Genomic DNA, 54,270 nt, shown 5'->3' with positions numbered 1-54,270 from the left:
GTTTTGGGTATGTCTTCGCCAAGGCGGGTGTTCTCGGCGGGATAAATGACGTCGACGCCACCAGCCATGACGGCAATCGTTCCGGTACCGAGCGTTGCGGTGTGGGCGGCGGTGTCGACGCCGCGGGCCAGACCGGAGACAATGACATAGCCGCGTTGAGCCAGATCCCGGGCGAGCGCGCGGGCCATCCGGGTGCCGAGCGAAGAGGCGTTGCGCGCGCCGACGAGGGCAATCATCGGGCGGTGCAGGATGCCGGTCTGCCCCACGGCCCACAGAATGGGGGGGGCATCGCTGATCTGGGCCAACTGGGCGGGATAATCGGGCATGCCGACGCAGAGCATCCGGGCTTTGGCGGCGCGGGCGGCCTTCAGTTCGGCCACGGCGACGCCAACAGGGCAAGGGGAATAGTCGGTAGCGCCCGCAGCACGGGCCACCTCAGGCAGAGCGTCGAGTGCGGCCTGAGCGCTGCCATGTTCGGCCAGCAACCGATAAAAAGTTGCCGGACCGACACGGGACGATCGCAAGAGACGAAGCCACGATATCCGATCATCTTCCGTGGTGGGTGGGAGTGGGGGGTGAGTGGAAGGATGTAATTCCTCGGTCATCGTAACTCCGCCTGCTTGCAGGACTGGTTTAGGCGATCAGTGGTTAATGGGCGGTAAACCAAAACAGGAAATGTCGCTTCGGGGGGATTTTTTCAGGCCGTCAATTTGCGCCGTTAACCAGTGGGTTTTGCGGCGCGGGAGCGGGGGTGATTTCTGTGCACCCCCTGTGCACCGGGTGTGCACCGGCGGGGCGGCACAGCGCCGCGCGGGCAGATGGGACCGAAAAGTTAAGGCGGTGCGCGGTGCGGGCGGCGGGACGGGAGTATTTTTTTCAGAAAGAAGCCGGGGGGGGGGGGACGCGCTTTGCCCAAGAGGTGGCCGCGCCAGAGTGGTGGTGAAGCGGGAGCGACGACCTGCGCCACCGGGGCGCGTGATCAAGTCGCCGAGCAGGGGGCAGCAGTGCGTGGTGCTGCCCCGGCGGCGGGCGTGCCGCCGGGGCCGTTTTTGGGGGCCAGTTTTGGGGCCCGCGTGGAGTTATGTGGCGGAGCCGCCGACGGTCAGCCCGCCGATCATTACGGTGGGTTGGCCGACGCCCACGGGCACCCATTGGCCCGCCTTGCCGCAATTGCCCATGCCGGGATCAAGCGCCATGTCGTTGCCGAGGGCGCGGATCCGGTGCAGGGCTGTGGCGCCGTCACCGATCAGGGTGGCGCCTTTGACCGGGGCGCCGATTTTGCCGTTTTTCACCCGGTACGCCTCGGTGCAGGAGAACACGAACTTGCCGTTGGTGATATCGACCTGACCGCCACCAAAGCCGACGGCATAGATGCCGTCCTTGAGGTCGGCGACGATGTCACCGGGGGCGGTGTCGCCGCCGAGCATATAGGTGTTGGTCATGCGCGGCATCGGCGCGTGGGCATAGGATTCGCGGCGTCCGTTGCCGGTGGGGGCGACGCCCATCAGCCGGGCGTTCTGCCGGTCCTGCATGTAGCCGACGAGGATGCCGTCCTCGATCAGCACGTTGCGCTGACTGGGGGTGCCTTCGTCGTCGAAGCTGATCGAGCCGCGCCGGTCGGGAATGGTGCCATCATCCAGCACGGTAACGCCGGGGGCAGCGATGCGTTGCCCCATCATCCCGGCGAAGGCGCTGGAGCCTTTGCGGTTGAAGTCGCCTTCGAGGCCGTGGCCGATCGCCTCGTGCAGCAGGATGCCGGGCCAGCCCGGCCCAAGCACCACGTCCATGACGCCGGCCGGGGCGGGTTCGGCTGTTAGGTTGACCAGCGCGATGCGCAGGGCCTCTTGAGTTTTGGCCTGCCAGTCGGCAGGGGAGAGCAGCCCGTCGAGGCCGACGCGCCCGCCGCCGCCCGCGGTGCCGGTTTCGCGCAGGCCGTTCTGTTCGACGATCACGCTGACGTTGACGCGGGTCATCGGGCGGCTGTCGCGCAGGTGGGTGCCATCGGGGCGCAGGATCTCGATTTCCTGAATCGAGGCGGCGATGGTGGCCGAGACCTGTACCACGCGGGGATCGAGGTTGCGGGCATAGGCATCAATTTCGCGCAGGGTGTCGATCTTGACCGGGAAGCTGGCGCCCGCGATCGGGTCGGCATCGGTATAGAGGCGGCGGTTGGTGGCCTGCGGCGCGTCGGCCAGCGTGGCGCCGCCGCTGCCGATGGCCAGCCGGGTGGTGGCCATGGCGCGACGCAGGGAGGATTCGGATATTTCGGTGGAATGGGCATAGCCTGTCACCTCGCCGTGCACGGCACGCAGGCCGAAGCCTTCGGAGGCGTCATAGGAGGCGGTGCGCACGCGGCCGTCATCGAAGACCAGTGCTTCGCCGCGGCGGCGTTCGAGGAACAACTCGCCATCATCGGCGCCGGACGTGGTCTCTTGCAGGAGGCCGAGGGTGGTGTCGTGATCCAGGGCCTGCTCGAAAGGCCGAAAAGGAGTATCGCTCATATCTGTTTTTCCTGTCTTTCCAGCGGCCCGAATTTGATCTAGATCAAAAAAAGCGTCTGTTTGCCGCAAGCGGGATTGTTGTTATCTTCATCAGAATATGATTTCTAGCGGCGACAAAACAATGGGATTCCGCCTTTTCGGTTTGGCGTCCTTCGACACATGAACAAGAAACACCTCAACCGATCAGGGTGACATATGCGAATTCTCTCTAGCCTTCTGGCCGCAGCAGCAGCCTTTACCGCAGTGCCAGCCTTTGCGCAGGATGCACTGGAAACCATCGGTAAACCCAAAGACGGCGTGTTCGGCTTTCAGCCGGCCGCGACCGAGCTTGCACGCGATCTTCAGGGGCTGGACGGCCTTCTGCTTTGGATCATCAGCGCGATCACGATTTTTGTGGTCGGTCTGATCCTGATCGTGATTGTGCGCTATAACCGCCGGGCCAACCCGACGCCTTCGACTTTCACCCACAACACGCCGATCGAGATCGCGTGGACGATCGTGCCGATCGTGATTCTGGTCTTTATCGGGGCGTTTTCGCTGCCGGTGCTGTTCAAGCAGCAGGAGATCCCCGTGGGCGAGATCAACATCAAGGTGACCGGCAACCAGTGGTACTGGAGCTATGAGTACACGGACAATGCGTTCGGGTTCGACAGCTTCATGTTGCAGCGCGACGAGCTTGAGGCGCACGGCTATGCTCCGGATGAGTATCTGCTGGCGACGGACACGGCGGTTGTTGTGCCGGTGGACAAGGTTGTTGTCATGCATCTGACCGGGGCGGACGTGATCCATTCATGGACCATCCCGGCCTTCGGGGTGAAGCAGGACGCGGTGCCGGGACGGTTGTCGCAGCTGTGGTTCAAGGCTGAGAAAGAGGGCATCTATTTTGGTCAGTGCTCTGAGCTGTGCGGCAAGGACCACGCCTATATGCCGATCACGGTCAAGGTCGTGAGCCAGGATGTCTATGACAAATGGCTGGACGGTGCGATTGCGGAATACGCGGGCACACCACGTACCCTGACAGTGGCTTCGGCCGATTAAAGCCGGGTGGTGGGCATATGCCCACCCTTCGGAACCTGACCTGAAAGGCGGGCCTTTTGCCCGTCTTTCCAAATGGATACGCAGCAAGATGAGCGACGCAAGCATCAACACACAGGCCAATGACGGCGAGGCTGGATTCGGCGATTACTTCGCTTTGCTGAAACCGCGCGTCATGTCGTTGGTCGTGTTTACCGCGCTGGTTGGCCTGTTGGCCGCGCCGGTAGGCGTGCATCCGATGATCGCCTTTGCCTCGGTTCTGTTCATCGCGGTGGGCGGCGGCGCAAGCGGCGCGCTGAACATGTGGTGGGACGCCGATATCGACCAGGTGATGAAGCGCACCGCGTCGCGCCCCGTGCCATCGGGACGGGTCACGGCCGACGAGGCGCTGGCAATCGGGCTGACGCTGTCGGCCTTTGCCGTGGTCATGCTGTGGCTGGCCTCGAACGCGGTGGCAGCGGGGCTTCTGGCCTTCACGATCTTTTTCTACGCGGTTGTCTATACGATGTGGCTGAAGCGCTGGACGCCGCAGAACATCGTGATCGGCGGCGCGGCCGGGGCATTCCCGCCGATGATCGGCTGGGCCGTGGCGACCGGCGGCATCAGCTTGGAATCGGTGCTGATGTTCGCGCTGGTCTTCATGTGGACGCCACCGCATTTCTGGGCGCTGGCGCTGTTCATGAACTCGGACTACGAAAAGGCCGGCGTGCCGATGCTGACCGTGACCCACGGACGGCGCAGCACGCGGGTGCATATTCTGGTCTATACGATTTTGCTGGCGCCGCTGGCCATCGGCGCCGGGTTCACCGCGATCGGCGGGCCGATCTATCTGACGGTGTCGGCGGTGCTGAACGGGCTGTTCCTGCTTGGCGCGGTGAAGATCTGGCGCCGGGACGAGGATGTGGCCGGTGCGGACAACTATCGCACCGAGAAATCGTTTTTCGGCCTGTCTCTGTTGTATCTGTTCCTGCATTTTGGCGCGATTCTGGCCGAGGCCGCGCTGCGGCCGTTCGGCATGGGGGGCTGGTAAGATGAGCTTTCGCGAACCGCATGAGTTGCACAAGCGTCGTTCCGGCCGCAATATCGGGCTTGGTCTGGTGCTGGCCGCGTTTGTCGCAATCGTGTTCGGCATGACCGTGGTCAAGGTCACGCGCGGCGACATGGAGCCGCCGCGGGCGACGCCGACACCGCAGGAGGCGGGCAGCTGATGGCAATAGATGGCAAGCAAAAGACGGTGATTCAGTTGGTGGCCGTGGTCGTGACCATGGGCGCGCTGGCCTGGGCTTCGGTGCCGTTTTACAACTGGTTCTGCAAGGTCACCGGATTTGGCGGCGCCACTGTTTCGGCCGATGCCGGATCGGATGTGATTCTGGACCGCACGATCAAGATTCGCTTCGACGCTTCGCAAGAGCGCGGCATGCCGTGGGAGTTTGCCCCGGTGCAGCGCGAGATGGAGCTGCGCATCGGCGAGACCGGGCTGGCGTTTTACGAGGCTTACAATCCCACTGATCATCCGGTGGCGGGGCAGGCGGCTTACAATGTCACGCCCTATGCGGCGGGGGGATATTTCACCAAGATCGACTGTTTCTGTTTCACCGAACAGGTGCTGCAACCGGGTGAGCGGGTCCAGATGCCGGTAAGTTTCTATGTGGACCCGGAGATTGTTTCGGACCGGGACGGAAAGTTTGTGAACGAGATCACCCTGTCCTATACGTTTTACGAGATCGAATTGCCCGAAGTGCAGGCCTCGCTTGCGCAAACCAAGGGCACAACCTTAAACTGAAGACCTTCCAACGAGGGAATACGCGATGGCGCACGAAAAAAACCACGATTACCACATTTTGCCCCCATCCTTGTGGCCCCTTCTTGGGGCTCTGGCCGGGTTTGTCATGCTCTTCGGGGCGGTTCTGTATTTCCACGACAGCGGCCCCTGGGTGCTGCTGGCAGGCTTTGTTGGCGTGCTTTACGTCATGTATGGCTGGTGGTCCGAGGTCATTGCCGAGGCGCAAGTGGGCGACCACACCCCGGTGGTGAAGATCGGCCTGCGCTATGGCTTTATCCTGTTCATCATGTCCGAGGTCATGTTCTTTGCGGCGTGGTTCTGGAGCTTCTTCAAGCACGCAATGTACCCAATGGGGCCGCAAAGCCCGCTGGTGGACGGTGCTTGGCCGCCCGCCGGGATCGAGACGTTCGACCCGTGGCATCTGCCGCTGATCAACACGCTGATCCTGCTGTGTTCGGGCGCTGCGGCGACCTGGGCGCACCACGCGCTGGTGCATGAGAACAACCGCAAGGACATGAAGTGGGGCCTGATCATCGCGGTTGCGCTGGGTGCCCTGTTCACGGTGTTTCAGATCTATGAGTACAGCCACGCGGCGTTTGGGTTTGCGGGCAACATCTATGGTGCCAACTTCTTTATGGCGACCGGGTTCCATGGCTTCCACGTTCTGATCGGCACGATCTTTCTGCTGGTCTGTCTGATCCGCTTGCAGCGCGGCCATTTCACCCCCGAGGCCCATGTCGGGTTCGAGGCGGCGGCGTGGTACTGGCACTTCGTGGATGTGGTTTGGTTGTTCCTGTTCGCAGCCGTTTACATCTGGGGCGGTTGAGCGGCAGAGGTTGAACTTTCTGCAGCAACACGACAAAAGCAATGCGCGGGCAGTTCAACTGTCCGCGCATTCTCCGTTCATGGGGGGCCGCTTGTGCGCCGTATCCTGATTCCGCTGATATTCGGTCTTGCCGGGGCCGCTGTGCTGATCTCGCTTGGGGTTTGGCAGATGCAGCGGCTGGAGTGGAAGCAAAACGTTCTGGCCGAGATCGAGACCCGCATTCATGCCAGGCCTGTGGCGCTTCCGGCGGCGCCTGATCCGGTGGTGGATCGGTTCTTGCCGGTCACGGTCAGTGGCGCGATACAGCCCGGCGCGATCCGGGTTCTGGTCAGTCAGCGCAAGATCGGCGCGGGATATCGGTTGATCAACCGGATGGTTCTGACCGACGGGCGGGTGATTCTGGTGGATCGCGGCTTTGTCCAGCTGGAGCAGGAGCCGCCAGCGGGCGATTATCCCGCCGTGACCGTCACCGGCAATCTGCACTGGCCCGAAGAACGCGACGGCTATACCCCCGAGAATGACCTGAAGGCCAATATCTGGTTTGCGCGCGAGGTGCCGGTTCTGGCGCAGGCGTTGGGAACCGAGCCGGTTCTGGTGATCGCGCGCAACATGTCGGTGGACGACGCGCCGGTCAGCCCGCTACCGGTCGGCGCCGAGGGCATCCCGAATGATCATCTGGAATACGCCGTGACATGGTTCGGGCTGGCCGCCGTTTGGCTGGCCATGCTGGGCCTGTTCCTGTGGCGCATCGTGCAATCTGTCCGCAACCCCGCGAAAGGGACCGAAACGTGAAATATATCTCGACCCGTGGCCAAGCCCCTGTTCTGAGTTTTGAAGAGGCCATGCTGACGGGCCTTGCCCGCGATGGCGGTCTGTATGTGCCCGAGACGATTCCGGTTCTGAGCCACGACGAGATCGCGGCACTGGCGGGGCTGTCTTATGAAGAGGTGGCGTTCCGTATCATGCGGCCCTTTATCGGGGAGACATTTACCGACGACGCGTTCCGCGAGATCATCGCCAAGGCCTATGACGGGTTTGGCCATGCGGCGCGGGCGCCGTTGGTGCAGTTGGACAGCGGGCATTTCCTGCTGGAGCTGTTCCACGGGCCGACGCTGGCGTTCAAGGATTTCGCGATGCAGCTGATCGGGCAGCTGTTTCAAGCGGCGCTGAAGCGCAGCGGCGAGCGGGTGACGATTGTGGGGGCGACCTCGGGCGATACCGGCAGCGCGGCGATCGAGGCGTTTCGCGGGCTGGACGCGGTGGACGTGTTCATTCTGTACCCGCATGGCCGCGTGTCCGAGGTGCAGCGGCGCCAGATGACCACGCCCTCTGAGGACAACGTGCATGCGCTGGCAATGGACGGGCATTTTGACGATTGTCAGGCCCGCGTGAAGGACATGTTCAACGATTTCGAGTTTCGCGACGGTGTGCGGTTGGCGGGTGTGAACTCGATCAACTGGGCGCGGGTTCTGGCGCAGGTGGTGTATTATTTCACCTCTGCCGTGTCGCTGGGCGCGCCGGGACGCAAGGTGTCGTTCACCGTGCCGACCGGCAATTTCGGTGATATCTTTGCGGGCTATATTGCCAAGCAGATGGGCCTGCCGATTGACCGGCTGGTGGTGGCGACCAATCAGAACGATATTCTGCACCGCTGCCTGAGCACGGGCGAGTATCGGCCCGACGGCGTGATCCCGTCGATCAGCCCGTCGATGGATATTCAGGTGTCATCGAATTTTGAACGGGCGTTGTTTTATGCATATGGGCAGGACGGGGCCGCCGTGAGCCAGTTGATGGACGAGCTGAAGGCGGGCGGGTTTACGGTCAGCCAAGGCGCGTTGCAGGCGCTGCAAGAGCTGTTCGACAGCGGCAACTGTTCCGAGGCTGAAACCAGCGCCACAATCGCGGCGACGCTGAAGGCCAGCGGCGAGTTGCTGTGCCCGCATTCGGCGGTGGGCGTGAAGGTGGCGAATGATCAGCGGCAGGCCGATGTGCCGATGATCACGCTGGCCACCGCGCATCCGGCGAAGTTTCCTGATGCGGTAGAAGCGGCAACAGGTGAACGTCCGGGCTTGCCTGCACGCATGTCGGACCTGTATGAGCGGTCGGAACGCGTGACCCGGATCGAAAATGATCTGGGCGCCATTGAATCCCTGATCCGAGAGCGTATTGCCAATTGACCGTCCAACTGCACACCCTGCCCAACGGGTTTCGTATCGTCACTGAACACATGCCGGGGCTGCAATCAGCCTCGATCGGGGTGTGGGTCATGGCCGGGGGGCGGCACGAGCGGATCGAGCAGAACGGGATCGCGCATTTCCTTGAGCATATGGCGTTCAAGGGCACCAAGCGGCGCAGCGCGTTGCAGATTGCCGAGGCAATCGAGGATGTGGGCGGGTATATGAACGCCTATACCAGCCGCGAGGTCACGGCCTATTACGCGCGGGTGCTGGCGGCGGATGTGCCGCTGGCGCTGGACGTGATTGCCGACATCGTGCTGAACCCGGTGTTCGACGAACGCGAGATCGAGGTCGAGCGCGGGGTGATCTTGCAAGAGATCGGTCAGGCGATGGACACGCCGGATGATGTGATTTTCGACTGGTTGCAGGAGCAGGCCTATCCGGATCAGCCGTTGGGGCGGACGATTCTGGGCCCGGCCGAGCGGGTCGGGGCCTTTGCCCGCGAGGATCTGTCGCGGTTTGTGGCCGAGCAATATGGGCCGGGGCAGATGGTTCTGTCGGCGGCGGGCGCGGTGGATCACGATGCGCTGGTGCGCGAGGCCGAGAAGCTGTTTGGCCATCTGTCGCCGGTGATCAGCGCAGCGCCTGCGGTGGCCAAGTTTCAGGGCGGTGAATTCCGCATGGTCAAGCCGCTGGAGCAGGCGCATTTCGCGCTGGGGTTCGAGGGGCCGGATTACGGCAGCGAGGAAATTCACGCGGCACAGATTTATTCCAGTGTGCTGGGGGGCGGCATGTCGAGCCGTCTGTTCCAGGAGATCCGCGAGAAGCGCGGCCTGTGCTATACGATTTTTGCGCAGGCGGGTGCCTATGTCGATACCGGGATGATGACGGTGTATGCCGGCACGTCGGGCGATCAGCTGGCCGAGCTGGCGATGATCACCCTGGACGAAATGAAGCGCGCGGCGGAGGATCTGACCGAAGTTGAAGTGGCGCGGGCACGGGTGCAGATGAAGGCCGGGTTGCTGATGGGGTTGGAAAGCCCGTCGAACCGGGCCGAGCGGTTGGCGCGGATGATGCAGATCTGGGGCCGGGTGCCCGGTCTGGATGAGGTGGTCGAGCGGATTGACGCGGTGACCACCGCCGATGTGCGCACGATTGCCGAGCAGATGGCGGTGCAGGCTCCGGCGGCGATGGCGCTGTATGGTCCGGTCGAGGGCGCGCCCTCGCTTGAGGCATTGCAGGACAGGCGCGCTGCCTGATGTTGTTGGCGAAGCGGAAGGTGCGGATCGAGACCGAGCGCCTGACGCTGCGCCCGCCAGTGCATTCCGATTTCCGCGACTGGACCGGGTTGCGGATGCAAAGCCATGCGTTTCTGAAACCATGGGAGCCGACGTGGTCGGCTGATCATCTGTCGCGCAAGGCGTTTTCCAACCGGGTATATTGGGCGCAGCGGGCGGTGAACAATGGCTCGGCCGTACCGCTGTTCCTGATCCGGCGGGCCGATCAGCACCTGCTGGGCGCGATCACGCTGGACAATATTCGCCGCGGTCCGGCACAGGCGGGCACGCTTGGCTATTGGATCGGCGAGGCATTCGCCCGGCAGGGCTATATGCGGGAGGCGATCGAGGCCGTCGTGCATCATGCGTTCCATCAGCAGGATTTGAGCCGGATCGAGGCGGCCTGTCTGCCTGAAAACCTGGCCTCGCGCGGGGTGCTTGAGAAATGCGGTTTCAAGTATGAGGGTGTGGCGCAGAGCTATCTTCAGATTGATGGGCGTTGGCGGACGCATGTGCTGTATTCGGCGCTGCGGATGGATCGGCGCGGGCGCACCGACGCGGGCTGAAGGTGCTGGACGGCGCGCGCGGGCGTGCTAAGAATTTGCCCATGACGTTGACCGCAGCCACCCCCGCTTTTGCCGAAAGCCTGCGCCCGCATTTACCGGCGCGCGCCTTTCGTGATCCCGAGCCCCGTTACCTGGAGGAACCGCGCGGCCGTTGGGCCGGGCAGGCCGGGGTGATCGTGGCGCCCGAAACCACCGCACAGGTGGCGGCGGTGATCCGGGCGGCCGCCGAGGCCCGCGTGCCAGTCGTGCCTTACGGCGGCGGCACCGGGCTGGTGGGCGGGCAGGTTATGCCGGACGGCCCTGCGCCGGTGTTGCTGTCACTGGAACGGATGGCGGCGATCCGGGCGGTGTATCCGCGCGAAAACCTGCTGATCGCCGAAGCGGGCGCGATCCTGTCAGACGTGCATGACGCCGCGACGGCGGAGCAGCGGGTGTTCCCGCTCAGCATCGCCTCCAAAGGTTCGGCGCGGATCGGCGGCACGTTGGCGACCAATGCGGGCGGGGTGAATGTGCTGCGCTATGGCAATGCGCGTGATCTGTGTCTGGGGATCGAGGCGGTGCTGCCGGACGGCCGGATCTGGAACGGGCTGTCGCGGCTGCGCAAGGACAATACCGGCTATGACCTGCGTGACCTGCTGATCGGGTCCGAGGGCACGCTGGGGGTGATCACGGCGGCGACGCTCAAGCTGTTCGCGCAGCCCGCCGCCGAGGGCACGGCGCTGATGGTGGTGGACAGCCCGGCAGCAGCGCTGGATCTGCTGGCGCTGGCGCGGGATCATCTGGGCGAAGGGATCAGCGCGTTTGAACTGATGCACCGCACCGGGTTGCAGTTTCTCGCCGAAACGCTGCCGGATATCCGCCAGCCGTTTGCCACGCCGCCCGAATGGTTCGTGTTGATCGACTTGGGGCTGGCACGCGGGCTGGACCCGGCCGAGGCGCTGGAACGCCTGTTCGGCGCCGGGCTTGAGGCGGGGCTGGTCAGTGACGGGCTGATTGCGCAGTCACAGGCGCAGCGCACGGCCTTCTGGGAGGTGCGCGAGCAGATCCCCGAGGCGAACCGGCGCATCGGCTCGGTCAGCTCGCATGACATCTCGGTGCCCCTGGGCGCGATCCCCGACTTCATCGCTCGCGCCACGGCGCGGATTACCGGGCTTGGCGAGTTCCGGGTCAATTGCTTTGGCCATCTGGGCGACGGCAACCTGCATTTCAACGTGTTCCCGGCGCCGGGGCGCAGCAAGGCCACCTATGCCGGTCAGCGCGGCGCAGTTCAGCAGGCGGTGCATGACCTCGTGCACGAGCTGCAAGGCTCGATCAGCGCCGAACATGGTATCGGGCGGCTGAAAGTCAGCGATCTGGAACGCTATGGCGATCCGGTCAAGCTGGAACTGATGCGCAGCCTCAAGTCCCTGTTCGACCCGGCGGGCATCATGAACCCCGGCGCGGTTCTGCGGCAGATCCAAGCTTCTTTCTGATCAAAATACTCCGGGGGGAGGCGTGCAAAATCTTTGATTTTGCAGGACGGGGGGCTGGCCCCCCTGCGCCCTTTCCTCGGGGCGTGCCTTACAGGCCTTCGAATTCGCAAAGCACATGCACATCCATGCCCATCGCCTCCAGCCGTTTGCGACCGCCCAGATCGGGCAGGTCGACCACAAAGGCGCAGCCGATGATCTGGCCGCCCAGGCGCTCGATCAGTTTGATCCCGGCCTCGGCGGTGCCGCCGGTGGCCAGCAGGTCATCGACCAGCAGGATGGTTTCGCCGGGCTGAATGGCATCATCATGCAGCTCGACAATCGCCTCGCCGTATTCGAGCGTATAGGCTTGGCTGATCGTGGCGCCGGGCAGTTTGCCCTTTTTGCGGATCGGCACAAAGCCGGTGCCCAGTTGATGCGCGACAGCGCCGCCCAGGATAAAGCCGCGCGCCTCAAGCCCGACGACCTTGTCGATACGCAGTCCGGCATAGGGATGGAGCATCTGGTCCACGGCCATGCGGAATCCGCGCGGATCGGCAAAAAGCGTGGTCACGTCGCGGAACAGGATCCCCTCGTGCGGGAAATCAACGATGGTGCGGATGTAATCCCGGATGGCTTTGTGCTGTGCCATGCGTGGCCCCTTTTGCTGCTGTCGTCAGCGCAAAGGTTTGGCCGAGCCGCGCCGCAGGTGCAAGGGCCGAGGTGAAATACGCCCGGCGAGGGGCGGTATTTCAGTCTGTCGCGTTATCGGTCGTTCGAGAAAAACCGGTAAAGTTTGCTGGACAGCCAGCCCAGATGTGGCTTGCGCCAGTCCATGCGATCCTGAATCAGGATTGATTTTGCTATCAAAAGGGTCATTTTATCTTTCCTTTTTGTGCGTTATGCCGCAGGAAGGATCTGCGATTTGTGTAGTTAATGTATATACAACTGCGGTACAAAAAGTCAAGCGGCCGATTGGGGGGCACCTTGAGCAAGAAAGACGGAAAGAAAGTGGCGAAGAAAGACAGCCAACTGGTGCTGCGTCTGGACAAGAGCGAACGCGACGCCTTTGTCGAGCGCTGCAAGGCGCTGGACACCAGCGCCGCACGCGAGATCCGCGGCTTCATCCGTGTTTTTCTGAAGGATCACGCCGAGGACTGAGGCGGGCGTCTTGTTCGGTCAGGTGCTGCGGCGCAGCGTGGCCGTCATCACGCCCATGCAGATCAGCGCGGCCCCGCCGATCCGGCCAAGGTTGCGCGCCGCGTTCGGGCGGGCAAAGCGGGTGCGCATCTTGTCGGCCAGTAGCGCAAAGGCCAGCGCGTTGAGTGTGGCCAGCGCGACGAAGGATGCGATCAGGATGGCAAACTGTGGCGCCAGCGGTGCTTCGGGGCGCAGGAATTGCGGCACGAAGGCGATGAAGAAGGTGATGGATTTCGGATTGAGCGCGGTCACGGTCGCGGCATGCCGAAAGACGGACATGGCGCGCACGGGGGTGGGCTCGCCCTGTGGCATGCCAGGACCATCCCCCGGTTCAGGCCCAACGTCGGCGCGCGTGCGCAAAAGCGACACCCCCATCCAGACAAGATAGGCCGCCCCGATCCACTTCAGGATGGTAAAAAGCGTGGCCGAGGCCAGCACCAGCGCGCCGAGGCCCAGCAAAGAGGCGGTCATGGCAAGGAAATCGCCAAAAGCCACCCCTGCGGCACAGGCCACGGCGACCGGCCGCCCCTGACTGATCGCATAGCTGAGCACGAGCAGCACGGTCGGTCCGGGGATCATCACCAGCGCAGTTGAGGCGGCAACAAAGGTCAACCAGAGGTCAAGGGGCATCGGGGGCCTTCAGGATCAGGATCGCGCCCCGACGGGGCGCCTTTGGGTGTGGACTAGAGCACCCGACCGGCCACGGCGTCAAGTTTGGCCAGCAGTGCCGGATCACGGGCGTCGGGGGCGGTGAGGATGGCGTAGTCCAGCGCCCGGTCGCAGCCATGCGGGCAGGGCACGCGGTCGGCCCCCAGCAGCGCGGGCAGGCGGGCCACCAGCGCGCGGCCCTTGTCGGCGTTGCCGTGCAATGTGGCGATGATGGCGTTGATGTCCACCGCGCCGTGGTCAGGGTGCCAGCTGTCGTAGTCGGTGATCATGGCGATGGAGGCATAGCAAAGCTCGGCCTCGCGGGCCAATTTCGCTTCGGGCATGTTGGTCATGCCGATCACGTCGCAGCCCCAGCTGTCGCGGTACATTTTCGATTCCGCCATGGACGAGAATTGCGGGCCTTCCATCGCCAGATAGGTGCCGCCGTTGTGGACGGTGATGCCTGCGGCGCTGGCGGCGGTAAAACACGCCTCGGACAGGCGCGGGCAGGTGGGGTGTGCGACGCTGACATGCGCGACGCAGCCGGTGCCGAAAAAGGATTTCTCGCGCGCGAATGTCCGGTCAACGAACTGATCGACGATGACAAAATCGCCCGGCGCCATGTCTTCGCGGAACGACCCGCAGGCGCTGACCGAGATCACGTCGGTGACGCCAAGCCGTTTCAGCGCGTCGATATTGGCGCGGTAGGGCACGGTTGAGGGCGCATGCACATGGCCACGGCCGTGGCGGGGCAGGAACGCCATTTTGACGCCTTCGAGGGTGCCGGTCAGGATCTGGTCAGAGGGCGCGCCCCAAGGGCTGCTGACGCTGGTCCATTCCGCGCCTTCCAGCCCGTCGATATCATAAATCCCCGAGCCGCCGATGACGCCGATGACTGTGTTCATGTCCTGATCCCTTTGTTGCATCAATAAACCCAAGGTTGCGCAGTTGGGCGACCTGTGCAAGCCGATCGCGGCTTAATCGTCCGGGCGACTGAGCGTCATCAGCTGAGTGATTACGGCGTAGTCACGATAGCCCAGTCGCGCCAGCGGCTGAAAGCGGGTGACGTCGAAAATGCCGTCGCGCAGGCAGTCGTCGCGCATGTGGACGCCTGTCACCTCGCCAAAGACGGCGAAGTTGGTTTCGCCCTCAAGCGGGAGGATCTGGGTCAGGCGGCATTCCAGTGACGCCGGGGCGGCGGCGACGCGGGCGCAGGCGATTGTCGCGCATTCGGCTTTTTCCAGCCCGGCGTGGGCGAATTCATCGACACCGGAGGGCAGGGTGGCCGACGAGGCGTTCATGGCGTCGCGCAGGGCGTAGGACACGATATTGACGCAGAACACGCCGGTTTCGCGGATGTTGCTCAGGCTGTCTTTGGTGCCGTTGCGGTCGGGCTTGGTGCCGGTCGAGGCGAACATGACCTGCGGCGGCACATAGGCGACGGCGTTGAAGAAGGAATAGGGGGCCAGGTTGTCGACCCCATCCGCGCCGCGCGACGAGATCCAGCCGATCGGGCGCGGGGTGACGATGGCGTTGAAGGGGTTATGCGGCAGCCCGTGGCCGTCTTTGGGTTCATAGAACATCTGTTCCTGCCTCTTTCTTCGGTTTCTGCCGGGGTGTGCACCGGAATGTTTGTGTCAGACCTAGCGCCGTGTTAGGGGCGTTTCCACCGAAAGTCACGAGGCGCGCCGCATTGTTTGATCTGTCCGAGGAAAGCCCGGCCGATTGGTGGGAGGTCGAGGCCCTCTATGACCTGTGTTTCGCGCCGGGGCGCACGGCTTTGTCGTCCTATCGGCTGCGCGACGGGGTAGAGCCGGTGCGCGGGCTGTCGATGGTCGCGCGGGACCGCGAGGGCATTCTGGCCGGGGCAATCCGGTATTGGCCGGTGCAGGTGGGCGATGCGCCCGCGTTGTTGCTGGGGCCGGTGGCCGTACATCCGACACATCAGGGCGAGGGGCTGGGGGCGCTGTTGATACAGGGCAGTCTGGAGCGCGCCGTGGCGTTGGGGTGGGAGCGGGTAATGCTGGTGGGCGATGCGCCCTATTACCGCCGGTTCGGGTTCGAGCCGCTTCAGGGCGTGGTGATGCCGCCCCCGACCAACCCGGACCGGGTGTTGGGGCAGGCCCTGCGCGCGGGGGCTTGGGATGGCGTGACCGGCAACGTCACGCGTGTGCCGGGTTGAAACCGGGGGCTCGCCTGCCAATCTTATCATGAGCAGCCACAGGAGCCCGGCATGACGAAGCATGACACCCAGCAGACGACATCGGCGCTGACCACAATCGACGTAGAGGCGGAGCTGGACGCGCTGGCGAAGCGATACCGGCGGGCGAATGGTTTGGGCATACAGGTGCTGAACCTGGTTGGCGGGCAGGCGGATGCGCTGCTGGATCGTTTGCCCGGCCCGGTACGGTCGCGGCTGGACGAGGGCACCGAGGCAGCGCTTAATCTGGCGATGCGCGCGGCGCATCAGTCGCGCGGGATGGTGGGGGATCAGCCGGGATGGCTGAATACCGTGGTTGCCACCGCGATGGGCGCGGCGGGTGGTTTTGGCGGTCTGCCCACGGCGCTGGCAGAGCTGCCGGTGACAACGACGGTGCTGTTGCGTGCGATTCAGGGCGTGGCTGTGCAACACGGCTTCGACCCCGAGGCCGAGAATGTGCAGTTCGATTGCGTGCGGGTCTTTGCCTCGGCCGGGCCGCTGTCGCAGGACGATGGCGCCGATCTGGCGTTTCTGACCACGCGGGTGGCCTTGCAGGGCGCAACGGTTCAGGCGCTGATCACGCGGGTGGCGCCGAGACTGGCGGTGGTGCTGGGGCAGAAGCTGGCGGCGCAGACCGTGCCGGTGCTGGGTGCCGTGGCGGGGGCGGCGACGAACTATGCCTATACCAGCTACTATCAGGAGATCGCACATGTGCAGTTCGGCCTGCGCAAGCTGGCGATCGACGCCGATGTGCCACAAGAGGTTCTGGTGAAGGGGCTGCGCGAGCGGGTGAGCCTGATCCCGATGCAGAAGGGCTGAGGGGGGGGGGGCGTCAGTTCTCAGGCTCTGTGCTGGCAATCACGCGGATTTCGACAATCGCACCTTCGCGTCGGAGGCCTGCAACCTCAACCGCCGTCCATGCCGGGAATGGGTCTTGGACGTAGTCCTGCCGGATCGCATTGAAGAGGTCGAAGTGATCGCGCAGACCGACGTGATAGGTCGTCATTTCCACGATTGCCTGAAATGTCAGTCCGGCCTCGTGTAGGACGGCGCCAATTTTCTCGAAAGCACTACGGATCTGATCCGCTTGGTTTTGCGGCATTGCGCCGTGCGGGTCGCTTCCGGTGACGCCTGTCAGGAAAATGTGGTTGCCGGAAATCACACCCGGCGACACTTTGATCTGGTCTGCGGCGGCCCGTGACCCCGGTGGAAAGATCGCGCGTTTGCTCATGGCTTTGTCCTTCGATGCAAGCGATTGCAGCCTCGCTGACGACGCCGCGCTGAGGCGTCATGCAACGTTTTCAGCCACGCCTTTAGCCCTGCGTGCGCAGGTACTCCATCACCGCGGGGCGCACGGATTGTTCGCCGCGGTCGCGGGCATCATAGATCACGGCGCGCAGGGCGCCGAGATCGAGCTGGCGCAGCATGTGTTTGACCGGCCCGATCGAGGCGGGGCGCATTGACAGGGCGCGCAGGCCGATGGCGGCCAGGCAGGCGGCCTCGACCGGGCGGCCTGCGTCTTCGCCGCAGAAGCTGAGTGGGGTATTGGTCGCCTCGCAGCGCGCAACGATGCTTTCCAGAAAGGTCAGGAAGCTGACATTCAGGGTATCATAGCGTTTGCGGACGCGTTCGTTTTCACGGTCAGCGGCAAAGAAGAACTGTTTCAGGTCGTTGCCGCCGATGGAAAGGAACTGCACCTCTTCGTAGAATTTGGTGGGCGCGAAGGCGAGGCTGGGGGTTTCCAGCATGGCGCCGACCTCCAGCGTTTCGGGCAGCGGGTGGCCCAGAATACGCTCGCGGTCCAGCGCCTTGTCCATCTCGGCCTTGGCGGCGGTATATTCTTCGTATTGGGCGACGAAGGGGAACATGATGGTCAGCGGGCGGCCATGAGCGGCGCGGATCAGCGCCTGAAGCTGCATCCGCATCACGCCGGGCTTGTCCAGACCGACACGGATCGCGCGCCAGCCAAGCGCCGGGTTCGGCTCGTCGTTCGGCTTCATATAGGGCAGGACCTTGTCCGAGCCGATATCAAGGGTGCGAAACACCACGCGCTTGCCCTGCGCCGCATCCAGCACACGGGCATAGAGTGCCGACAGTTCAGAGCGTTTGGGCATTTGGTTGCGGACCAGGAATTGCAGTTCGGTGCGGAACAGGCCGACGCCCTCGGCACCGGAGTTTTCCAGGCTGGGCAGGTCGGCCATGAGGCCTGCATTCATATGCAGCCCGATGGTGGTGCCGCAGAGCGTTTCAGCGGCGATATCGCGGATCGAGGTATAGCGTTCCTGCGCCTGCGCCTGCATCGCGATCTTGTCGCGGAAGGCCGAGACGACGGTGTCGTCGGGGCGCAGGTGGACCACGCCCTGATCGCCGTCAACCATGATCTGATCACCGTTCAGCGCCTCGGTGGTGATGCGTCCGGCCCGGATCACCAGCGGGATCGCCAGCGCGCGGGCCACAATCGCGGCGTGGCTGCCAACCGAGCCTTCTTCGAGCACGATCCCCTTGAGGTTGCGGCCGTAATCCAGCAGCTCGGCGGGGCCGATATTGCGCGCGATCAGGATCGGGTCGGCGGGCATTTCCGCGCCGGTATCCTGCCCCTGTCCGGTCAGGATCCGCAGCAACCGGTTGCTGAGGTCATCGAGGTCATGCAGCCGTTCGCGCAGGTAGGAATCGATGGCTTCGCTCAGCCGGGCGCGGGCGGTGGATTGCTCTTTCTCAACTGCGGCCTCGGCGGAGAGGCCGCGCGAAATGTCTTCCTCCATCCGGCGCAGCCAGCCCTTGGAGTTGGCGAACATCCGGTAGGCTTCGAGCACCTGCACCTGTTCGACGTCGCCGCTGCGCACGCCGTCCAGCATCTGATCGACGCTGACGCGCAGGGTATCGACGGCCTCGCGCAGGCGGACCAGTTCGCGCTGCGGGTCTTCGGCAAAGGGGTTGGTGACGACCACGCGCGGTTCGTGCAGCCAGACGTGGCCTTCGGCGGCGCCTTCCTGTGCGGTGGTGCCACGGATCAGCACCGGCTGTTTGTGGCGCGCGCCAAGGGCGGCACCTTCGCCGACGAAAATGCCCAGTTCGGTCATTTCGGCCAGCACCATCGCGACCACTTCGAGGGCATAGACCTCGTCCGAGGAATATTCGCGGGCCTCTTTCGACTGCACGACCAGAACGCCCAGATTTTCACCAAGGCGCTGGATCGGGATGCCGAGGAAGGAGGAATAAATTTCTTCCCCGGTTTCCGCCATATAGCGGAAGCCCTTGGCAGAGGGGGCATCGGCGGTGTTGACGATCTTGCCCGAGCGCGCGACGCGACCGACCAGGCCTTCGCCCAGCTTCATCCGGGTCTGGTGTACGGCGGCGGCCTTGAGGCCTTCGGTGGCGCAGAGTTCAAGCGTTTCGATATCGCGGAACAGATAGATCGAGCACACTTCAGTGCCCATGGAATCAGCGATCAGATGGGTGATATTGTCCAGCCGCGCCTGCCCGGCGCGGTCTTCGGCCATCGCGTCGCGCAAACGGCGCAGCAGTTTGCGGCTTTCTGTATCGGTCGCATCAGCCATCAGCGAAAAATCCGTCCCCGCACCAAGACCCGCAAGCAACGCGGACCCGGTGGGGCCGCTGCCTGTCAGGCCGCTTTTTCCAATTCAAACGCATCATGCAGTGCCTGAACGGCAAGTTCCATGTATTTCCGATCAATCAGAACCGAAATTTTAATCTCGGAGGTTGCAATGACCTTTATGTTGATCCCCTCATCCGAGAGTGTCTTGAACATTTTTGCGGCCACACCGGATTGCGAGCGCATGCCGATGCCGACGGCGGAAATCTTGCACACGTCCTTGTCGGCGATCAGTTCGCCGTAGTTGATCTCGCCGCGATCACGCGCTGCTTTCAGGGCGTTTTCCGCGCGCAGCACCTGATCGGTGGGGCACGAGAAGGTCATGTCGGTGCGGCCTTCTTCGGCGATATTCTGAATGATCATATCGACGTTGACGCCTGCCTCGGACAGGGGGCCGAAGATCGCGGCGGCGATGCCGGGGCGATCCGCGATCGAAACGAGGGTCATCTTCGCCTCGTCGCGTGAATAGGCGATGCCGGATACGGGACGGTTTTCCATGATTTCCTCCTCATCGCAGACCAGGGTGCCTGCGGAATCTGACGGTTCCTCGAACGAGCTGAGCACGCGCAGTTTGACCTTGTAGCGCATTGCCAGCTCGACCGAGCGGGTTTGCAGGACTTTGGCCCCGAGCGAGGCCAGTTCAAGCATTTCCTCGAAGGCGATCTTGTCGAGCTTGCGCGCCTTGGAGCTGATCCGGGGATCGGTGGTATAGACGCCATCGACATCGGTGTAGATATCGCAACGCTCGGCCTCGAATGCGGCGGCGAAGGCGACGGCGGTGGTGTCAGAGCCGCCCCGGCCCAGCGTGGTAATGCGGCCTTCGGGCGAAACGCCCTGAAAGCCCGCGACAACGGCGACGCGCATGCCTTCGCCGAATTTGCGCATGATATTGGCGGGCGGGATTTCTTCGATCCGGGCCGAGGAATGGGCCGAGGTGGTTTTCACCGGCACCTGCCAGCCCTGCCAGCTGCGGGCGGGGACATCCATTTCCTGAAGCGTCAGGGCCATCAAGCCGGCGGTGACATTTTCGCCCGAAGACACGACCGCATCATATTCGCGCGCGTCATAGAGCGGCGAGGTTTCGTTGACCCAGCCCACGAGTTCATTGGTCTTGCCCGACATGGCCGAGACGATGACGATGACGTCATAGCCCTTGGCAACCTCAAGCCCGACGCGTTTGGCGGCGCGTTTGATCCGGTCCAGGGTGGCGACGGACGTGCCGCCGAATTTCATCACGAGAACGGGCATGGTCAGTCCTTGGCCTTTGTTCTTTGTTGGGCGGGGGTTTATGCGTTTGCCGGGTCAAGGGCAAGATGGCAAAGCGGCTGTGCCTGCGCCACGACGCGCGTTGATGCGGCGGGGCGCAGTGAGTATTTGCATCAGAAAGAAGCGGGGGCAGTCGAGATCAGTAGGGGTGTTGATGGCCGTCCCATGTCTCGAAGCAGCCGGTGGTGGCGGGGCCGAGGGCGGCAAAGCGGGCGATCAGGCCGGTTGCGGCGGCATCCACGGTGATTTCGGCCGTGGGCCCGCCCATGTCGGTCTGCACCCAGCCAGGGTGATAGATGCCCACACAGATGCCTTTGGGTTTCAGGTCGGTGGCGAGGTTGCGGCCAAGGTTCAGCGCGGCGGCCTTGGAGGCGCGGTAGATATAGCTGCCCCCCGGCGCGCGGGTATGCGAGGCCATTTGCGAGGAGATAATGGCGATTTTGCTGCCAGGTGCGAGATTGGGCAGCAGGGTTTGCACGGTCAGGAAAACGCCGGTGACGTTGGTGGCAAATTCCTGCGCCCACATGTCAGCCGGATAGCCATTGGCCAGCGACTGCCCCTTGTCCAGATAGACGCCTGCGTTGCAGATCAGCAGATCGACGGATTGCCCGGTGAGGGCTTGGGACAGCTGGGAAAATTGCGCGGGTTGGGTGACGTCGAGGGCCACATGCGTGCCAGAGGTGTCCGCGCGCGCGGTGCCGGTGACGCTGTGGCCTGCGGCGCGATATTGGGTCAGCAGGGCGTGGCCGATGCCGCGGTTTGCGCCGGTGATTGCGATGTGCATGGGCGGTGTCCTAGTTGGATTTGCGCCCCGGAAGAAAGGGCAGGGGGGTGACGGGCACGCCATCCTCGATCAGTTTGCGGGCCTCTTCGGGCTTGGCCTCGCCGTAGATTGCGCGCTCGGGGGTGTCGCCGTCGTGCATCGCGCGGGCTTCGGTTGCGAAATTCATGCCGACGTATTCGGAATTCGCTTCGATCTTGCGCTTCATTTCGGTCAGGGCCTGTTCGGCGGGCGTGGGGGTGGCGCGCAGCGAGGGCGGCGGCGCGGCGGCATCGCGCGCCGCATTGACGCGCGGGGCCATGATCGCCTTTTCCACCCGGTCGGTGCCGCAGGTGGCGCAGGTAACCAGCCCGGCGGAGATAAGTTTGTCAAAGGCCGCGCCGGATTGAAACCAGCTGTCGAACTGGTGGTCATTGCTGCACTTGAGGGAGAACTGAATCATCGTCCGTCCTGCATTTGGATCGTTTGAATAGATAAGGTTTCGGGGGGAAGATCAAGCTAGGAGCGCAGGCGGCGGGCATCGAAGGTCTTGAGAATACGGGCCAGTTCGGGTTCGTCCACACGCGCGGCGGCCTTTTTCGCGGGAAACCATTTGCGCCGCCGCTCGTCCGATTCGGGGAAATCGCGCGACAGGGCGCGGACCCGCACCGGATAGACCATCGCCACGCAGTGCAGCGGCCGCTTGGGGCCAGAGGTTTTGACATAGGAGTAAACACCAAGGCAATAGTCGCTGGCATCGCCGCGCACGCCGGCCTCTTCCCAGGCTTCGTGCAGGGCGCTTTGGGCCGGGGTTTTGCCCTTGATCGGCCAGCCCTTGGGGATGATCCAGCGTTTCGATCTGCGGCTGGTGATCATCAGGACCTCGGTTTGGCCACGCGAGACGCGGTAGCAGAGCGCTGAAAACTGTGTGCGCACTTCGGTCTTGCGCGGTGCCTGCACCGACAGGGGAAGCTGTGAGGGGCGAAACAGTTTCATATCGGGAAGCCAGAGCAGGACAATGGGACAGCGTTTGCAAACGCTAGTACAGCCGGGCGAGGGTGACCAGTGGTTCCGGGCGGCTGTGGGCCAGATTTTACCTGTGGGTCAGATCGGGGGAATACCCGTCATTCACCCGCTTGCGATAGTCAGAGGGCGACAAGCCGACCCGCCGCCGAAACATCCGCGAGAAATAGGCCGGATCGTCGAAGCCCAGATCAAAGCCGACCGAGCGGATATCGGCGCGGGTATAGGCCAGGTGGCGGCAGGCTTCGCGGAAGAGGATGGTTTCAACAAAGCCCGAGGCAGGGGCGCCGGTCATTTCGCGGCAGACGCGGCTGAGGTGGGTGGGGGTCATCGCAAGCGCTGCCGCGTAATCGGCCACGCGCCAGCGGTCGCGGAAGTGGCGTTGCGCCAGCTGTTCAAATTGTGCCATGATTTGTGCGGAGCGGTGGCCTGCGTCCGGGCTTTGGGTCGGGGTCAGGCAGCGCGCGACCTGACACAGGGCCAGCGTGGACAGGCTTTTGAGCATCAGGGTGCGCGCCAACCCCGAGCGGCCATGTTCGAACTGGATCTGGTCAAACAGCGCGCACAGCTGATCCGAGGCCGGGGCGGTGCCCCAATGGGCCAAGCGGTCGGACAGGTCGGGTTGTTTGTCGAACACCTCGGGGGCTTCGGCGATGGGGATGGTCAGGACATAGCCGTCGGTTCCCTTTGAAAACCGGAAACTATGCACGGTCCAGCGCGGCATGTTGACCACGACGGGGGCATTCAGGTGATGCACTGCGCCATCGACGCCGAGCCGGGTTTCGCCGCGGCGGATCACGAACAGCTGATGCACATGCGGGTGACGGTGGGCCGAGATTGCCCAGTCATGCAGCGCAGCCCGGTCCAGAATGCGTTCGCAATGCAGGATGTCGGGCAGCAGGTGGTCTTCGCCGTAAAGCGCATAGGCGGGAATTGTGGGCAGGGGGCGGCTTTGTGTCGGCATGTTCGATTTCTACTATAATTTGAGGGGCGGTTCCATTCCCTCAACGATCCTGTGGCGTATGTTCCTGCCGGAAACTGGAGGAAAACGCATGCGCACACAGGTTTGTATCATTGGAGGTGGCCCATCGGGGCTGTTGTTGTCGCAGCTGTTGCACCGCAAGGGCATCGATTCGGTCGTGTTGGAGCGCAAGACCCGGGACTATGTGCTGGGGCGCATTCGGGCGGGGGTGCTGGAGCGCGGGTTTGTCGAACTGATGCGCGAGGCGGGTGTGTCGCAGCGGATGGACGCCGAGGGATATGTGCATGACGGCACGCTGATCGCCTATGATGATCGGACGTTCCGGGTTGATTTTGCGAAGCTGGCGCAGGCGTCGGTGCTGGTGTACGGCCAGACCGAGGTGACGCGCGATCTGTATGATGCGCGCGAGGCCGCAGGCGGCAAGATTGTGTTCAACGTCGAGGGCGTGAGTATTCACGGCGCCGACAGCGATGCGCCCTATGTTGAGTATACGGTGGCGGGCACTGGTGAGCGGATCGAGGCCGATTATGTTGTCGGCTGCGACGGGTTTCATGGCGTGTCACGGCAAAGCATTCCGGCCAGCGTGCGGCGGGAATATGAGAAGGTGTATCCCTTTGGCTGGTTGGGTATTTTGTCTGAAACGCCGCCGGTGGATCACGAACTGATCTATGCCAACTCCAGCCGTGGGTTCGCGCTGTGTTCGATGCGGAATGCCAATCTGAGCCGGTATTACATTCAGTGCCCGCTGTCGGACAGCCCGGAGTCCTGGTCCGATGCGGCATTCTGGGATGAGCTGAAGCGGCGCATCCCGGAGGAGACGGCGGCGAAGCTGATCACCGGGCCGTCAATCGAGAAAAGCATCGCGCCGCTGCGGTCGTTCGTGTCCGAGCCGATGCGCTGGGGGCGGTTGTTCCTGTGCGGAGACGCGGCGCATATCGTGCCGCCGACCGGGGCCAAGGGGCTGAATACGGCGGCGTCGGATATTCATTATCTGTATCACGCGATGGTGCAGTTTTATCGCGATGGCGAGGTCGAGGGGCTGGATCGGTATTCGGAAAAGGCGCTGGCGCGGGTCTGGAAGGCCGAGCGGTTCAGCTGGTGGATGTCGAACCTGCTGCATCAATACCCCGAGGCGGGCGCGTTCGATCAGAAGATGCAGCGCGCCGAGCTGGAGTTTCTGGAGACCAGCGAGGCGGCGCAGCGGGTGATGGCCGAGAATTACGTCGGTCTGCCGTACTGAGCGCGGGGCAGGATCAGGCCTCCAGAAGGCTGCCCATCCGGCGCATCGCAAGGGCATAGCCTTCGATGCCGAAGCCCGCGATCACCCCGTCGGCGCGCAGCGAGACGTAAGAGTGGTGCCGGAAGCTTTCGCGTTTGTGCACGTTGGAAATATGCACCTCAAGCACCGGGCCTTCGAAGGTGTTGAGCGCGTCGAGAATAGCGACCGAGGTGTGGGTATAGGCGGCCGGGTTGATGATGATACCCGCCGCCGCCTCGCGCGCCTCGTGGATCCAGTCAACGATCTGGCCTTCGTGGTTGGATTGCAGCAGGCGCAGATCCAACCCGACCTCGGCCCCGACGCGGGCGCAGGCGGCTTCGACATCTGCCAAGGTGTCGTGGCCATAAATCTCAGGCTGACGCTTGCCCAGCAAGTTCAGGTTGGGGCCGTTCAGGATGAAGATCGTTTGGGTCATGGGCGCGGTTCCGGCTGTATGTGCCCTGCTGTTTCGCATTGAATTGCGGTTTGCGCAAGAAATCCGGGCCGATCTGTCAGGTGTGTTGCACTTTCAGGTGGTCTTCGCCTTCGCTGATCCAGGTCAGGGCGCCCTCGGCCACCATGTAATTCAGGTGCGCCAGCACTTCGCTGAAGGCAAAGCTCAGTTCGTGCGGATCCAGCGGGCGCGGGAACAGCACGGGCACCAGATCGTTGGCAGACATCGGCCCGTTGGCACAGGCCTGTGCGATCTCGGCGCAGCGTTCTTCGTGGTGCGCGATCAGTTCGGCGCAGCGCTGATGCAGGCCGTAGAACGGCAACCGGTGCCCGGCCAGCACCAGCACATCGTCCGGCAGCTCGGCCGCCAGGCTGCGCAACGAGGTCAGGAACCCGCCCAGCGGATTGCCATGCGGTTCGGTGGCCATGACCGAGACATTGGGGCTGATCTTCTCGATCACCTGATCCGCGGCGAGGAACAATTTTTCTTCGGGCAGGTACAGCATGACCTGTTCGCTGCTGTGGCCATCGCCGGTCAGGACCTGAAAGTTGCGCCCGCCGATCGGCAGGACCATGCCATGCGACAGCCGGGTATAGGTCAGCGGCGGCATCGACAACATCCGCAGATACCGGTGGCCCTGGGTGCTGACCAGCGCGGCGATTTCGGGTTTCATGCCGTGGCGGGCGTAAAAGCGGCTATAGGGCGTCGCCTCCATCACGGCGGGGGAATGGGCGAACATCATGCACGACAGGAAGCTGGTGGTAGAGGTCATCATCTCGATATCAAGCAGTTCGCAAAGCCAGCCGGCATTGCCGATGTGATCGGGGTGATGGTGGGTCACGATCAGCCCGGTGATGCGTTTTCCCGCCATCGGCCCGTCCAGAAGCGCGTGCCAGGCGGCACGGGTTTCGCGGTCGGAAATGCCGGTATCAACGATCACCCAGCCGTCGTTGTCTTCGATGAAATAGATGTTGATGTGGTTCAGCCGGAAGGGCAGTGCCAACTGCGCCCAAAGCACGCCGGGCGCCACCTGAATGACCTGACCGGGGGCGGGAGTCTCGGGGAAAGGGTGGATCAGGGGCACGGGCGATTCCTAGCTTATTATACACTACCTCACTGGAATGGGCGTAAATCCCCGGAATGGCAAGCAGTTGCGTGCAGATTTGCCCCCGCGCGCAAGTGTCCGGGCGGGGGTTTTTGCGGGATGGAGAGCGTTGCATGGCCTGTTGTGCGGGCGGGCGCGCCGGGGGAGCAGGGCCTGTCTGGTGGAAAAATAGACTGGGTGCGGTGGGTGGATCATGGCAGGCAAATGGCACGCGGGATCAGGGGTGGTTCACGCGCCGCGCCCGACATTGTCCTGCGCGACCGAGACGGATTTTATGATCGCATAGCAGGGCTTGCCCTCTGACAGCTCCAACGCTTGGGCCGACCGCTGGGTGATGCGGGCCAGGATCTGCGCGTCGCCGGTTTGCAGCTGTACCAGCACGCCCGGCCCGTCGCCCGCATGGATCATGCTGACGGTGCCGGGCAGGATGTTCAGCGCCGACAATCCGTCGGGGCGGGTCCGGGACAAGATCACATCCTGTGCAAGGATCCGCACCCGCAGGGTGCGCCCCGGTTGCGCGGTCACCTCTGGCAGAAACAGGCGCCCGCCGGCGGCGGACAGCTCGCTCAGCCCATCGGGATGATGGGTCACGACCTGCGCCAGCAGCACGGCCCCGGCCTCGCGCAGGCCAATTGTGGGGGCGATGCCGGGGTCGGACAGGATGTTCTGGACCGGCCCGGCGCGCAGCACTTTGCCGTCGCTGAGCACCACAACCGTTGTCGCCAGCCGGGCGACCTCGGCCATTGCGTGGCTGACATAGAGGATCGGGATCTGCGTTTCGTCGCGCAGCCGTTCCAGATAGGGCAGGATTTCGGCTTTGCGGGCTTCGTCCAGCGCGGCCAGCGGTTCGTCCATCAGCAGCAGCTCGGGCGCGGACAGCAGGGCGCGGCCAATGGCGACGCGTTGTTTTTCACCGCCCGACAGCGCGCCGGGGCGGCGGGCCAGCAGCGGGCCGAGGCCCAGAAGCGTGATCAGGCGGGTTTCCTCGGCGCTGTCGCCGCGAAGCCCGGCGAACCAGCGGCCATAGCGCAGGTTTTGCTGCACGCTGAGGTGGGGGAACAGCCGCGCCTCTTGGAACACATAGCCGAGGCGGCGTTTGTGCGGCGGCAGCCAGAGCCGCGTGGCGCTGTCGCAGAGCATCTGATCATTCAGGCTGATACGGGCCTGATCGGGTTTGATCAGCCCGGCCACGGCGTTCACCACGGTGGTTTTGCCCGACCCGGACGCGCCAAACAGGGCGGTCACCCCGGCGGGGGCGTCAAAGGCCGCGTTCAGCGTGAAGCTGTCGAAGCGGTGGGTGATCTGGACGCGCAGGCTCATGCGCCGGACACGCGTTTAGCGGCGCGTCGGGCCAGCAGTTCAGACAGCAGCAGCGCGCCCATGGCAAGCGTGACGGACAGCGCCACCAGCTTGAGTGCGGAGGTCTCGGCGCCGGGCACCTGAAGCAGGGCATAGATCGCCGAGGGCAGGGTCTGGGTCTGGCCGGGGATGTTCGACACGAAGGTGATGGTGGCGCCGAATTCGCCCATTGCCTTGGCAAAGCCCAGCACCGCGCCCGCGATGATGCCGGGCAGGATCAACGGCAGGGTGATGGTCGCAAAGACCCAAGCGCGTGAGGCGCCAAGCGTGGCCGCGGCCTGTTCCAGTTTTGGGTCCACGGCTTCGATCGCCAGCCGGATGGCGCGGACCATGAGGGGGAAGCCCATGATCCCGGCGGCCAGCGCGGCCCCGGTCCAGCGGAAGGCGAGGACCAGCCCGAAGGTGTCATAGAGCCAGCCACCCAAGGGCGCGCGGCGCCCAAAGGTCAGAAGCAGCAGGTATCCGGTGACAACTGGCGGCAGGATCAGCGGCAGGTGCACCAGCCCGTTCAGCAGCTGTTTGCCGGGAAAATGCCCGCGCGCCAGCGCCAGCGCGACGCCGATGGCCAGCGGCAAGGCCAGCGCCGTGGCCCAGAGCGAGACCCTGAGCGACAGCGCCACCGCCTGCCATTCAGCCGGGGAAAGAAAGCTCATTCGGCGGCCTGAGGTTTGGTAAAGCCATGGCGCAGGAAGATCGCCATGGCCGTGGGGCTTTGCAGGAAGGTCAGCAAAGCGGGCGCTTCGGGCGCGGTGCTGTCGGCCAGAACGGCGGCGGGGTAGGTGATGGGCGGGTGGCTGTCGGCGGGAAATTCGGCCAGCACCGTCACGCTGGGATCTGCTGCGGCGTCGGTGGCATAGACGATGCCCATGGGCGCCTCGCCGCGCGCCACAAGGGCAAGGGCCGCGCGCACATTGTCGGTTTGTGCCACCTGCGGTGCGATGCTGTTCCACAGGCCCAGATGGGTGAGGGCAGCTTTGCCGTAGATGCCTGCGGGCACGGCGTCGATCAGGGCCATGGCCAGTTTTCCGGGGCCCAGAAGGGAAGGCAGATCCAGTTGGGATGTCAGGGTGACGGGGGCGTGGTCGGCTCCGTGGCCGATCAGCACCAAGGCGTTGCCCAGCAGGTCTGCGCGGCTGCCCGGCTGCAACAGCCCGGCACTTTCGAGCCGGTCCATCCAGTCGGTGTTGGCCGAGATGAACAGGTCGGCGGGCGCGCCGGCTTCGATCTGGCGGGCCAGAGCCGAGCTGCCGACGAAGGAAAGCGTGGCGGTATTGCCGGTGTCTTGTGCCCACAGCGCTGTCACTTCGTCGAGCGCGGTTTTCAGGCTGGCGGCGGCAAAGACGGTGACCTGTCCGGCGGTGGCTGCCCCGGTGGAAAGTGGCCCAGCGATCAGGGCCGTGGACAGGATCAGCGACAGAAGGCGGGGCAGGCGCATGGCGGGTCCTTGCAAGCGGTATGTTTCGGAAAACATATCGCAATGTTGCGGCGGTGAATGCAACCGTTATTTTCCGTCGGACATATCGGAAAGCATCGCCTCAAGCGCCGCGATTTGGTCTGCTCCGGCCTGTGCCGTGCGGGCTTCGAGCGTGCGATAGTGGTTCAGCACGGTTTGCCCGGCTTCGGTCAGGCTGGCGCCGCCGCCTTTGGAACCGCCACGGGTGCTGATCACAAGCGGGGTGCGAAAGGCGGCGTTCATTTGTTCAACCAGCAACCACGCCCGCTTATAGCTCATCCCCATGGCGCGACCCGCCGCCGAGATCGAGCCGGTCTGACCGATCAGGTCCAGCAGATCCGCCTTGCCGGGGCCCAGCATCAGGGTGTCGCCAAAGACCAGACGCAGGCGCAGGATAGGGGGCGCAGAGGAAGGTGGTGGGGTGTCGCTCATGCGGTGAAACTCTGGCGTCGCGCGGGGTTTTGCAAGCGGGAAACGAAAACAGCCGCCGGTGTCCCGGCGGCTGTTGTTGTCTGCCAGTGAGAAGGATCAGCCGCCGTGTTTCGCGATCAGCCCCTTGGCCTGTTCGATCAACGCGGCGCCGTCGATGCCTTTGCTGTCCATATCTGCGACCCAGCGGGCGATGACGGGCTGGGCTTTTTCTTTCCAGCGGGCGACTTCGGCCTCGTCCAGCACCACGATGTCGTTGCCAGCCTTGACCGCGATGTCGCGGCCGGGCTTGTCCTTGTCGTACATGACCTGTGCTGCGAACTCGGCCAGTTTCTGCCCCGATTCCGCGTCGATTGCGCCGCGGATATCATCGGGCAGGCTTTCGTATTTGGCACGGTTCATCACCAGAACGATGGTCGCGGTATAGAGCGCTTCCTTGCCGCCGAACTCGGTATGATGGGTGACCAGTTCGGTCAGGCGGATCGAGGGGGTGACTTCCCACGGGATCACGGTGCCGTCGATTACGCCCTTCGACAGGGCCTCGGGGATGGCGGGCAGGGGCATGCCGACCGGGGTCGCGCCCAGCTCGCCCAGCATGTCACTGATCACACGGGTCGGGCCGCGCAGCTTCTTGCCTTGCAGATCTTCCAGCTTGGTCACGCCGTCCTTGGTGTGAACCACGCCGGGGCCATGCACCCAAGCCCCGAGCACCTTCAGATCCTTGTATTCGCCTTCCTGTAGGTCGGTTTCCACCAGTTCCTGAAACGCTTTGGATGTGGCGATGGGGTCGGTCATCATGAACGGCAGTTCAAACACTTCGGTCTTGGGAAAGCGTCCGGGGGTGTAGCCCACCACGGTCATGATCATGTCGGCCACGCCGTCGATTGCCTGATCCATCAGGTCTGGCGGGCGTCCGCCAAGCGCCATCGCATCGTAATGCTGGATTTTCAGCTTGCCACCGGCGGCTTCCTCGACCCGGGCGGCCCAGGGTTTGAGGATATGCTTGGGTACGGTCGCCACGGGGGGCAGGAATTGGTGCAGCGTCAGCGTCACCTCTTGTGCCGATGCCGCAACCGGCGACAGGCCAATGGCCAGCGCCGCCGCAGCTGCGGTCTTCATCAATGTGCGTTTGTTCATGTATCCTCCCTGAAGTGTCACCGGTTGCCCGGCTGTCCGAGTGTCGTCTGCGGCGCGCGCCCCTCCTCGGTCACGCGCCACGGGTCAATTCAGCGTCACCGGCAGGTGGCGCGGGCCGCGAAACCCGAAGCCATAGAAATCTACGGCCGAGGGATCGGGCAGGGTCATGTTCGGGAACCGGTCGAACAGCATTGGCAACATAATATTCGCCAGCATTCGCCGCGCCACATGGGTACCCTGACAGAAATGTGGGCCGTTGCCAAAGGCCTGATGCGGTTGCTTGGGCCGGAAGATATCAAAAAGGTGGCCATTTTCGTACACGTCCTCGTCGTGATTGGCCGAGGCCTGCACCGTCATCACGATGTCGCCCTTGGGAATGTCATAGCCGCGGATCTGCGTATCCTCGGTGACCAGCCGTGACGAGGCCTGAATCGGCGCAACCCAGCGCACGCCTTCCTCAAACGCCTGCGTCCACAATGCGTCGGCTTTGCAGGCGTCGAATTGGTCCGGGTTGATCAGAAGGCCATAGATGATGGTCAGTAGCGCGTCGCGCGGCTCGTTGATGCCGCCGCCAATGGCGATTTTGATGTTGGAGAAGATCTGACTTTGCGGAATTGGGTCTTCGGCGTTGACCATGACCGAAAAGGCCGATTGGTCGGGCGCGGCCCTGAGGCGCGGAATGGCGGCGGCAAACATCGCGTCCATCTCGTCATTGGCTTTGTCGCATTGAGCAAACAGCTCAGGTGACCAGCCGAAATTCCCGGCCCCGTCGATCAGGATCTGGCTCCAGCGCTGCATATCGGCGTCGCTGGCCTCGGGGATGCCCAGAAGATGCGTCAGGCAGCGGGCAGCGAACGGCCCGGCCAGTGTCGGAAACAGATCGACCGTTTCACCGCGCGGCAGGGCGGCCACGAACTCCTCGGCGATCTTGGTGTAAATCGGCTCCCAGCATTGCTTGATGTTGCGCGCGGTGAAGGATGGTGCCATCGCGCCGCGCTCGGCGGCATGTTCGGCGCCATCCTTGCGCATCAGCGTGTGGGCGCGAAAGGCGCGTTCCATCGGCGTGTTCGGATCGTCCGAGCTGAACAGCTCGGGGGTGTCCTTGACGTATTTGGTGTCCTCGGCCTTGGTCAGCATCGTGCGACCAATAGAGGACACGCGCATAACCGGCGCTTCCGCCCGCAGCCGTTTATACACAGTATATGGATCATCGGTCAGCTGCTGGATGGTGATTGACCCGTCCACAGGTGCCTGTCGGCTCAGCGTTACAGTCACGGTTCCCTCCCCAGAGCGTGATGTGATGTCGGCAGGTTATGTGCTGAATATCCATCTGACAATCCGATTGATTTGATATAGTGGATCGAAAATGTCGATAACGCGAGGCCACCATGAAACCGATTGACCCGCTATCCGTTGATTTCGCAGCACTGCGGGTGTTGCGGATGGTGCACGCGCATCAATCGTTTTCGCGGGCGGCCGATGCGCTGGGGGTGACGCAATCCACAATCAGCTATGCGATCGACCGACTGCGCCGCGCCTTCAGCGATCCGCTGTTCGTCCGGCAAGGCGGCGGGATCGTCACAACCGACCGCTGCGAGGAAATTGTCGAGGCCGCCGCCCGCATGGTTGACGAATTCGCCGCCCTGACCGAGCCGCGGGTGTTTGACCCGGCCAGCGCGCAGGCCACGATCATCCTGTCGTGCAATTTTTATGAACGGGTCACGCTCGTGCCGCCACTGGTGCGGCTGCTGCGCGATGTGGCTCCGATGCTGAAACTGAACATTATCTCGTCGACCGTGCAAGGCAAGATCCAGCTGAACCGTGGCGAGGCTGACCTGCTGATCGGCCCGATTCAACTGGAAGACGGCGGGTTCTTCGGTCGCCGCCTGCTGCGCGACCACTACGTGTGTGTGATGGCGCGGGACAATCCGCTGGCAGGTCAGCCGCTCGAGGCCGAGCGCTTTGTCGCGGCCCCCCATGCGGTGGTGACGTACGGCGGAAACTGGCGCTCGCGCTATCTGGTCGAAATTGAGGCGCAGGGGCATGTGCTTAACACCCTGCTAGAGGTGCCAAGCCCGGCCAATCTGCCGGATATCCTGATCGGGACGGACCTGATATCAACCGTACCCTTGCGTACGGCGCAGACCTTCGGCCCAGAAATTATCCATTGCGATTGCCCGTTCCCCGCCCCTTTCAATATCGATCTCTACTGGACCTCGCGCACCCATCATTCGGCCATGCACAAGTGGTTGCGCGGCGTGATTGGACAGATTGCCGAAACCCTGCACCATGAAACGCCGCTCAAAACATAAAGAACAGATGCCTCCGGCGGGAGTATTGAGGTCAGAAAGAAACATGGCCCGGTGCGCTTTTGGTTTCTTTCTGATCAAATACTCTGGGGTTTGGGGCCAAGCCCCAATCTGCCCGAAGGGCTAAAACAGCGCGCCAAAGGCGCTCAATTTATCAGGTATACCTGCGCATACAGGCCACGGGGGGCGAAGGAAATCCTTAGCAGGCGGTTTTGGTTGTGTGCTGATCCGTCGGGCTGCAGAAAAGCCGATACAGCAGACCGATCACCTCATAGGTGTTTTCATCCGCGAGGGAGTAGTAGATCGTCTTGCCGTCGCGCCGGGTGGTCACCAGGCCTTCTTCGCGCAGGCGTGCCAGCATTTGGCTGACGGCAGCCTGACGGATTTCAAGCAGGGTTTCCAGTTCGCCCACTGATTTCTCGCCCGAGCCAAGATGGCACAAGATCATCAGCCGCCCTTCATGGGCCAGTGTTTTAAGATAGGCGGCGGCGCTTTGCGCGCTGCGCGCCATTTCTGATGGCGGAGCTGGAGGTGATTGCATATTCACGTCTGTCTTGTCCTGCGTTGTTTCACCCAATGTTATCATGCCTGTTATAAAAGTGCGAGGTCAGGCCGTGCTGACAGGCGCTCCCCCTTCAAAATGGTTCTCATTTTGATAATCACAAGGCGTTTCCTGCATCTCCAGGTGCAAACCTGTGCCGGTATAGGGGTGCGCGCGGGCCAGAGCCTCGTCCACCTCGATGCCCAGGCCGGGGGTGTCGGGCGGGGTGACATAGCCATCTTCGACCCGGATCGTGCCTTTGATCAGCGCATCATGGAATGGGGTTTCGATGGTTTCGGCCATCAGCAGGTTCGGGATCGAGGTAGCGAAATGGATATTCGCCGCCCACTCTATCGGCCCGGCGTAGAGGTGCGGCGCCATCTGTGCGTTATACACCTCGGCCATGGCGGCGACCTTCTTCATCTCCCAGATCCCGCCGGCGCGTCCCAAGGCCGGTTGCAGGATGCTGGCCGCGCCTGCGCGCAGCACCGGGGCAAATTCGGCCTTGGTGCACAGCCGTTCACCGGTGGCGACCGGGATGCGCACGGCCCCTGCCACGCGGGCCATTTCGGCGACATTGTCGGGTGGGATCGGTTCTTCGAACCACAGCGGGCTGTAGGGCTCCAGCGCCTGACCCAGCCGGATCGCGCCTGCGGTGGTGAACTGGCCGTGGGTGCCAAACAGCAGATCGGCGCGGTCGCCCACGGCGTCGCGGATCGCCTTGCAGAACGCAACAGAGCGGGAGATGTCGCGCATCGCGGGCATATGCCCGCCGCGCAGGGTATACGGCCCTGCCGGGTCGAATTTGACAGCCGTGTAGCCACGGTTGACCGCATCCAGCGCCGCTTCGGCGGCCAGTTCGGGCGAGGTCCAGAACGCGGTCATATCGTGCTGTGGCAGCGGGTACAGATAGGTATAGGCGCGGATGCGGTCATTCATTTTGCCGCCCAGCAAAGCCCAGACGGGTCGCCCGCGTGCTTTGCCCAAGATGTCCCAGCAGGCGATCTCGAGCCCGGAAAACGCACCGATCACGGTCGGGTCGGGCCGCTGAGTGAAGCCTGAGGAATAGGCGCGGCGGAACATCAGTTCGATATTCTCGGGGTTTTCGCCGTGCATGTGACGCTCGAACACGTCAGCGATCACCGCGCGCATCGCCTCGGGGCCGACGGCGGCAGCATAGCATTCGCCCCAGCCGGTAATCCCGTCATCAGTGGTCAGTTTGACCAGAATCCAATACCGCCCGCCCCATCCCGGAGAGGGCGGGGCGGTGATGATAATATCAAGGTCTTGCAGTTTCATGGCCCTGCTTTCTGAGTTGGGACCTCGGCGGGATGGGGCGATGCCCCCACGCCGAAAATCAAAGATATCCGACGCCCCCAGAGTGTTTCGGGCAAGACGAGGCCGGGGTTATCGGTTGAACACAATCACATTGCGCCGCGCGGCCCCGGACTTGGTGTCGGCAATCGCCTCGTTGATCTGGTCCAGTGTCCAGCGGCCCGAAATCAGCTCGTCCAGCTTCAGTCGCCCCTGCTGATACAGGTCCACCATCCATGGGATATCGCGCTTGACCACCACATCGCCCATTTTTGATCCGATGATGCCCTGACCGGCGTCGGCCACCAGGATCGGCGAGTAGCTGGAGGTTTGATCAAGATGCGGCATGCCAACCACGATCACCCGACCGTTGGCCGCCAGATAGCGGGGCGCCATATCATAAACCGGCGCCACGCCAACGGTGACCAGCACCACATCGGCGCCCCGGCCCAACAGTTTTTGCACGGCGCGCCAAGGCTTGCCCTCGCTTGCCAGAACGCCGTCGGTTGCGCCGAATTCCTTGGCGGTGGCCAGTTTTTCCTCGGTCATGTCGACCGCGACGATGCGGCGGGCCCCGGCGATGCGCGCGCCCTGAATGGCGTTCAGCCCGACCCCTCCGGCACCGATCACCACGACATCCTGCCCCGGGCGGACCCCCGCGGCATTCACAGCCGCACCGACGCCGGTGATGACGCCGCAGGACAGAAGCGAGGCGGCGTCCTTGCCCATGTCTTCGGGGATCTTCACGATCTGGCTTTGGTCGACCACGACCTTTTCGGCAAACGCGCCGGTGGCCATCGCCTGATAGAGCGTGCCGCCTTCGGTGGTGGTCAGCGGGCCTGTGGCACCGTCATAGGGCGTTTCGCACACGGTGGGTTTGCCCGATCCGCAGCTGACGCAATGCCCACAGGCACGGATCAGCGTGACCGCGACGCTGTCGCCAACCTTGACCCCGTGCACGCCATCACCCAGCGCGCTGACGCGCCCGGCGGCCTCGTGACCATAGACAGCGGGCAAAATGCCGCCAAACCCGCCTTCCCAAAAGGAAATATCGGAATGGCAGATGGCGACGGCGTCGAGCGTCACTTCGATCTCGCCTGCCTCTGGCGCGCGAAGGCTGACCTCTTCAATGACAAGCGGTTCCCCGAATGCGTGGCAGACTGCGGCTTTGATTTTTGACATGGGACCCCCCGTTGGATGTGTTCGAAGCCTGCCCGCCAAAACGGGGTTTCGCAAGTCGGAAAATCGGCCCGCCACGTGGAAATCCGTAACGTGGCGTTAGGCGTCAGGCTGTGGCCGGATGCGGAACACCATGATTGCCACAACCATCAAGGCAGCAGACAAAAGGAACGGTGCGCCGGGCAGATAGGCGGGGCCGCCCGCCATCGTGAACAGCGCGAAAATCTGCGTCATCATCAGCGGCCCGACCATCATGGCCATTGAGCTGACGCTGCTGAGCACGCCTTGCAGCTCGCCCTGCGCGTCATCGGCCACCGAATGCGACAGGATGCCCTGAAGCGCAGGCAGGCCCACCGCGCCCAGTGCCGAGATCGGGATCATGACAAGCACTGCGGTGCCGCTGGTCAGGAAGGCCAGAAGAAGTAGGGCGCCAAGCTCGATAACCAGCCCGGCCAGAACCGTGCGCCGCTCGCCCAGCCAGCGCAGTGTTGGCGCGACCAGTGCGCCCTGTACCACGGCCATGGACGCCCCATAGAGAGCCAGAGAAATTCCAATCAGGCCGGGGGACCAGCCAAACCGCTCGGTCGTGAAAAACGCCCAGATCGCCGGATAGACCACATTGGCCAACTGATAGAGAAACAGCACCCACACCAAGGGGCGCACTGCGGTCAGCCCGGACAAGGCGCGGAAGGCGGAAAACGGGTTGGCGCCGCGCCAGCGGAAGGGGCGGCGGTTGGCCTTGGTCACGGTTTCGCGCAGGATGACATAGCCAAATCCGGCATTTGCCAGCGCCAGAGCGGCGGCAGCCAGAAAGGGCGCGCGGGTGCCGTATTCGGCCAGCAGCCCGCCCAGCATCGGCCCCAGCACGAACCCCGCGCCAAAAGCAGCCCCGATGAGTCCGAAATTCGCGGCCTTTTCGTGCGGTTTTGACAGGTCGGCCATATAGGCCAGCGCGGTGGAGTGGGTCGCGGCGGTGATCCCGCCGACGATCCGCCCGGCCAGCAGCAGCCAGATTGACCCGACCAGCGCCATCACCAGATAATCCGCCGCCATCACCAGCAGCGAGATCAGCAGCACCGGGCGGCGTCCGAAGGCATCGGACAATCGCCCCAGCAGGGGGCTGAACAGGAATTGCATCATCGCGAAAGAGGTGGCCAGAATTCCGCCCCATACCGCGGCGTTGCCCAGCGTGCCGCCGCCTATCTCTTGGATAAGGTTGGGCATTACGGGCATGATCAGGCCAATACCCATGGCGTCGATCATCACCGTGATCAGGATGAAAAGAACAGGAAGACGCGGCACCATGGGACCTTCAGCGATACTGCCCGCAGGCGTTGTGCTTACAAGATAGGCAGGCGTCAAAGGCAGGGGAAGGGGGCTGTCTGCCCCCCACGTGGAAAATCCGTTGGATTTTCGACGCTCCCCCCGAGGATATTTCGAAAATGCAAACGAGATCAGCGGGGTATGTGGTGGGCGCGGTCAGAGCGATTGAGTGGCCAGCGCAAAGGCGCGGGCTTGGGCGGGGGCGTCGCCCATCTGTTGGGCGGGGTCGAACACATCTGCCAGAGCGATGTCCGGGTAGGCTGCCGCTGCGAGCGTAGAGAGCGGGGTTTTGGTGCTAAGGGCTTGTTTACACAGGGTTTTGATGGCGGCTTGGGCGTCGGGGCGGGGCATGTGTTGGGCGAGGCGGAAGGACAGGGCCTCGGCGTGGATCAGGTCCAGCCCGTTTGTCAGGGCTTCGGCCATCGCCGGGGCGTTGGGGGCGAGGCTGGCGGCGAGGGATTTTCCGTGTTCGAGCGCTGCGGTGGTGGCGAGGCAAAGCTGCGGCAGGGTCAGCCATTCGGTGAACCACGCGGCGCCATCGCGGTCTTGGCGGTGCAGGCCGGTGCCTTGGATTATACCATTTAGGCCAATGACTTGCCGGGCCAGTGCCACCATCGCCGACGGGGCGACGGGGTTTTGTTTTTGCGGCATGGTGGAGGAGCCACCGGAGGCGCCAAGTGTGACTTCTTCGATGCCGGTTTGGGTCAGCAGGATCAGATCCTCGCCGATTTTGCCAAGTGCTGTGGCGAGCCGTGTGAGCCAGCTGGAGAGGGCCAGAATGGGGCCGCGGTCGGCGTGCCAGGAGCGGATTGGGTCTTTGAGATCAAGGGCTTGGGCCAGTTCAGCCCGCAGGGCGGCGGCCTTGGGCCCGAAGGCCGCGCCGGTGCCCGCGGCCCCGGACAGCGAGACCCAGAGCACGCGGTCGCGCAAATCCTTCATTTCGTTGAGCAATTCCAGCAGCGGCGCGCCCCAGTGGGCGACGGTGGCGCCAAAGCTGACGGGGGTGGCGTGCTGACCGTAGGTGCGGCCGGGCATCGGCAGATCGGCGTGGGCGTCCGCCAGTTTGCCCAGCGAAATCAACGTCTGTATTACGTCGGTTTCGTGTCGGTATAACATCTGTCTGAGGCGCAGCATCTGGCCGGTGTCAGAGATGTCTTGCGAGGTGGCGCCCCAATGAACGTATTGCGCATGTTCCGGTGCCTCCATCGCTTTGCGGAAGGCGGCAACGAGACCGGGCACGGGGACGCCGTTGGTGCCGGTCGCCGCGGCCAGGGCGCCGGGGTCGATCTGAACCTCCATCGCGGCGCGGTGAATATAGGCGGCGGAGTCTTCGGGGATGATGCCAAGCTTGCCTTGCGCCTTTGCCAGCGCGCCTTCGACCAGCAGCATGGCGCGGACCTCGGCGCTGTCGGTGAACAGGCGGCCGACCTCGGCCGTCGGAAACAGGCGGCTGTACAGCTGTGATGCGAAGACGGATGCGGCCATGGGATTACCCTTTTGAAATCGTGTCGAGCAGCCGTGCCAGCCCTTCGGGGTCGGCAAAGAACGGCGAGTGGGCGCAGGTCATAGTGAAGACATCCGCCGCTGGCCAGTCTTCGGTCATGGTAATTTGGTATTCCGGTGGAATGACCCGGTCATTGGCGCAGCGGACATAGCTGCGCGGCACGCTGGCATACCGGTCGGTTGTGGCAGCGGCCTGAGCGGTGGGGGCGGTGGCCTGAATGCTGAGCCGGGGCAGGGCATAGTCGAACGTGCCATCTGGGCAATCGTGATAGAACAGATCCTTCGCCATGTCGGGATCAACGGTCCAACCCATGCGGTCTTCGGTCATGCGGATCGCGGGCAAGAGCGGCTGATAGGGGCCTTCCATTCGCATCTGGGCAAGGCTGAGGCCGGGGGCGGGGACATAGGCGCAGAGATAAATCAGGCGCTGCACCTTTTCCGGCGCGCGTTCCGCCGCCAGCGTGATCGGATAGCCCCCCATCGAGTGGCCAACCACGATGGCGGGCGCGTCAAGCGCGCCCAGCACCGCATCGGCATAGAGGTCGAGCGTGACCTCGGTATAGGGGGTGGTGTCGTTGCCGTGGCTGGGCAGGTCGATCGCCTGAACCGTGTGGCCCAGGCGTTCGAGCGCCGGGATCACGTCGCGCCAGCACCAAGCCCCGTGCGCCGCGCCGTGAACCAGAAGGAAATTTGCCATTAGATATCCAGAAATACCGTTTCATTGTCGCCTTGCAGGCGGATGTCGAACCGATACTGACCCGGTCCGGTCTTTTTGGCAATCAGGGTGTCCACGCGCGGGCGCTGTTCGATGCGGGCCAGCAGGGGGTCTTGGCTGTTGTCCTCGTCCTGAAAATAAATCCGGGTTTGCAGGCCGATATTGATGCCGCGCGCCACGATCCAGAGCGAGATGTGCGGTGCCTGAGGGGCGCCGTTGCGGGCGGGGACCGCGCCGGGTTTGACGGTGCGCAGGGTGAATTCGCCGCTGTCCTTGTCGGCGGCGAAGCGGGCAAAGCCGGTGACGGCAGGGTCAGCGTTTGGGTGGCCGGGGAATTTACCGGCGGCGTCGGGTTGCCAGCTTTCCAGCATGGCGTCGCGCAGGGTCCAGCCGGTGCCGTCGATCACCGATCCGGTGATGGTGATCTGTTCGCCTTTGGCACCGTCCTGAATGGGGCTCAGGCCAAGGTCTTGTGGGTAAATGCCGGTGACGCCCGCGAAGGTCGGGATACAGCCGATATGAACGTAGGGCCCGGCGGTTTGCGACGGGGTTTCGGTCAGAGTGTTGAGGAGTTGGGTCATGGCTTACATCCCGTCCAGTTTGTTTTCGAACATGGTCTGGCGACGGCCGCGCAGGACGATATCGAATTTATAGGCGAGGAAATCGAGCGGGCGCGATTTCGACATGTCCAGCGGCGCCACGAGGCGGTCAAGCTGGCTGCGGTCTTTAATGGTGGCGGCGATCGGGCAACGGTTGATCAGCGGGTCGCCCTCGAAATACATCTGGGTGATCAGGCGCTGGCCGAAGCTGTGGCCGAAGACCGAGATATGAACATGCATCGGGCGCCAGTCGTTGGCGCGGTTCGGCCAGGGGTAGGCGCCGGGGCGGATGGTGAGGAACTCGTAGTATCCATTCTCGTCGGTGATTGTCCGACCGCAACCGCCGAAGTTGGGATCGAGCGGGGCCAAGTAGTTGTCTTTGATATGGCGATAGCGGCCCCCGGCGTTGGCCTGCCAGATCTCGACCAGCGTATGTGGTACGGGGCGGGCGTTTTCATCCAGCACGCGGCCATGCATCAGGATGCGTTCGCCGATGGCGGGGGCGGCGCCTTGGGTGAAGTTCAGGATCAGGTTGTTATCCAGCGCGCCCAGCAGGGAGTGGCCGAAGCGGGGGCCGGTTTCCTCGGACGGGGTGGATTCCATCGACAGCAGCGGCAGGCCGGGCGAGCGCGGCACCGAGGTTTTATAATCGGGGTCGTAGGGGACCGGGTGGATGGCGCGGTTGCGCGGGATCAGCGGGCCGAGATCGGTCATTCGGGGGTGTCCTCCATTTCGGCATAGGTGGCTTTGGCGATTTTCAGCGCGTGGTTGGCGCGGGGGACGCCCGCGTAGATGGCGACGTGTTGGAGCGCCTCTTGCACGTCCTGTTTGCTGGCGCCGGTGTTGGCGGTGGCGCGGATGTGCATGGCGATTTCTTCGAAATTGCCGGTGGCGGCCAGCAGCGCCAGCGTGATCATCGAGCGTTCGCGCGGCGTGATGCCGTCACTGGCCCAGACCGTACCCCAGGCGCCTTCGGTGATCAGGGTCTGGAACGGATCGTCAAAACCGGTCTTGGCGGCCTCGGCGCGGTCAACGTGGGCGTCGCCCAGAACGCTGCGGCGGACCTGCATGCCGATGTTGTACTTCTCGGATTTGTCAGACATGGCCGACCTCTTTCAGGAATGCGGACAATACGCGGGCGTATTCTTCGGGTTGTTCGACGCAGGGCAGGTGGCCTGCCTTGCGGATCAGGTGGAACTGGCTGCCGGGGATCAGATCGACGGTTTCCTTGACCAGATCGGGCGGGGTGGATCCATCTTCCGAGCCGGCAATGCCCAGCGTTGGCAGGCGCAGGCCCGAGGTCGGGGTGAACAGATCGGTGCCCGAGATCGCGCCCGAACAGCCCGCATAGCCATCGACCGTCTGACGGATCAGCATGTTGCGCCACGCGGCGAATTCGGCGGTCTGGCGGAAGGGTTTGGAAAACCAGCGCTCCATGATGCCATCGGCCAGCGGCTCGATCCCGGCGGCGTGCACGGCGGCGATGCGGTCGTTCCACATTTCCGGCTGGCCGACCTTGGCGGCGGTATTCGACAGCACCAGCCCGCGCACCAGATCCAGCCGTTTGACCGCCAGACCCTGCGCGATCATGCCGCCGATGCTGAGGCCAACAAAGACGCAGTCCTTGACCTGAAGGTGATCCAGCAGGCGTTCGGCGTCGCGCACAAGCGTACCCATCGAGTAGGGCGCAGGCGTCGCATCGCTGAGCCCATGGCCGCGCTTGTCATAGCGGATCAGGCGCAGGCCTGCGGGCAGCAGCGGCACGATCTTGTCCCACAGCCGCAGGTCGGTGCCCAGTGAGTTTGAAAACACCACCGGCGCGCCAGACGGATCGCCATCCTCGCGGTAGTGCAGGTTGATATCCCCCAGATCGGCAATCTTCATCGTCGCACGCGCCCCGTTTGTTGGCGGCCCGCGCAACAGCGTGCGGTGGCCGGTATGTCATCAGAAGGGCAGCGTTTGCGCTTTGTCGGCATATGTCAAATCCCGGCACGGGCTGTGCCGGTTGGATATGCGCGATCCCTCCCTTTTTCCGCAGGTAGGGAAGCAAAAATAGTTTACCGTGTCAACTAAAATTGGAGCGGCAAGTGGGCGGGGCTTTCAGAGGCAGACGCCCAGTGCGCCGCCGGCACCACGTGTATGTCTTCGCCCAAGATCGGTGGGCAAAGCCAATCACTGTCGGGATTTTTAGTCCTCGTCAGGGTCCGTCAGGCGCATGTGGGCCATGATCTGACCGTGATCCGAGGCGAGTTTGTTGTACGGGGCCTCGGGGTGCGATCCATCGGTGATGTGGTCGTTGAAGGTGCTGAAATACTCCATATCGCCGATCCGCTTTTTGTAATCGGGATGGAAGTGACGGCTGAGAAAGATCTGGTCGATGGATTCGTAGACGCCACCAAACGCTGCCGTATAGACCATGTCGCGCTGGGATTTGCGCACGAACAGCTTTTCGGCGGAATGCAGGCGCACGCGTTCAACGGATTCGGTGATCTGGCGGGCTTCCTCTTTGGTATAGCGGTCGTTTTCGGCTGTCGCGTCATGGCGCAGCATCCAGGCATAATTGTGGAACGGCAGCTCGCCCGAGATAATTTCGGAGCTGACGGAATGTTCGCCATCGTTGAAGTCACCCAAGGCGATGACCGGGCGGCCCTTGTTCAGCTCGGCCAGGATGGCGCGGCGCAGCACCCAGGCTTCGGCCATGCGGCGCAGGGCGGCACGCAGCGCGCCCATCGCGCGGCCCTGCGGGTCATAGCGGGTCAGGTCGGCCTCGGGGGCATAGGGCGCGCCGGGGGCGGGGATGAATTCGCCGAGTTTGGATTTCAGGTGGCAGGTGAAAACGGTGATCACCTGATCGCCCACCGGGATGCGCACCTTGAGGATCGGGCGCGACAGGCGGCTGACGGTATAGTGCCCGGCGTCGTCGCCGCCCAGTTCCTTGAGCGGGATGTGCAGCGGCGTGTCGAGGACCTGTATCACCTCGGGGTCGCCCACAAAGCCCCGCCGGGACAGGATCGCGACGCCGGGGCGTCGCCTTCCCGCTGGGCCATCATTGGCGTTGGGGGCAAAGGCAAGCGCCGCGTCGGTATAGGGAGAGTAGTGCAGTTTGCGGAACACCGCCTTGCGGTGATAGCGCTTGCTGCGGTCGGGGATCGTGGCGGCGTTTGCGGCAATGCCGCGCAGGTCGGCCTCGGCGATGACATCGCGCAGGGCGGCTTCCTCGAAGATTTCCTGAAAGCCGACGATATCGGCATCCATGGTTAGGATCTGGTCGGCCATCCAGTCCTGTTTCCAAGCGTATTCCTCGGGGGTGTATGTTTGGAATTCGTAATATTCCCGGTTGGGCCCGATCAGGTTCTTGACGTTGAAGCTGGCGATGGTGAAGCGGGTCATATGGCGTGGGTCTGTAGCGCGGTAATGAACATGGCGGGGTCGACATTCCCGCCCGAAGCCACGGCAATGACCGCGTCGCCAGTGATCTGCTCGGGATAGAACAGCGCGGCGGCAAGGGCCACGGCGCCACCCGGTTCGATCACGATTTTCAGCCGCAGGAACGCCAGCGCCATGGCGCGCAGGCAGTCGTCTTCGGTCACGATCAGGCCGGGGCCGCAGAGGCGCTGCATGATCGGAAAGGTCAGGTCGCCGGGTTGCGGCGTGATGATCGCGTCGCAGATGCTGCCCGAGAGCTGGGCGTTGCGTTCGATCTTGCCGCTTTCGAGCGAGCGTTTGACGTCGTCGAAGCCTGCGGGTTCGCAGGGGCGGGTGCGCAGGCCGGGGGCCTTGGCCTCAAGCGCGAGCGCGATGCCCGAGGTCAGGCCGCCCCCGCCGCAGCAGACCAGCACATCGGCTTCGGTCACGCCAAGGGCCGCGGCTTGGGTCGCGATTTCCAGCCCGGTGGTGCCCTGACCCGCAATCACCTGCGGTTCGTCGAACGGTTTGATCAGGGTCAGGCCACGTTCGGCCGACAGCTGCGCGCCAAGCGCATCACGGTCCTGTCCGGCGCGGTCATAAAGCACGACCTCGGCCCCCAGCGCGCGGGTGTTGTCGATCTTCAGCTTGGGGGCGTCCGAGGGCATGATGATCACCGCAGGCACGCCGTGCAGTTTGGCGGCATAGGCCACGCCTTGGGCGTGGTTGCCACTGGAAAAGGCGATGACGCCACGGGCGCGCAGGTCGGGCGCAAGGGCGGACACCGCCGACCAGCCGCCGCGAAACTTGAAGCTGCCGGTGTGTTGCAGGCATTCGGGTTTGATCAGCACGCGCCGCCCGGCGATGTCGTCAAGGAAGGGTGAGGACAGCAGCGGGGTCTGCCGCGCGTGGCCCGACAGGCGCTGGGCGGCGGCTTCGATCATGTCGATATTCATTGCATCTGTCCGATCCATTGACGCAGGGCGGCCAGTGCCTCGGGTTCGTCCAGAAACGGGATATGGGCGCGGTCGGGCACATGGGCAACGATCAGCGCCGGATTGTGCTGGGCCATTTTGGCGACGGTGGCTGTGCTGAGCAGGTCCGAGTTCATCCCGTGCAGCACCGCGCAGGGCAGCGGCGCGATGGCATCGAAGAAGGGCCACAGGTCGGGGGCGCCGGTCGCGCCGGCCTCGATCACCGCGTTGCGCAGTTTTGGATCATAGTTCAGGCGGATGCCCTCGGGGGTCTGGGTGTGGGTATGCGTGACCTCGATCCGCCAGCGTTCCAGCGGGACGCCGGGGAATTGCTGTTCAGTCGCCTTCTTGCGGGCGGCGGCCATGGTGTCGAAATCGGGGAAATCCGGGTGGATACCAAGATAGCCCATGATCACGTCCAGCCCCGAGACATCCAGCTCCGGGCCAATATCGTTCAGCGCCACGCCCAGCAGCCGGTCCTTGACCGAGGCGGCAAGCCCCATCGCGATCAGCCCGCCGCGCGAGGTGCCCAGAACGGCGGCCTGTTGCAGCCCCAAGTGATCCAGCAGCTCCAGCGCATCCTGCGCCTCGCGTGGGACATTGTAGGTAAGGTAATCTTCGGCCCAGTCGGATTTGCCACGCCCACGGTAATCCAGCCGGATCAGCCGCACGCCCTCGAGCAGCGGGGCGACGAAATCGAAATCGCGGGCGTTGCGGGTCAGCCCGGACAGGCACAGGATGGGCAGGCCGGTGCCTTCGTCTTCGTAATACAGGGACAGGCCGTCGGATGTGGTAAAATGGGGCATCAGGGTCTCACCAGTTTTGGAATTTCGGTCAGGTCGGACAGCATATGCTGGGGCCGTGCGGGCAGTCGGTCAACCGGGTCACCGGCGCGGTTCACCCAAGCGGTGGTAAAGCCATAGCCCGCAGCGGCACCTGCATCCCAGCCGTTGGAGGACACAAACAGCACCTGATCGCGGGTGCAGCCGAAGCGTTTGGTCACCAGCTCATAGACCTGCGGCGCAGGCTTGAAGATGCCAACGCTTTCGACCGACAGCACATCATCCAGCAGATCGCCGATCCCGGCGGATTGCACGGCGCCGTCCAGCATCTCGGGGCTGCCGTTAGACAGGATCGCGGTGTTCATTCCGGCGGATTTCAGCGCGGTCAACATGGCGGGCACCTCGGCATAGGCCGACAGTTCCCAGTACAGCGCCAGCAAGCGGTCACGCAGGGCCGCGTCGCCGTCCAGCCCGTTGGCCTCAAGCGCCCAATCCAGCCCATCCTGCGTGACCTGCCAAAACCCGGTGTGATCGCCGGTGATGGCGCGCAGCCAGCTGTATTGCAGCTGTTTCAGGCGCCAGTGTTCGGCCAGCTTGGGCCAGCTTGCGGCCAGCTTGGTCTGTCCGGGTTCCGAGGCTGCCTGCCGTGCGGCCGCGGCGACATCGAACAAAGTGCCATAGGCGTCGAAGATACAGGTGGTGATGGTCATGGTTGCGTTTCTCCCTAGTTGTCAGACTTGCACGGGCGCGCGTTACGGGAAAGACCGGAAAATTACTTACCCCGTTGTTTGCAATTGGGCGGAGCGGCGGCTAAGTTGGGGATATCGAGCCGAGCACCCGTCCGCGCGACGGCCTCGCCATTCATCCCCCCCCCCTTGCAAAGACAGGATTACTTATGACGCAGGTCAAATCGGGCGATACCGTCCGCATTCATTATACTGGCACCCTGGCAGATGGTTCCACCTTTGACAGCTCCGAGGGTCGCGACCCGCTGGAGTTTACCGTCGGCTCTGGCCAGATCATCCCCGGCCTTGACGTGGCGCTGCCCGGCATGGGCGTTGGCGACAAGAAGGTCGTCGAAGTGCCCGCCGATCAGGCCTATGGCGAGACCGACCCGGCCGCTGTTCAGGCTGTGCCGCGCGGCGAGATTCCGGCCGAAATCCCGCTGGATCTGGGCACGCAGCTGCAGGTTCAGACACCGCAGGGGCAGGTGATGGCCGTTACCGTGATCGAGGTCACCGAGACCGAAGTGACGCTGGATGCCAATCACCCGCTGGCGGGCAAGGATCTGACATTCGCGATCGAACTGGTCTCGGTTGGCTAAGTCGGGTGACCGATTGACATGTGCGCGCGCAGGGCTTTGCGCGCGCACAATACGTGTTATGCTGGGCACCTGCATGGACCGGAGGTCAGACTGCGATGCCCAATAGCGCCGAAAATCTGCTTAAACGTATCCGTGAGCTTCAGGATCAATTCGAGGCCGAGCTGGCCAAGAGGCGCGAGGCGCTGCGTTATACGCTGAAGAATGGTCGCGTGGTATTCGACGACGAGACTCGGCGCGAGCACCGGGCGCAGCGGGTGCGCCTGATGGCGTTTCTGCGTCAGACCCGGCCGTTGGTCGCGCTGACCTCGCCGCTGATTTATTCGCTGATCATTCCGTTTGTGCTGCTGGATCTGTTCGTGACAGTCTATCAGGCGGTTTGTTTTCCGATATACGAGATCCCCAAGGTGCGGCGGCGCGATCATATTCGCATTGACCGGCATCATCTGGCGTATCTGAACGGGTTGCAGAAGCTGAACTGTATTTACTGCGGCTATGGCAACGGGCTGATCTCCTATGTCCGCGAGATTGCCGGCCGGACCGAGGCCTATTGGTGCCCGATCAAACATGCCGCGCGGGTGGACGGCGCGCATGACCACTATGCGGGGTTTATCGATTACGGTGATGGTGAGGGGTTCGAGCCCGGGGTCGAGAGGTTGCGCAAGGCGCTGAAAGATCAAGTGAAATGACACAGACGACGTGGCAGGGGCGCTGTCATTGCGGCTTTGTCAGGTTCGCGGTCGTGGCCGATATTGATCATGTGCGGCTGTGCAATTGTTCGGTCTGTCATCAACGCGGTGCGCTGACGTTTCGGGTGCGGGATGCGGCGCTGAGCCTGCAAACTCCGCTGGACCAGTTGAACCTGTATGAATGGGGCAGTGGCACTGCCAAGGATTACTTTTGCCCGCGCTGCGGTATTCTGCCGTTCCGCCGCCCTTCGGCCCCCACGGCGCAGGAGCGCGCGATGGGGGTGGAGCCGTTTGACGGTTGGGCGGTCAACACCCGCTGTCTGACCGGGTTTGACCCCGACAGCGTGCCGGTGCGGCGCATTGCCGGGCGCGATATCGCGCTGGACTGAGGCGCGCCGGGCGTGCTGGGGTGGATCAAAACCCCAGCAGGATCGCACCTTGGCGGTGGCCCGCTTCGACCGCCTCATGCGCGGCAATGCAGTCTTCGGGGGCATAGACCTGCTGAATTTCGGGGCGTAATCCACCCTCGTCCAGCGCCTTGTGGATATGCACGATGGCCTGCACGCGTTTGGCCAGCGGCAGCAGATAGATCAGCACCGTCTCGAGCGTGATCGCCTTGAACATCAGGGTATAGAATGGCAGCTCGAACTCACGCCGCAGGGCCGACCCATAGGCGGCGATGGTGCTGTTTTCGGCCATGACCTCGGTCAGCAGGGTGATATTTGCGCCCAGTTCGACCTCGACCGCGCGGTCGATCGGATTGCCGCCGTTCGCCGCCAGGACCTGCGCTGCCAGATCGGGTGCGTCATAGCACAGCGCCACATCTGCCCCCGCCGCCAGCACCCGGTCGCGGGCCGCGTCGGAACAGGTGGCGATCACGCGCGCGCCGCCCCATTTGGCCAGCTGCACCGCCTGCATCCCCACGGTGCCCGATCCGCCCGCGATCAGCAGGGTCTGGCCCGTCACCTCGCCGCTGCCAAAGACACAATGCGCCGCTGTCAGCGCCGGGATGCCAAGCGTGGCGCCAACCTCGAGGCTGACGTCATCGGGCAGCGGCACCGCCTGTGCCTGATCCAGTGCCACATAGGTGGCAGCCGTGCCGAAGGGGCGGCGCCACTGAGCGTTCCAGATCCAGACCCGTTCGCCGATGCGCGCGGGGTTTACGCCGTCGCCCACCGCCTCGATCACGCCAGAGCCATCGCTGTGCGGGATGATCAGTGGCCAGGGCGGAGTGGTCATGCCCGGACGGGCGCCGCCGCGCGCCTTGACATCCGACGGGTTCACCCCGGAAAACGCAACGCGGATAAGGACTTCGCCCGGTGCAGGGCTGGGCACCATGTGCTGCTCCAGTCGCAGAACCTCGCGGGCGGGGCCGAGGGTTGTATAGGTGACAGCTTGCATGACGCTTCTCCGGTTGCCTTGACGTCAGCCTAGAGGCAAGGCGGGGGCAGGGCCATGGCAAAAGCGATGGCATATGAAAAACCGCATGTGAAGGCGGGGCCGCGCGGGTATGCGATGCGCTGCCTGAAGTCCGCGCCCGGCGCAGGGGTGGCATGGATTTGCTCATCTACCGGCAGAAACCGGCTTAACTGCGATTTGGCCGCTTTTATGACGCGGCACCATTCATATATGAATTGAGGAATGTGTTTGGTGTCCCATTGAACACGTCCTGAAACGATGAGGTAATACAATGAGAAATGCAGGGTTTTCCAAAGCCAAAGCAATGAACCAGCATCGCCACCAGTTCGGCAACTCTGACGATAGCGTGCCTGACGTCACCGAAGTTGAGCAGAGAGACACTGTCGCGCAGACGGACAGTACGGACAGTGTGGACAGTGTGGGCACGCAGACCATAACCGTCAGCTATAGCGACGACGTGATCGCGACGTTGCTGTATATGATCGAAGAGGAGAAGCTGGCCGGGGATATCTATGAGGCCTACTTCGATCTCTACGGTCTCAAGATCTTTGACAACATTGCAGAGTCCGAGGACCAGCACTTCGACGCGCTCATCAATCAGGCCGAGACCATCGGGATCGACGTGGACGAGTTCTTGTTCGAAGAGAGCGGCACCTTCGTCAATGAAGAGCTTCAGGCGATGTATGACGAGCTGCTTGAGGTCGGAAGCCAGTCGGTCATCGACGCGCTAGAGGTCGGTGTTCTGATCGAGGAAAAAGATCTGGTCGATATTGTCGAGGCGGTCGAAGAGGCCGAGGGCACCACGCTGGCCAGCGTCTACGACAACCTGTTGACCGGCTCGACCTATCACCTCGATGCATTCGAGAGCGCGCTGCTGGCCTAAGCGCCGCACTCTGTTCGATGGGCGGCCTTGCGTCGGCCATCGAGCCACATTTTTTGCCAAATTCTGGACGGGATGCCGGGTGGTGAAAGCTGCGAGTGGATGAAGGCGAGGTCAGCTATGCGGACAAAGTGAACTTTCGCTGCAATTGCACCAACGTCGGCTTTGGGGGAGCCGTTCAACAAACGGTAGCTTTCGGTGCGATTTTGCCAGCGAACGAATGACTGCTTTGAGCCTTTAGCCGCAATATGCCTAACGGTCGATCATGCGTCGTTTCGTGTCGCGGTTATTGAGCCGAATAGTGTGTTGATCTACCATAATGCAGTAAACTCGTAGCAAAAATCAAACTTCCGGAAAGGAACACGCCGCATGATTGCCTACGTCACCGTCGGCGCTGATGACATCGCTCGCGCGAAACGGTTTTACTCTGCGTTCCTGCCAGCCCTTGATTACGGGCTGGAGGAGGGTCCTGAGGGCCTAAGCTACGCGCTGCCCGAACAACCGGGTCAGTCTGCCGCTCTGCCGGATTTCTACGTTAAACCAACCTTCGATGGACGTCCGGCCTCGGCTGGGAACGGTGCTATGATCGCATTTGAGGCTCGCAGTCAAAAGCAGGTTCGTGATCTTCACTCCGCCGCGCTTGTCGCAGGCGGTTTTGACGAGGGCCAGCCCGGCTTCCGTGATTCGTATGGACCTCATTTTTATGTTGGCTACCTTCGCGACCCCCAAGGCAACAAGATCGCACTGTTCTCCAACGATCCGGACGAACCCGGACGAGAGGGATAACGCGGGTTGCACGGACGACGACAGCGCATTGTTCGCATTGCAGAAGATCGGCAAAATGGGCTCTATGCCGCCTTTCGTTCCCCTGTGCACAGGTGGCCGCTGTAGGCCGTGATGTGCGCGAAAGGCGGGCGGTCTCAGCCGCGGCGCAGGCGGATCACCACATCGACGGCGGTGATCACGGCGCCCTCGGGGGCGTCGGGCAGGCGGGTGATTTCAAGCTGGTCGCTGGGAGCGTCGGTCAGGGTGCCGCTGTCCTCCCAGAAGAAATGCGGGTGATCGTGGGTGTTGGTGTCGAAATAGCTTTTGGAGCCTTCGACCAGCACCTCCTGCATCAGGCCCGCGTCGCAAAACGCGCGCAGCGTATTATAGACGGTGGCCAGCGACACGCTTTCGCCCTCGTTCACGACGGCGGCGAACAGGCTTTCGGCGGTGACGTGGCGGTGTTGCCCGTCGCCCACCAGCACAGCCGCCAGCGTCACACGTTGCCGGGTCGGGCGGACGCCCGCGCCAGACAGCCATTCCGTGCCCCGCTGTGCTGCTTCAATTGTCACCGTCATTGCCGCGTTCCCCAATTCACCGGTCAATATAGCGGGCTTGAGGGGAGGATTTCAAATGAAAACAGATCACGATGCGGGGACACGCCGCACCGGAACAGGACCAGCACCGGATCGTCACAGGCTTGCAGGATCACTTGGCAGGGTGATAGAGGGGGAAGACTGGAACACGACATGACCAAGGGGACACGCCTGAATGGCCCAATATCCGAGCAGTTTCGACAAGGATGATCTTCTGAAATGCGCCCGTGGCGAGCTTTTCGGCCCCGGCAATGCGCAGCTGCCGGAACCGCCGATGCTGATGATGGACCGGATTACGGACGTCAGCGCCGATGGCGGGGCGCACGGCAAAGGCCATATCGTGGCCGAGTTCGATATCAACCCGGATCTGTGGTTCTTTGGCTGTCACTTTCCGGGCAATCCGATCATGCCGGGGTGTCTGGGCCTTGATGGGCTGTGGCAGCTGACCGGGTTCAACCTGGGCTGGCGCGGCTGGCTGGGGCGCGGCTATGCGCTGGGCGTGGGCGAGGTCAAGCTGACCGGCATGGTGCGCCCTGACCGCAAAATGCTGACCTATAAGGTCGATTTCACCAAGGCGATTCAGACCCGGCGGCTGACCATGGGGGTTGCCGATGGGATTGTAGAGGCCGATGGCGAGGTTATCTATGTGGTTAAGGACATGAAGGTCGCCCTGTCGGAAAGCTGAGCCGGGCAGGGGTCTTTTGCGCCCCTTGCACCGCCATGCACCGCGGGCCAAAAAGATTTGAGCATTCGGGTTGGTTGGGCCATCGCCGCGCCCCGACCCCAGTAAAAGGAGAGCGCCATGCGCCGCGTCGTCGTCACAGGACTGGGCATTGTTTCGTCCATCGGGAATAACGCCACAGAGGTTCTGGCCTCTTTGATGGCGGGGAAATCGGGCATCACCGCCAATGAGGCGATGAAAGAGCACGGGTTCCGCAGCCAGGTCGCCGGAGCGGTCAATCTGGATATTACCGAGCATGTCGAAAAGCGCACGCTGCGGTTCATGGGGCCGGGGGCTGCCTATGCCCATATTGCGATGGGGCAGGCGATTGCCGATTCCGGCCTGACCGAGGCCGAGGTGTCGAACCCGCGCACCGGGCTTGTGGCCGGATCGGGCGGGCCGTCGACCTCTTCGATGCTGATCGCGCATCAGACGGTGCTGAACAATGGCAGCCCCAAGCGGATCGGGCCTTTCGCAGTGCCCAAATGCATGTCCTCGACAATCTCGGCGAACCTTTCGACGGCCTACAAGATCAAGGGCATCAACTATTCCATCACCTCGGCCTGCTCGACCAGCCTGCATTGCATCGGCAACGCGGCCGAACAGATCATGATGGGCAAGCAGGACGTGATGTTCGCGGGCGGCGGCGAGGAACTCGACTGGACCCTGTCGTGCCTGTTCGACGCGATGGGCGCGATGTCATCGAAATATAACGACACACCGGAAAAAGCCTCGCGGGCGTTTGATGCGACCCGCGATGGGTTTGTCATCGCCGGCGGCGGCGGCATTCTGGTGCTGGAAGAGCTGGAGCACGCTCTGGCCCGCGGCGCGAAGATCTATGCCGAGGTGACGGGCTATGCTGCCACCTCGGACGGTCATGACATGGTCGCGCCCTCGGGCGAGGGCGGCGAGCGGGCGATGCGGCTGGCGCTGCAATCGCTCGATCCGGCCCGCAAGGTCGGCTATATCAACGCGCACGGCACCTCGACCCCGGTCGGCGATGTCGGCGAAGTCGAAGCCGTTCGCCGGGTCTTTGGCCGCGGCAGCACACCGCTGATTTCCTCGACCAAATCGATGACTGGCCACAGTCAGGGCGCCACCGGCGCACAGGAGGCGATCTATTGCCTGTTGATGCTGGAAAACGATTTCATTGCGCCCTCGATCAACGTCGAAACACTCGACCCGGCGATTGACGCAGGCGAGATCGCCACCGCGCGCGTGGACAGCGCGGGGCTGGATACGGTGATGACCAACAGCTTCGGCTTTGGTGGCACCAATGGCTCGATGTTGCTGTCGAAATTTCACGGGTAGGATGACATGACCGGACAATTGCAGGGCAAACGCGGCCTGATCATGGGCGTCGCCAACGACCGCTCTATCGCCTGGGGCATTGCCCGCGCGATGCACGCGGCGGGGGCTGAACTGGCCTTTACCTATCAGGGCGACGCATTTGGCAAGCGGCTGGAGCCGCTGGCCGCCAGCGTCGGATCGGATTTCATGGTCGATGTCGATGTAACCGACGACGCCTCGCTGGATGCCGCCTTTGCGCAACTGGGCGCGCGCTGGCCGACGATTGATTTCGTGGTGCATGCGATTGCGTTTTCCGACAAGACTGAGCTGACAGGCCGTTTTTTGAACACCAGCCGTGAGAACTTCAAAAACTCGATGGATATCTCGTGCTATTCGCTGATCGAGGTCGCCCGCCGCGCGCATCCCTTGATGGTGGAAAACGGCGGCACGATCCTGACGCTGACCTATCAGGGATCGAACCGGGTCACGCCGTTCTATAATGTGATGGGCGTGGCCAAGGCGGCGCTTGAATCGGCTACGCGCTATCTGGCGAATGACCTTGGCCCCGAGGGCATCCGCGTCAACGCAATCTCGCCCGGCCCGATGAAAACGCTGGCCGGGGCGGCGATCGGTGGCGCGCGCAAGACCTATAAACACACGGACCAGAACGCGCCCCTGCGTGGCAACGCCACACTGGAAGCCGTGGGCGGGACCGCCGTCTACCTTGCGTCTGACGCGGGGGCCTGCACCACCGGAGAGATCATTCGCGTCGACGGCGGATATCACGTTCTGGGTATGCCACAACCTGAAAACCTTTGATCCAGCGGTGGCGGGCGTTGCCCGCCGCTCTATAGGTTTTGCGCCGCGCTGACGCGCGTCGCGGTGCCTCCGGCGGGAGTATTTCTATCAGAAAGAAACGCTGGGGACACACCGCATGCGCTGCTGATTTGTGTGTTTCTTTCTGACTAAATACTCTCGCCGAAGGCGAAAAAAATGCCCGAAGGGCTCGGACGGTGCGCGCAAAGCGCGCTCAATTTTCCTGAAATACGTTGCGGTCAAATTTTTGCCCGATGAGGGTGCCAGTGTGTTGGCATGGCTGACGTTTATCGCAGATTCGCCGCGCGCAGGCGCAGGCAGCGCTGGATGCGCAGGATCAGGATGCTGGGGCGTCCGGTCTTGTGGGCAGTCTTTGTGCTGCTCCTGTTTGTCCCGCCACTTCACCGGCCCAGCGATGAGGCCCAACTTCGGGCCGAGCCGCGCACGATCAAGATAAACCGTCCGGCGCCGTACGGGGCGCCATCCAGGTTCAGGTCGATTCTGCGGGGGCGGGTCAGCCATGTTCGGGACGGGGTGACCTGAGCCCCTAAAACTCCTCCAAATTTGTGTAGAGTCCGCCCAACAAAAGGACGGACAAATGAAGGCACGATTTACGGATGAACAGATCA

At 63.3% G+C, this 54,270-nt stretch carries 60 protein-coding genes (1 of these 60 only partly in view); 23 read left to right on the top strand and 37 right to left on the bottom strand.

The genetic code is table 11. The annotated features are described in order from the left end of the window. On the bottom strand, positions 1-605 hold the 5' portion of the coding sequence (gene dprA, locus BSF79_RS02690) for a DNA-processing protein DprA (protein WP_090268036.1). 547 nt of this gene lie to the left of the window's left edge; 605 of the gene's 1,152 nt are visible here — the first part of the coding sequence; the start codon lies at positions 603-605; its stop codon lies beyond the left edge, outside the window. 474 nt (positions 606-1,079) lie between these two features. Next, complete coding sequence (tldD, locus tag BSF79_RS02685) at positions 1,080-2,501, bottom strand: metalloprotease TldD (protein ID WP_090268034.1); 1,422 nt, start codon at positions 2,499-2,501, stop codon at positions 1,080-1,082. A 195-nt stretch (positions 2,502-2,696) separates the two neighbouring features. On the opposite strand from tldD, the gene coxB reads away from it, so the two are divergent. From coxB to BSF79_RS02640, 10 genes are all read left to right on the top strand, one after another. Next, positions 2,697-3,539, top strand: coding sequence for a cytochrome c oxidase subunit II (gene coxB / locus BSF79_RS02680; protein WP_090268032.1), 843 nt, complete (start codon positions 2,697-2,699; stop codon positions 3,537-3,539). Positions 3,540-3,627: 88 nt separating this feature from the next. Beyond that, positions 3,628-4,566, top strand: a complete 939-nt coding sequence (gene cyoE / locus BSF79_RS02675; protein ID WP_090268030.1) for a heme o synthase — start codon at positions 3,628-3,630, stop codon at positions 4,564-4,566. Between the two features lies 1 nt (position 4,567). Beyond that, a complete protein-coding gene (locus tag BSF79_RS19700; RefSeq protein WP_175545241.1) occupies positions 4,568-4,744 on the top strand; it encodes a hypothetical protein in 177 nt (58 codons plus the stop codon). Continuing rightward, positions 4,744-5,319, top strand: a complete 576-nt coding sequence (locus BSF79_RS02670) for a cytochrome c oxidase assembly protein (RefSeq protein WP_090268028.1) — start codon at positions 4,744-4,746, stop codon at positions 5,317-5,319. Before BSF79_RS19700 ends, BSF79_RS02670 begins: the two co-directional genes overlap by 1 nt. A 25-nt stretch (positions 5,320-5,344) precedes the next feature. After that, complete coding sequence (locus tag BSF79_RS02665) at positions 5,345-6,145, top strand: cytochrome c oxidase subunit 3 (protein ID WP_090268025.1); 801 nt, start codon at positions 5,345-5,347, stop codon at positions 6,143-6,145. 93 nt (positions 6,146-6,238) lie between these two features. Continuing rightward, positions 6,239-6,937, top strand: a complete 699-nt coding sequence (locus BSF79_RS02660; protein ID WP_090268022.1) for an SURF1 family protein — start codon at positions 6,239-6,241, stop codon at positions 6,935-6,937. After that, positions 6,934-8,322 (top strand): threonine synthase, encoded by a 1,389-nt coding sequence (gene thrC, locus BSF79_RS02655; RefSeq protein ID WP_090268020.1) that lies wholly within the window; start codon positions 6,934-6,936, stop codon positions 8,320-8,322. The genes BSF79_RS02660 and thrC overlap by 4 nt, the downstream gene beginning before the upstream one ends. Further along, positions 8,319-9,581 (top strand): M16 family metallopeptidase, encoded by a 1,263-nt coding sequence (locus BSF79_RS02650; protein WP_090268017.1) that lies wholly within the window; start codon positions 8,319-8,321, stop codon positions 9,579-9,581. Before thrC ends, BSF79_RS02650 begins: the two co-directional genes overlap by 4 nt. Beyond that, the gene (locus tag BSF79_RS02645) at positions 9,581-10,165 is read left to right on the top strand and encodes a GNAT family N-acetyltransferase (protein ID WP_090268014.1); all 585 of its coding nucleotides are present in this window, start codon (positions 9,581-9,583) and stop codon (positions 10,163-10,165) included. Before BSF79_RS02650 ends, BSF79_RS02645 begins: the two co-directional genes overlap by 1 nt. 41 nt (positions 10,166-10,206) lie before the next feature. Next, positions 10,207-11,637 carry an FAD-binding oxidoreductase gene (locus tag BSF79_RS02640; RefSeq protein WP_090268012.1) on the top strand — a complete coding sequence of 477 codons (1,431 nt, stop codon included), beginning with the start codon at positions 10,207-10,209 and terminating at the stop codon, positions 11,635-11,637. 88 nt (positions 11,638-11,725) lie between these two features. Here the strand turns inward: BSF79_RS02640 and BSF79_RS02635 are convergent, their stop codons facing one another. Next, positions 11,726-12,265: an adenine phosphoribosyltransferase gene (locus tag BSF79_RS02635; protein ID WP_090268010.1), complete on the bottom strand. Its 540-nt coding sequence runs from the start codon at positions 12,263-12,265 to the stop codon at positions 11,726-11,728. Positions 12,266-12,600: 335 nt separating this feature from the next. On the opposite strand from BSF79_RS02635, the gene BSF79_RS19695 reads away from it, so the two are divergent. Next, positions 12,601-12,774, top strand: coding sequence for a hypothetical protein (locus tag BSF79_RS19695; RefSeq protein WP_175545240.1), 174 nt, complete (start codon positions 12,601-12,603; stop codon positions 12,772-12,774). A gap of 18 nt (positions 12,775-12,792) precedes the next feature. Here the strand turns inward: BSF79_RS19695 and BSF79_RS02625 are convergent, their stop codons facing one another. From BSF79_RS02625 to BSF79_RS02615, 3 genes are all read right to left on the bottom strand, one after another. Next, positions 12,793-13,443: a LysE family translocator gene (locus BSF79_RS02625; protein ID WP_090268005.1), complete on the bottom strand. Its 651-nt coding sequence runs from the start codon at positions 13,441-13,443 to the stop codon at positions 12,793-12,795. Between the two features lie 53 nt (positions 13,444-13,496). Next, entirely contained in the window at positions 13,497-14,366 is an 870-nt protein-coding gene (locus BSF79_RS02620) for an S-methyl-5'-thioadenosine phosphorylase (protein ID WP_090268003.1), read from the bottom strand. Between the two features lie 72 nt (positions 14,367-14,438). Beyond that, the gene (locus tag BSF79_RS02615) at positions 14,439-15,044 is read right to left on the bottom strand and encodes a flavin reductase family protein (RefSeq protein ID WP_090268000.1); all 606 of its coding nucleotides are present in this window, start codon (positions 15,042-15,044) and stop codon (positions 14,439-14,441) included. A 110-nt stretch (positions 15,045-15,154) separates the two neighbouring features. Between BSF79_RS02615 and BSF79_RS02610 the strand changes: the two genes are divergently transcribed. After that, on the top strand, positions 15,155-15,643 hold the full coding sequence (locus tag BSF79_RS02610) for a GNAT family N-acetyltransferase (protein ID WP_090267997.1): 489 nt from the start codon (positions 15,155-15,157) through the stop codon (positions 15,641-15,643). Positions 15,644-15,694: 51 nt separating this feature from the next. After that, complete coding sequence (locus BSF79_RS02605; RefSeq protein ID WP_090267995.1) at positions 15,695-16,480, top strand: EcsC family protein; 786 nt, start codon at positions 15,695-15,697, stop codon at positions 16,478-16,480. 13 nt (positions 16,481-16,493) lie between these two features. Here the strand turns inward: BSF79_RS02605 and BSF79_RS02600 are convergent, their stop codons facing one another. The 7 genes from BSF79_RS02600 to BSF79_RS02570 form a co-directional block, all read right to left on the bottom strand. Next, positions 16,494-16,892 (bottom strand): RidA family protein, encoded by a 399-nt coding sequence (locus tag BSF79_RS02600; RefSeq protein WP_090267993.1) that lies wholly within the window; start codon positions 16,890-16,892, stop codon positions 16,494-16,496. A gap of 82 nt (positions 16,893-16,974) precedes the next feature. Then, positions 16,975-19,218: a phosphoenolpyruvate--protein phosphotransferase gene (ptsP, locus tag BSF79_RS02595; RefSeq protein WP_090267990.1), complete on the bottom strand. Its 2,244-nt coding sequence runs from the start codon at positions 19,216-19,218 to the stop codon at positions 16,975-16,977. A 65-nt stretch (positions 19,219-19,283) separates the two neighbouring features. Further along, positions 19,284-20,522, bottom strand: coding sequence for an aspartate kinase (locus BSF79_RS02590; protein WP_090267988.1), 1,239 nt, complete (start codon positions 20,520-20,522; stop codon positions 19,284-19,286). A gap of 157 nt (positions 20,523-20,679) precedes the next feature. Continuing rightward, on the bottom strand, positions 20,680-21,324 hold the full coding sequence (locus BSF79_RS02585; RefSeq protein ID WP_090267986.1) for an SDR family NAD(P)-dependent oxidoreductase: 645 nt from the start codon (positions 21,322-21,324) through the stop codon (positions 20,680-20,682). A gap of 10 nt (positions 21,325-21,334) precedes the next feature. Continuing rightward, positions 21,335-21,763, bottom strand: coding sequence for a DUF1178 family protein (locus BSF79_RS02580; protein ID WP_090267984.1), 429 nt, complete (start codon positions 21,761-21,763; stop codon positions 21,335-21,337). A 56-nt stretch (positions 21,764-21,819) separates the two neighbouring features. After that, the gene (locus BSF79_RS02575; RefSeq protein WP_090267981.1) at positions 21,820-22,296 is read right to left on the bottom strand and encodes an NUDIX hydrolase; all 477 of its coding nucleotides are present in this window, start codon (positions 22,294-22,296) and stop codon (positions 21,820-21,822) included. Between the two features lie 97 nt (positions 22,297-22,393). Continuing rightward, positions 22,394-23,287 carry a helix-turn-helix domain-containing protein gene (locus BSF79_RS02570; RefSeq protein ID WP_090267979.1) on the bottom strand — a complete coding sequence of 298 codons (894 nt, stop codon included), beginning with the start codon at positions 23,285-23,287 and terminating at the stop codon, positions 22,394-22,396. 88 nt (positions 23,288-23,375) lie between these two features. Here BSF79_RS02570 and pobA point away from each other — a divergent pair, with 88 nt between their 5' ends. Further along, positions 23,376-24,545 (top strand): 4-hydroxybenzoate 3-monooxygenase, encoded by a 1,170-nt coding sequence (gene pobA, locus BSF79_RS02565; RefSeq protein WP_090268686.1) that lies wholly within the window; start codon positions 23,376-23,378, stop codon positions 24,543-24,545. Between the two features lie 13 nt (positions 24,546-24,558). Here the strand turns inward: pobA and aroQ are convergent, their stop codons facing one another. From aroQ to BSF79_RS02525, 8 genes are all read right to left on the bottom strand, one after another. Then, positions 24,559-24,999 carry a type II 3-dehydroquinate dehydratase gene (aroQ, locus tag BSF79_RS02560; protein ID WP_090267976.1) on the bottom strand — a complete coding sequence of 147 codons (441 nt, stop codon included), beginning with the start codon at positions 24,997-24,999 and terminating at the stop codon, positions 24,559-24,561. A 76-nt stretch (positions 25,000-25,075) separates the two neighbouring features. Beyond that, complete coding sequence (locus BSF79_RS02555; protein ID WP_090267974.1) at positions 25,076-26,101, bottom strand: MBL fold metallo-hydrolase; 1,026 nt, start codon at positions 26,099-26,101, stop codon at positions 25,076-25,078. A 249-nt stretch (positions 26,102-26,350) separates the two neighbouring features. Continuing rightward, entirely contained in the window at positions 26,351-27,442 is a 1,092-nt protein-coding gene (modC, locus tag BSF79_RS02550) for a molybdenum ABC transporter ATP-binding protein (protein WP_090267972.1), read from the bottom strand. Continuing rightward, a complete protein-coding gene (gene modB, locus BSF79_RS02545; protein ID WP_090267970.1) occupies positions 27,439-28,134 on the bottom strand; it encodes a molybdate ABC transporter permease subunit in 696 nt (231 codons plus the stop codon). Before modB ends, modC begins: the two co-directional genes overlap by 4 nt. After that, positions 28,131-28,916, bottom strand: coding sequence for a molybdate ABC transporter substrate-binding protein (gene modA / locus BSF79_RS02540; RefSeq protein ID WP_090267969.1), 786 nt, complete (start codon positions 28,914-28,916; stop codon positions 28,131-28,133). The genes modB and modA overlap by 4 nt, the downstream gene beginning before the upstream one ends. Before the next feature lie 66 nt (positions 28,917-28,982). Continuing rightward, a complete protein-coding gene (locus BSF79_RS02535) occupies positions 28,983-29,366 on the bottom strand; it encodes a winged helix-turn-helix domain-containing protein (RefSeq protein WP_090267967.1) in 384 nt (127 codons plus the stop codon). Between the two features lie 96 nt (positions 29,367-29,462). Continuing rightward, positions 29,463-30,500 (bottom strand): TRAP transporter substrate-binding protein, encoded by a 1,038-nt coding sequence (locus BSF79_RS02530; protein ID WP_090267963.1) that lies wholly within the window; start codon positions 30,498-30,500, stop codon positions 29,463-29,465. Between the two features lie 84 nt (positions 30,501-30,584). Further along, a complete protein-coding gene (locus tag BSF79_RS02525; RefSeq protein ID WP_245776296.1) occupies positions 30,585-31,775 on the bottom strand; it encodes a cytochrome P450 in 1,191 nt (396 codons plus the stop codon). A gap of 113 nt (positions 31,776-31,888) precedes the next feature. Here BSF79_RS02525 and BSF79_RS02520 point away from each other — a divergent pair, with 113 nt between their 5' ends. After that, complete coding sequence (locus tag BSF79_RS02520; RefSeq protein ID WP_090267959.1) at positions 31,889-32,812, top strand: LysR family transcriptional regulator; 924 nt, start codon at positions 31,889-31,891, stop codon at positions 32,810-32,812. A 196-nt stretch (positions 32,813-33,008) separates the two neighbouring features. Here BSF79_RS02520 and BSF79_RS02515 read toward each other — a convergent pair whose 3' ends face one another. From BSF79_RS02515 to BSF79_RS02450, 14 genes are all read right to left on the bottom strand, one after another. Next, positions 33,009-33,320, bottom strand: a complete 312-nt coding sequence (locus tag BSF79_RS02515) for an ArsR/SmtB family transcription factor (protein WP_090267957.1) — start codon at positions 33,318-33,320, stop codon at positions 33,009-33,011. Positions 33,321-33,416: 96 nt separating this feature from the next. After that, positions 33,417-34,649: a mandelate racemase/muconate lactonizing enzyme family protein gene (locus tag BSF79_RS02510; protein WP_090267954.1), complete on the bottom strand. Its 1,233-nt coding sequence runs from the start codon at positions 34,647-34,649 to the stop codon at positions 33,417-33,419. A gap of 108 nt (positions 34,650-34,757) precedes the next feature. Further along, on the bottom strand, positions 34,758-35,846 hold the full coding sequence (locus BSF79_RS02505) for a Zn-dependent alcohol dehydrogenase (RefSeq protein WP_090267951.1): 1,089 nt from the start codon (positions 35,844-35,846) through the stop codon (positions 34,758-34,760). Positions 35,847-35,942: 96 nt separating this feature from the next. Next, a complete protein-coding gene (locus BSF79_RS02500) occupies positions 35,943-37,148 on the bottom strand; it encodes a TCR/Tet family MFS transporter (RefSeq protein WP_090268685.1) in 1,206 nt (401 codons plus the stop codon). A 174-nt stretch (positions 37,149-37,322) separates the two neighbouring features. Next, positions 37,323-38,651, bottom strand: a complete 1,329-nt coding sequence (locus BSF79_RS02495) for a lyase family protein (RefSeq protein WP_090267949.1) — start codon at positions 38,649-38,651, stop codon at positions 37,323-37,325. Positions 38,652-38,655: 4 nt separating this feature from the next. Beyond that, a complete protein-coding gene (locus BSF79_RS02490) occupies positions 38,656-39,366 on the bottom strand; it encodes an alpha/beta fold hydrolase (protein WP_090267946.1) in 711 nt (236 codons plus the stop codon). Further along, positions 39,366-39,965 carry a protocatechuate 3,4-dioxygenase subunit alpha gene (gene pcaG / locus BSF79_RS02485; protein WP_090267943.1) on the bottom strand — a complete coding sequence of 200 codons (600 nt, stop codon included), beginning with the start codon at positions 39,963-39,965 and terminating at the stop codon, positions 39,366-39,368. The genes BSF79_RS02490 and pcaG overlap by 1 nt, the downstream gene beginning before the upstream one ends. 3 nt (positions 39,966-39,968) lie before the next feature. Then, positions 39,969-40,697: a protocatechuate 3,4-dioxygenase subunit beta gene (pcaH, locus tag BSF79_RS02480; protein WP_090267941.1), complete on the bottom strand. Its 729-nt coding sequence runs from the start codon at positions 40,695-40,697 to the stop codon at positions 39,969-39,971. Beyond that, positions 40,694-41,086 carry a 4-carboxymuconolactone decarboxylase gene (gene pcaC, locus BSF79_RS02475; RefSeq protein WP_090267938.1) on the bottom strand — a complete coding sequence of 131 codons (393 nt, stop codon included), beginning with the start codon at positions 41,084-41,086 and terminating at the stop codon, positions 40,694-40,696. The genes pcaH and pcaC overlap by 4 nt, the downstream gene beginning before the upstream one ends. Beyond that, positions 41,079-41,867 (bottom strand): 3-oxoadipate enol-lactonase, encoded by a 789-nt coding sequence (gene pcaD / locus BSF79_RS02470; protein ID WP_090267935.1) that lies wholly within the window; start codon positions 41,865-41,867, stop codon positions 41,079-41,081. Before pcaD ends, pcaC begins: the two co-directional genes overlap by 8 nt. A 303-nt stretch (positions 41,868-42,170) precedes the next feature. Beyond that, positions 42,171-43,373, bottom strand: a complete 1,203-nt coding sequence (locus tag BSF79_RS02465; protein ID WP_090267933.1) for an endonuclease/exonuclease/phosphatase family protein — start codon at positions 43,371-43,373, stop codon at positions 42,171-42,173. Beyond that, on the bottom strand, positions 43,370-44,344 hold the full coding sequence (locus tag BSF79_RS02460) for a threonine ammonia-lyase (protein ID WP_090267931.1): 975 nt from the start codon (positions 44,342-44,344) through the stop codon (positions 43,370-43,372). The genes BSF79_RS02465 and BSF79_RS02460 overlap by 4 nt, the downstream gene beginning before the upstream one ends. Beyond that, on the bottom strand, positions 44,341-45,168 hold the full coding sequence (locus tag BSF79_RS02455) for an alpha/beta fold hydrolase (protein WP_090267929.1): 828 nt from the start codon (positions 45,166-45,168) through the stop codon (positions 44,341-44,343). Before BSF79_RS02455 ends, BSF79_RS02460 begins: the two co-directional genes overlap by 4 nt. After that, the gene (locus BSF79_RS02450) at positions 45,168-45,854 is read right to left on the bottom strand and encodes a haloacid dehalogenase type II (protein ID WP_090267927.1); all 687 of its coding nucleotides are present in this window, start codon (positions 45,852-45,854) and stop codon (positions 45,168-45,170) included. The genes BSF79_RS02455 and BSF79_RS02450 overlap by 1 nt, the downstream gene beginning before the upstream one ends. A gap of 185 nt (positions 45,855-46,039) precedes the next feature. Here BSF79_RS02450 and BSF79_RS02445 point away from each other — a divergent pair, with 185 nt between their 5' ends. The 3 genes from BSF79_RS02445 (at position 46,040) to BSF79_RS02435 (ending at position 47,543) form a co-directional block, all read left to right on the top strand. Next, entirely contained in the window at positions 46,040-46,468 is a 429-nt protein-coding gene (locus BSF79_RS02445; RefSeq protein WP_090267925.1) for an FKBP-type peptidyl-prolyl cis-trans isomerase, read from the top strand. Between the two features lie 95 nt (positions 46,469-46,563). Further along, positions 46,564-47,154 carry a hypothetical protein gene (locus BSF79_RS02440; RefSeq protein ID WP_090267923.1) on the top strand — a complete coding sequence of 197 codons (591 nt, stop codon included), beginning with the start codon at positions 46,564-46,566 and terminating at the stop codon, positions 47,152-47,154. Continuing rightward, positions 47,151-47,543 (top strand): GFA family protein, encoded by a 393-nt coding sequence (locus tag BSF79_RS02435; RefSeq protein WP_090267920.1) that lies wholly within the window; start codon positions 47,151-47,153, stop codon positions 47,541-47,543. The genes BSF79_RS02440 and BSF79_RS02435 overlap by 4 nt, the downstream gene beginning before the upstream one ends. Before the next feature lie 25 nt (positions 47,544-47,568). Here BSF79_RS02435 and BSF79_RS02430 read toward each other — a convergent pair whose 3' ends face one another. Then, positions 47,569-48,555 (bottom strand): NADPH:quinone reductase, encoded by a 987-nt coding sequence (locus tag BSF79_RS02430; RefSeq protein ID WP_090267918.1) that lies wholly within the window; start codon positions 48,553-48,555, stop codon positions 47,569-47,571. A gap of 322 nt (positions 48,556-48,877) precedes the next feature. Between BSF79_RS02430 and BSF79_RS02420 the strand changes: the two genes are divergently transcribed. Continuing rightward, positions 48,878-49,456, top strand: a complete 579-nt coding sequence (locus tag BSF79_RS02420) for a DUF2202 domain-containing protein (RefSeq protein WP_175545239.1) — start codon at positions 48,878-48,880, stop codon at positions 49,454-49,456. 366 nt (positions 49,457-49,822) lie between these two features. Beyond that, positions 49,823-50,239 (top strand): VOC family protein, encoded by a 417-nt coding sequence (locus tag BSF79_RS02415; protein ID WP_090267911.1) that lies wholly within the window; start codon positions 49,823-49,825, stop codon positions 50,237-50,239. Between the two features lie 134 nt (positions 50,240-50,373). On the opposite strand, the gene irrA is transcribed toward BSF79_RS02415, so the two are convergent. Further along, a complete protein-coding gene (irrA, locus tag BSF79_RS02410) occupies positions 50,374-50,796 on the bottom strand; it encodes an iron response transcriptional regulator IrrA (RefSeq protein ID WP_090267908.1) in 423 nt (140 codons plus the stop codon). A gap of 193 nt (positions 50,797-50,989) precedes the next feature. On the opposite strand from irrA, the gene fabA reads away from it, so the two are divergent. The 3 genes from fabA (at position 50,990) to BSF79_RS02395 (ending at position 53,644) form a co-directional block, all read left to right on the top strand. Further along, a complete protein-coding gene (gene fabA / locus BSF79_RS02405; RefSeq protein WP_090267906.1) occupies positions 50,990-51,499 on the top strand; it encodes a bifunctional 3-hydroxydecanoyl-ACP dehydratase/trans-2-decenoyl-ACP isomerase in 510 nt (169 codons plus the stop codon). A gap of 117 nt (positions 51,500-51,616) precedes the next feature. Next, the gene (gene fabB, locus BSF79_RS02400; protein ID WP_090267903.1) at positions 51,617-52,846 is read left to right on the top strand and encodes a beta-ketoacyl-ACP synthase I; all 1,230 of its coding nucleotides are present in this window, start codon (positions 51,617-51,619) and stop codon (positions 52,844-52,846) included. Between the two features lie 6 nt (positions 52,847-52,852). Continuing rightward, positions 52,853-53,644, top strand: a complete 792-nt coding sequence (locus tag BSF79_RS02395; protein ID WP_090267901.1) for an enoyl-ACP reductase FabI — start codon at positions 52,853-52,855, stop codon at positions 53,642-53,644. Positions 53,645-54,270: the final 626 nt, after the last annotated feature.

It is taken from the genome of Thalassovita taeanensis (assembly GCF_900110775.1).
Taxonomy (GTDB): domain Bacteria; phylum Pseudomonadota; class Alphaproteobacteria; order Rhodobacterales; family Rhodobacteraceae; genus Litorimicrobium; species Litorimicrobium taeanense.
The sequence above is the reverse complement of the archived record's forward strand: the minus strand, read 5'-3'. Positions and strand labels throughout refer to the sequence as shown.

What these genes read in the sequence shown, in the direction of transcription:
- BSF79_RS02420 (WP_175545239.1), top strand. Translation starts at nt 48,878, where the DNA reads ATGAACCAGCATCGCCACCAGTTCGGCAACTCTGACGATAGCGTGCCT.
- BSF79_RS02510 (WP_090267954.1), bottom strand. Translation starts at nt 34,649, where the DNA reads ATGAAACTGCAAGACCTTGATATTATCATCACCGCCCCGCCCTCTCCG.
- fabB (WP_090267903.1), top strand. Translation starts at nt 51,617, where the DNA reads ATGCGCCGCGTCGTCGTCACAGGACTGGGCATTGTTTCGTCCATCGGG.
- BSF79_RS02520 (WP_090267959.1), top strand. Translation starts at nt 31,889, where the DNA reads ATGAAACCGATTGACCCGCTATCCGTTGATTTCGCAGCACTGCGGGTG.
- BSF79_RS02665 (WP_090268025.1), top strand. Translation starts at nt 5,345, where the DNA reads ATGGCGCACGAAAAAAACCACGATTACCACATTTTGCCCCCATCCTTG.
- BSF79_RS02640 (WP_090268012.1), top strand. Translation starts at nt 10,207, where the DNA reads ATGACGTTGACCGCAGCCACCCCCGCTTTTGCCGAAAGCCTGCGCCCG.
- BSF79_RS02435 (WP_090267920.1), top strand. Translation starts at nt 47,151, where the DNA reads ATGACACAGACGACGTGGCAGGGGCGCTGTCATTGCGGCTTTGTCAGG.
- BSF79_RS02465 (WP_090267933.1), bottom strand. Translation starts at nt 43,373, where the DNA reads ATGACCCGCTTCACCATCGCCAGCTTCAACGTCAAGAACCTGATCGGG.
- modC (WP_090267972.1), bottom strand. Translation starts at nt 27,442, where the DNA reads ATGAGCCTGCGCGTCCAGATCACCCACCGCTTCGACAGCTTCACGCTG.
- cyoE (WP_090268030.1), top strand. Translation starts at nt 3,628, where the DNA reads ATGAGCGACGCAAGCATCAACACACAGGCCAATGACGGCGAGGCTGGA.
- BSF79_RS02500 (WP_090268685.1), bottom strand. Translation starts at nt 37,148, where the DNA reads ATGGTGCCGCGTCTTCCTGTTCTTTTCATCCTGATCACGGTGATGATC.
- aroQ (WP_090267976.1), bottom strand. Translation starts at nt 24,999, where the DNA reads ATGACCCAAACGATCTTCATCCTGAACGGCCCCAACCTGAACTTGCTG.
- BSF79_RS02415 (WP_090267911.1), top strand. Translation starts at nt 49,823, where the DNA reads ATGATTGCCTACGTCACCGTCGGCGCTGATGACATCGCTCGCGCGAAA.
- tldD (WP_090268034.1), bottom strand. Translation starts at nt 2,501, where the DNA reads ATGAGCGATACTCCTTTTCGGCCTTTCGAGCAGGCCCTGGATCACGAC.
- BSF79_RS02490 (WP_090267946.1), bottom strand. Translation starts at nt 39,366, where the DNA reads ATGGCAAATTTCCTTCTGGTTCACGGCGCGGCGCACGGGGCTTGGTGC.
- pobA (WP_090268686.1), top strand. Translation starts at nt 23,376, where the DNA reads ATGCGCACACAGGTTTGTATCATTGGAGGTGGCCCATCGGGGCTGTTG.
- pcaH (WP_090267941.1), bottom strand. Translation starts at nt 40,697, where the DNA reads ATGACCGATCTCGGCCCGCTGATCCCGCGCAACCGCGCCATCCACCCG.
- BSF79_RS02395 (WP_090267901.1), top strand. Translation starts at nt 52,853, where the DNA reads ATGACCGGACAATTGCAGGGCAAACGCGGCCTGATCATGGGCGTCGCC.
- BSF79_RS02645 (WP_090268014.1), top strand. Translation starts at nt 9,581, where the DNA reads ATGTTGTTGGCGAAGCGGAAGGTGCGGATCGAGACCGAGCGCCTGACG.
- irrA (WP_090267908.1), bottom strand. Translation starts at nt 50,796, where the DNA reads ATGACGGTGACAATTGAAGCAGCACAGCGGGGCACGGAATGGCTGTCT.
- BSF79_RS02455 (WP_090267929.1), bottom strand. Translation starts at nt 45,168, where the DNA reads ATGCCCCATTTTACCACATCCGACGGCCTGTCCCTGTATTACGAAGAC.
- modB (WP_090267970.1), bottom strand. Translation starts at nt 28,134, where the DNA reads ATGAGCTTTCTTTCCCCGGCTGAATGGCAGGCGGTGGCGCTGTCGCTC.
- BSF79_RS02585 (WP_090267986.1), bottom strand. Translation starts at nt 21,324, where the DNA reads ATGCACATCGCAATCACCGGCGCAAACCGCGGCATCGGCCACGCCCTG.
- BSF79_RS02615 (WP_090268000.1), bottom strand. Translation starts at nt 15,044, where the DNA reads ATGTTCTATGAACCCAAAGACGGCCACGGGCTGCCGCATAACCCCTTC.
- BSF79_RS02620 (WP_090268003.1), bottom strand. Translation starts at nt 14,366, where the DNA reads ATGAACACAGTCATCGGCGTCATCGGCGGCTCGGGGATTTATGATATC.
- BSF79_RS02570 (WP_090267979.1), bottom strand. Translation starts at nt 23,287, where the DNA reads ATGCCGACACAAAGCCGCCCCCTGCCCACAATTCCCGCCTATGCGCTT.
- BSF79_RS02430 (WP_090267918.1), bottom strand. Translation starts at nt 48,555, where the DNA reads ATGCAAGCTGTCACCTATACAACCCTCGGCCCCGCCCGCGAGGTTCTG.
- BSF79_RS02530 (WP_090267963.1), bottom strand. Translation starts at nt 30,500, where the DNA reads ATGAACAAACGCACATTGATGAAGACCGCAGCTGCGGCGGCGCTGGCC.
- BSF79_RS02625 (WP_090268005.1), bottom strand. Translation starts at nt 13,443, where the DNA reads ATGCCCCTTGACCTCTGGTTGACCTTTGTTGCCGCCTCAACTGCGCTG.
- BSF79_RS02600 (WP_090267993.1), bottom strand. Translation starts at nt 16,892, where the DNA reads ATGAGCAAACGCGCGATCTTTCCACCGGGGTCACGGGCCGCCGCAGAC.
- ptsP (WP_090267990.1), bottom strand. Translation starts at nt 19,218, where the DNA reads ATGGCTGATGCGACCGATACAGAAAGCCGCAAACTGCTGCGCCGTTTG.
- BSF79_RS02460 (WP_090267931.1), bottom strand. Translation starts at nt 44,344, where the DNA reads ATGAATATCGACATGATCGAAGCCGCCGCCCAGCGCCTGTCGGGCCAC.
- pcaD (WP_090267935.1), bottom strand. Translation starts at nt 41,867, where the DNA reads ATGAAGATTGCCGATCTGGGGGATATCAACCTGCACTACCGCGAGGAT.
- BSF79_RS02450 (WP_090267927.1), bottom strand. Translation starts at nt 45,854, where the DNA reads ATGACCATCACCACCTGTATCTTCGACGCCTATGGCACTTTGTTCGAT.
- BSF79_RS02590 (WP_090267988.1), bottom strand. Translation starts at nt 20,522, where the DNA reads ATGCCCGTTCTCGTGATGAAATTCGGCGGCACGTCCGTCGCCACCCTG.
- BSF79_RS02605 (WP_090267995.1), top strand. Translation starts at nt 15,695, where the DNA reads ATGACGAAGCATGACACCCAGCAGACGACATCGGCGCTGACCACAATC.
- fabA (WP_090267906.1), top strand. Translation starts at nt 50,990, where the DNA reads ATGGCCCAATATCCGAGCAGTTTCGACAAGGATGATCTTCTGAAATGC.
- BSF79_RS02440 (WP_090267923.1), top strand. Translation starts at nt 46,564, where the DNA reads ATGCCCAATAGCGCCGAAAATCTGCTTAAACGTATCCGTGAGCTTCAG.
- BSF79_RS02535 (WP_090267967.1), bottom strand. Translation starts at nt 29,366, where the DNA reads ATGAGCGACACCCCACCACCTTCCTCTGCGCCCCCTATCCTGCGCCTG.
- BSF79_RS02670 (WP_090268028.1), top strand. Translation starts at nt 4,744, where the DNA reads ATGGCAATAGATGGCAAGCAAAAGACGGTGATTCAGTTGGTGGCCGTG.
- pcaC (WP_090267938.1), bottom strand. Translation starts at nt 41,086, where the DNA reads ATGTCTGACAAATCCGAGAAGTACAACATCGGCATGCAGGTCCGCCGC.
- BSF79_RS02515 (WP_090267957.1), bottom strand. Translation starts at nt 33,320, where the DNA reads ATGGCGCGCAGCGCGCAAAGCGCCGCCGCCTATCTTAAAACACTGGCC.
- pcaG (WP_090267943.1), bottom strand. Translation starts at nt 39,965, where the DNA reads ATGACCCAACTCCTCAACACTCTGACCGAAACCCCGTCGCAAACCGCC.
- BSF79_RS02445 (WP_090267925.1), top strand. Translation starts at nt 46,040, where the DNA reads ATGACGCAGGTCAAATCGGGCGATACCGTCCGCATTCATTATACTGGC.
- BSF79_RS02495 (WP_090267949.1), bottom strand. Translation starts at nt 38,651, where the DNA reads ATGGCCGCATCCGTCTTCGCATCACAGCTGTACAGCCGCCTGTTTCCG.
- BSF79_RS19700 (WP_175545241.1), top strand. Translation starts at nt 4,568, where the DNA reads ATGAGCTTTCGCGAACCGCATGAGTTGCACAAGCGTCGTTCCGGCCGC.
- BSF79_RS02635 (WP_090268010.1), bottom strand. Translation starts at nt 12,265, where the DNA reads ATGGCACAGCACAAAGCCATCCGGGATTACATCCGCACCATCGTTGAT.
- BSF79_RS02575 (WP_090267981.1), bottom strand. Translation starts at nt 22,296, where the DNA reads ATGAAACTGTTTCGCCCCTCACAGCTTCCCCTGTCGGTGCAGGCACCG.
- coxB (WP_090268032.1), top strand. Translation starts at nt 2,697, where the DNA reads ATGCGAATTCTCTCTAGCCTTCTGGCCGCAGCAGCAGCCTTTACCGCA.
- BSF79_RS02580 (WP_090267984.1), bottom strand. Translation starts at nt 21,763, where the DNA reads ATGATTCAGTTCTCCCTCAAGTGCAGCAATGACCACCAGTTCGACAGC.
- BSF79_RS02505 (WP_090267951.1), bottom strand. Translation starts at nt 35,846, where the DNA reads ATGTCAAAAATCAAAGCCGCAGTCTGCCACGCATTCGGGGAACCGCTT.
- modA (WP_090267969.1), bottom strand. Translation starts at nt 28,916, where the DNA reads ATGCGCCTGCCCCGCCTTCTGTCGCTGATCCTGTCCACGGCCCTGATC.